This window comes from Deltaproteobacteria bacterium (assembly GCA_016208165.1).
Classification (GTDB): Bacteria; Desulfobacterota; Desulfarculia; order JACQYL01; family JACQYL01; genus JACQYL01.
This window is the reverse complement of the sequence record JACQYL010000137.1, coordinates 1-49,479: the sequence shown is the minus strand read 5'-3', so window position 1 is coordinate 49,479 and position 49,479 is coordinate 1. Positions and strand designations below refer to the sequence as shown.

Here is a 49,479-nt window from a genome sequence, read left to right as displayed (position 1 = left end):
TCCTTGCGGTGTTCGCGGATAACCATTTTGACGGATACCAAAGATGGAGTAGGGGTCATGAAAACACATGCAGGGTCCGTTTTGGCCGTGGTGTTGATGTTGGTGTTGGTTGCTCCGGCGACTGCCGGCGACTACAAGCCCGAGTACAAACTTTCTATCGTAGTGGGCCCCGGTTCGCCTTGGGGAGAGTTGGGACAGAAGTTCGCCGACGAGGTGAAAGCGGCTACCCAGGGGAGAATCAACATCAAATGTTACTTTGCCGGAAAGCTGTTCGCCGGCATACAGACCAACGAATTCATGCTGCTCCGGCAGGGGGTTGCGGATTTTGCCGTTGGATCGACCATCAACTGGTCGCCCCAGATGAAAGAATTGAACCTGTTTTCGCTGCCGTTCCTTTTTCCCAACTACAAATCAGTGGATGCGGTTAAGGAAGGAGAAGTCGGGAAAGCCCTTTTCGCCGAGATCGAACGAGCCGGAGTCGTCTGTCTGGGCTGGGGTGAAAACGGATTTCGTGAAATCACCAACCGGGTTCGACCCATCGTGAAGCCTGAAGATCTGCACGGACTGAAAATTCGGGCCGTGGGTTCACCCATCTTTAAGGATACGTTCAGAGCAATGGGCGCGAACCCGGTTCTAATGAACTGGGGAGACGCGCAGACGGCTTTTCAGCAGGGCACGGTGGACGGACAGGAAAATCCCGTCAACGTGGTGATCGTTCCGTATAAGATTTGGCAATATCATGCCTACATCACGCTCTGGCATTACACGATCGATCCGTTGATCCTGGGCGTCAACAAGCAGGTGTGGGAAGGATTTTCGGCCGAAGATCGGGAAATCCTGAAAACGGCGGCGCTGAACGCGTGCGCCTGGGAAGTGGAGGAGGCTCGGAAGGGGCTCACCGGCGACCTGTCGGCCTTGAAACTGCTCGAGGAAAACGGGATGAAGGTGGTCGAGCCGACAGCGGAGCATCTATCTGCATTTAAAGCCGTAGTGAAACCGGTGTGGGACGACTGGACGCCGAGAATCGGGGAAGAGCTTGTAAAGAAAGCCGTCGAAACGGTGGAAGCCAATCGGTAGGTCGTTGCCGGCTTCCCGGTTCATCCGGGTTGCCCAGGGATCGCGTGGTGGGCTCGGAATATTGGCGGACACGCGTTCGTAGGGCGAATCATTATTCACCCCCTGGGGAGGGCCGGGGCGAGGGAATGTCCTATTTGAACAGGGTTCTTGTTTCGGGTTTTCAGGCCTTCAGAAAGGGACGGTGATGCGATCCCGCTGCCGATGGATGTTGGCCAACCTCGAGGAATGGGTCTGTGTATTGCTGATGAGCGGAATGGCGCTCCTGGGATTCGCCAACGTGGTCACCCGCTATCTGGGCTATTCTCTGGCGTACACGGAAGAACTGCTGCTCTCGATGATGGTTTGGATTACACTTATGGGGGCGGCGGTGGGCTTCAAACGGAATGCCCATCTGGGACTGTCCCTGCTTCGTGAACGGGCCCCGGAGGCGACTCGGAAAGCGCTCGCCGTCCTGTCCCTCGCTCTGACTGTTGGGACCATGGGTGCGGTGATCGTTTTGTGTACGCTGTACCAAATCACCGACGAAATCGCCATGGACACCCGTTCCCAGGCGTTGGACATTCCCCAGTTCTACTACACTCTCGCCATCCCGATCGGAGGGATTTCCGTCATCGTTCGGGCTGTTCAGGCCTCGATCCGAAACTGGCCCCAGTTGTCCAGGGATTAACCATGGATCCCGGCCTGATTCTGTTCGGCGGGTTTATCGTTCTGCTCTTCCTGGGCGTTCCCATAGCCATCGCTTTGGGTTCGACGGCCTGCCTCGTCATATGGGCCTTCGATCAGGGCATACTCGGCATATCCCCTACCTTCTATGCCAACATCGCCCGTTTTCCACTTCTGGCCATCCCTTTTTTCATTTTGGCCGGACTCATTCTGGAACGGTGCGGAATTTCCAGACGTCTGGTGCATCTCGCCGGCCTTCTGGTCGGACCCATTCCCGGGGGATTGGCCATCGTTGCGGTGCTGGTATGCGTGTTTTTCGGCGGTGTGTCCGGTTCGGGGCCGGCGGACGCGGCGGCCATGGGAGCCGTTCTGATTCCGGCGATGACGGCCCTCGGATATGACCGGGCGTTCACGGCCGGGCTGATCGCCGCCGCCGGTTCGACGGCGATTATCATCCCGCCTTCCATTGCCTTAATCGTTTATGGCGTGATTACGGAAACCTCCGTGCCCGCACTTTTTGCCGGAGGAATCTTTCCCGGACTGATCGCGGGACTTTGTCTGATCGTGCCCGCATTCCTGGTCTCAGCACGCAGAGGGTACGGCGGCGAGCGTTGGGGAAACCTGCGGGAGATCGGAGCGGCGTTCAAGGACGCCTTTTGGGGTTTGTTGGCCCCCGGGGTCATCCTCGGCGGACTTTACGGAGGGTTGTTTACACCCACGGAAGCCGCCCTGGTGGCCGTTTTTTATGGACTTTTCGTGGGTGTGCTGGTGTATCGGACCATCGCATGGAGAGACCTTTACCAACTCATGCTCGATTCAGCGGTATCTTCCGCCGTAGTTATGCTCATCGTGGCCTTTGCCGGCCTGTTCGCCTGGACGGCGGACGCCGTGGGTTCCATCGACCGATTGGCTTCGGCATTGCTCACCATTACAAACAACTCCCTTTTGATGATCCTGCTGGTGAACGTCCTCTTGCTCGTGGCCGGCATGTTGTTGGACGCCATATCGATCTTCTATGTGTTTTTACCGATCCTCATGCCGCTCATGGCCCATTTCAATTGGGATCCACTCTGGTTCGGCGTGGTCATGTGTTTCAATCTGGCCATGGGACAGTTCACGCCGCCGGTGGCGGTGAACCTGTATATAACGACCTTTCTCGCGGATACCACACTGGAAAAAGTGTCCGTAGCCATCATACCCTTCTTCCTCTCCATGCTCGCAGGGCTGATCCTCGTGATTCTCTGGCCACGGTTGAGCATTGCGCCGGCCGTCTGGTTCGGTCTGTATTCGCCTTGAAAAGCGTATGGCGGGGGAGAGGAGGAGGTTATTTGGACGAAGACGGGTCGGACGCCTGAAGGGCCTTCAGGGCGGCATGCCGCATGACGGTAAACGGAGCGCGCAGGCCCGTCCAGGCCTCGAATTGAGCCGCACCCTGATGAACGAGCATGTCTATGCCGGTGAGAGTGGTGCAGCCGCATTCAGCGGCTTCTTTGAGGAATCGGGTGATCAGCGGGTTGTACACGATATCGAAAACGATGGGTTGTTCCCTGAGGAGATGGATCGGTACGGGAGTTTCGTCTTCGTTGGGAAACATTCCCACGGGCGTGCAGTTGACCACCAGGTCGGCGTCCTCGAACGCCCGCTCGAGATCCGATAGCTGAAAACTGCTCGCGAACAGCGGGGTCGCGGTGTACGGAGAAAGCTCTCTAACAAGGATCTGGGCCTGATCCGAACGACGCGATACAAAGGTCAAGGCGTTCAGACGACGCGCCGCGGCCAAAGTAAATCCCACGGCGCGGGCGGACCCGCCGGCGCCGAGGACCAGCACTTTGGAACCCGTCAGTTGAATGCCGGCAGCCTGGATGGTACGCAATGCTCCAATGCCGTCCGTATTGGTCCCCATCAGTTTGCCGTTACGCACATACACGGTGTTCACCGCGCCCATGCGCCTGGCCAGGTCGTCGACCTCGTCCAGAACGTCCAATATGCGGACCTTGAAAGGAATGGTGACGCTGCAACCCTGCATGTCGATTTCCTTGAAAAAGGCGAGGATGGAGGTCAGATCCGTGACCTGCATGGGAACGTACACCGCGTTGATGTTCGCGTGACGGAATGCGGCGTTTTGCATGTGAGGTGAAAACGAATGCGCCACCGGATTTCCGAGTAAAGCGTAGACCTTGGTGTCCGGTTTGATCCGATGAACGTGATACACATCCAGCAAGGTATCCAGACTGATCTGACCGGGAGCGGCTTTTGAGCGGCCGTCTTTGAAGCAGTAGGTCCAGAGCGATCCGAATTTGGGGGCCAGGATCCGGCTGATGTAGCCCAGATCGCCCATGACGTGGGCCACAACGTTATGCTTCATATGCTGGAGCAGGCGGAAAATCCGGAAATTATCTTCGAGATTGCGTGCAAAAGTGGCGATTTTGATCACATCCGCACGCTGGGACGCCATGTCCCGAAAAAGAGCGAACAGATCCACGGGCGTTGCATCAAAATCGTGGAACGAGAGAATTACTTTGGCGTCGCCCGGGCTTGACAGTACGCGGGAGCGCTGCTCCTGGGGCGTAAGCCATTCCACGTCAACGTACGCTGCACCGGAACGTTTGGCGCGAACCAGCAGTTCGATGCGCTCTTCTTCGCTACCGGTGAAGGCGCCGCCTTCCTCGGGCCGTCTGACGGTAAATATGACGGGCTTCGTTCCGGCATGGAGCAGGGCTTCCATATCCAAATCCTGAAGCAGATCCGCCCGTACCTCGACAAGGTCGACTTCCGGCAGCAGCTCTTCCATGATCCGGACGGCGTCCCGGGTGGTCTTTTCGGTTAAGGTCAGGCAGATCAAGTCAGCAACTCCGAGAAGCGTGGGGCGTTTCGAGGGTCTGAGGGAAACATCCCGGTAGGATAGGTCATCCTGAGACCTCCAAATTTGCCGCCATCTAGACATCGCTGTCGAGGTCTGTCAAGGTAATTTCAGATTAAAAACTTATGCTTGGTTCGACTTGCATCCGGGGGGCAACGAGCATACAGTGGCGTCATGCGTATAGGCGGTATCCAACTCGAAGTTCCCTTCCTATTGGCGCCCATGGCCGGTTTTACGGATTCGGCCTTTCGCCTGCTGACCCGGAAGTTCGGTTGCGGGTTGGCGTTTACCGAAATGGTCAGCTCCAACGGAGTGGTTCAAGGTCACGGCCGGACACTCAGATACCTTCACTCGAATTCGGAAGAACGCCCGCTTGCGGTCCAGTTGTTCGGATCCAATCCGGAGATCCTGGCCGGAGCCGCATCCATTGCGCAGAAGCTGGGGGCCGACATCATAGACCTGAACGTGGGTTGCCCCGTTCGGAAGGTCACGAAAGGCGGATCCGGTGCGGCTTTGCTGAAAGATTTGAATCTGCTCGGGCGCATCCTCCGACGAGTCCGCCGGGAGGTCGACTGTCCTTTCACCGTCAAGACCCGCGCCGGGTGGGATCCGGATCATCTGACGTATCTGGAAGTGGGTCGCATGGCTGATCAAGAAGGAGTGGACGCCGTCACTCTGCATCCTCGAACCGCCGGCCAGTTTTTTTCGGGCGCCGCGGATTGGTCCATGATCGAACGCCTCAAGCGGGAAATCGGGATACCGGTTATCGGCAATGGAGACATTCAGACGCCGCATCAGGCCCTGGAGATGATGCATGAAACCGGATGCGACGCCGTTATGATCGGACGATCCGCCGTGGGCAACCCCTGGTTTTTTCGGGAGGCCCGGGCTCTGATGGAGGGGCGGATTCCCGCACCCGTTTCTTTGGACGAGCGTGAGGAAACCATCCGGTTTCATTATGAGTTGTTGAAGGATGTGTTCGGCGCAAAAAGAGCCGCACGAAAGTTACGAGGGCATATCATGTATTATACCAGGGGCCTGCCCAGCAGTTCGGATTTTCGCGGAAGCATCGGCCGAGTCACGGATGAAGAACCCCTCTTCGCCGCCCTGGCGGGATACTTTGGACGCGTTGCAGAGGGAGCCGCTCATGAAGGTTAAACTCGCCAAGACCGCCGGTTTCTGCATGGGAGTCCGAAGAGCGCTCGACCTCGTGCTCAAGGAGGCCGGTCACACGGAAAAGCCCTTGTACACCTTCGGCCCGCTCATTCACAATCCCCAGGTGCTGGAGCTGCTCAAGAACAGAGGCGTTGAACCGGTCGAGACATTGGATGAGATTAAAGGAGGAACGGTGTTTATCCGAGCCCATGGCGTTCCCCCTGAAATCAAGAAGGGTATCGAGGAACGGGGAGCTCGGGTTATTGACGCCACGTGCCCGCACGTGCTCCGAGCCCAGATGATTCTGGATAAATACGCCAAACGGGGTTACAAGGGCGTCATTTCCGGAGACCCAAATCACCCCGAGGTAGTCGGATTGCTCGGATTCACTCACGCCAAGGGTCTGGTGGTGCAATCAAAAGAGGAACTAAGATCTCTTGCTCCTACTGAAAAAGTCGTTATCGTGGCCCAGACCACCCAGCATCACGAACAGTTTGACGATCTGGTTCAGTTCGCCGAATCCTATTTTCATGAGGTCAAGGTGGAACGCACTATTTGCGGGGCTACCCGTGAGCGCCAGGCCGAAGTCAGCTCGATGGCCCCTCATGTGGACGGAATGGTAGTGGTAGGGGGCTATAATAGTGGAAACACGCGACGCCTGGCTCGAATCGCCCGCGAGTCCGGAGTGGAAACCTTCCACGTGGAGACGGATGAAGAACTTGAACCGGAGAAACTTTCCCATCTCAACGTGGTAGGCGTGACGGCCGGGGCCTCCACGCCCAACTGGATGATCAAGAAAGTCATTCAGAAGCTGCAGAATATGCGGGGGAGTACGGAGTCCGCCTGGCGCTCGCAGGGATTTCGCTTCCTGAAGTTTGTGCTGCAGAGCAATCTTTATGTGGCCCTCTGCGGCGCCGGATTGACGTACGCGAGTATGACCGCGCAGGGGCTGACGAGTTCCCCCGCCAAACTCCGACTGATGCTCATTTCGTTTCTTTTCCTCTACAGCCTTCATATCATCAACCACCTTCTGGATCGGGACGCGGGCCAGTTCAACGATCCGGAACGCATCCGCTTTTTCAATCGATATAAATTCTGGTTCGTTATCAGTGGAGGCGTCGCTCAACTGGCGGTCGTATGGATGGCATACCGGCTGGGCATGGCGGTGCTGGCCGCCGCGCTGCTGGTGATGATAGGGGGTCTGCTGTATAGCGTTCTGCCGGTTCCGAGAGCGCTTCGACGAAGCATTCCGTACCGGAGATTCAAGGACATACCCGGTAGTAAGAGTGTTTCCATCGCTCTGGGTTGGGGTGTGGTCACTACGTTTCTTCCGGCCCTGACAACGGGATTCCCCGACCCGGCGGCTTTCGTGTCGGCGTTTACAGTGGTGGTCGGGCTGGTTCTGGTGAGATCGGCCTTTTTCGAGTTGCTCGATGTCCAGGGGGATATGATCGTCGGCAAGGAGACATTGCCGGTGCTTCTGGGTGAACAGAAGACCCTGCACATCCTCAACATGATTCTGGTGCTGCTGGCGGCCCTGCTGATCGGATTCGCACTTCTGGGCTGGGGAAGGGGATTGCCGGTGATCTTCGGGTTTTGTTGCCCGTACACCCTGACTTACCTCTGGCTTTTCGGCAAACGCAAGTTCACCCCCGGTCCCGCCTTTGAACTGACGGTAGAGAGCAACTTCGTATTGGCGGGCATAGTCGCGTATCTGTTTAACTCGGGTCTTTTCGGATAGAGGCTCCGACCGGGAAACCTACAATCACACCTGACTGAATGAAGACGGCCCTGCGATCCGATCCCTAACCCCGGGTCCCCGTTTCCTTGTTCAGGCGTTGGCCGTTGTGCAAAGATGCCCCTTGTATCGGTAATCATTCCCACCTACAACCGCGCGAGCCGGCTGGAAGAGGCCGTCCGTTCCGTACTGGACCAGACGTTCCGTGACTTCGAGCTCATTGTGGTGGATGATGGCTCGACGGACGGCACCCGAGAAATGCTCGAAGGTTTCGGGGCCGGCGTGAAGGTGCTCGTTCAGGCACGTTCCGGTGTAAGCGCGGCGCGCAATCTCGGTATCGAAGCGGCCCGGGGGCCGTTGATCGCGTTTCTGGATTCGGACGATCTGTGGCTCGATCGAAAGCTCGAGGTTCAGGCGGCTCATTTTCGGATGCGCCCGAAGTCCCTTATCTGCCAGACGGAAGAGGTCTGGATTCGCAAAGGCAGACGCGTCAATCCCAAAGCCTATCACAAGAAACGGTCCGGGAATATTTTTCGAATCTCCCTGGAACGGTGCATGGTGAGCCCGTCCGCGGTGATGCTGCGCAGAAGTCTATTAGAGGAAGTGGGCGTATTCGACACCTCCATGGAAGCGTGCGAAGACTACGACTTATGGCTCCGGGTGGCATGCCGCCATCCGGTGGCGTTGATAGACGAACCGCTCACGATCAAGCGGGGCGGACATTCGGATCAGCTTTCCCGGACCGTGCCGTCTCTGGACCGCCTTCGCATTCATTCGCTGAGTAAGCTCCTGTCCGCGAATGTTCTGTCCATAGAGCAAACCGGCTGGGTATTGGAGACGCTGCGGAGGAAAACCCGGATTTACGCGGAAGGATGTCTGAAGCGGGGAAAGCTGGAAGAAGCCCTCCAGGCTCAAAAGCTTCTACCGGATCACCAGGAACGACCTTCCAATGGCCCGGGAATGCAGGCACTCCCCGATGGACAGGTCGATACGGATGGGGGAGGTACGAACCTGGACGGCCTCGAAATGAGCCGAGCGAAAGGCGACACCGGTTAGCCGTCTTCCGCTTCGAAGAACCGCATAAGATGTTCGAGGAGTTCTTTGGGGTCATCCGGGTGGAACCACCGGGCTTCGTCCACCGATTGGAACCACGTGAGCTGCCGTTTGGCGTAGCGTCTCGTGTCCCGCTTCAATAACCGGGTTGCCTCTTCAAAAGACCATTCGTTCTCCAGGTAGCGCGCCACGTGCCGATATCCGATGGACTGCATGGACTTGAGATCGGCGCCGTATCCCATGGACTTCAGCTTTTTCACTTCTTCCACCAATCCTTCGGCCAGCATTTGGTCCGTTCGGTTCTCGATACGGGCGTATAGTTCCGGTTTGGGCCGGGAAAGGACGCAGTAGGCGACCCGATACGAGGATTCCTGAAAACGATGCCCGGCTTGAAGGCGGCTTATGGGCGTTTTCGTGGTTTCGTACACTTCCAGGGCCCGAACAATGCGAACCCTGTCCCTGGGATGGATTCGTTGGGCTGCAAGGGGGTCCACGTTCAGCAACCGACGGTGCAATTCATCCAGCCCCTTCCGGTTGGCCTCGTCTTTCAGCCGGGCGCGGACCGTGGCGGATTTGGGCGGCACCGGAAACAGGCCGTGCAAGAGCGCTTTGATATAGAGTCCCGTTCCGCCCACCAGAAGGGCGCGCTTGCCTTTTTCGAGAATCCGCCGTATGGCCTCGTCGGCCATTCGACGGTATGTGGATGCGTCGCAGGTTTCGTCCGGATCTCTCACATCGATGAGATGGTGGGGTACCCGCTTGCGTTCGTCGACGGTCGGCTTGGCCGTACCCACGTCCATGTAACGGTAGATCTGCATGGAGTCGGCATTGACGATTTCGGCATTCAGAAATTCGGACGCGCTCAAGGCCAGTTCGGTCTTTCCCACTCCGGTTGGGCCGGTTATGATGCCGATACTCGGGATGGCCACGGTTTACCTTCTTTTGAGTTCCTTTTCCAATTCCGTATAGGTGATTTTTTTCCAGATGGGCCTGCCGTGGGGGCAGTGAAGAGGACTGTCCAATGAGAGGACTTCGCGGACCAGAGTTTCCATTTCTTCACGGGCAAGGGCCTGTCCGGATCGAATCGACCCGTGGCAGGCCATCACGATCAGGACGGGATCGAGAGGCCCTGCGTCGCCGGAAGCAGGCGGCGTCTCGGCGGTATCGTCCAGGAGTTCGTTTATCAATGCGGTCACATCGACCTGTTTCAACAGGGCGGGCACTTGCCGTACGATGATACTGCGCTCGCCGAACGGGCGCACTTCCAGTCCCACGGCGTTCAGGTTTTCCCGGAGATCCTGGATCCGTGCAAATTCCTTGGGGCTCAGTTCCACCACCTCGGGAGTGAGGAGCATCTGTGTGGACACCGAGGTCTTTGCGGCGTCCAGTTTCAGTTTTTCGTATGTGACCCGTTCGTGGGCGGCGTGTTGATCGAAGATCAGGAGGCCTTCCCTCGTTTCGCAGAGAATGTAGCTTTTGCCCAACTGACCCAGGACCTTGACCAAAGGGAGGGAGGAGCTTTCCTGCAAACGATATTGGGGAGAAGACGTTTCGGGAACTCGAGGGGCCGGGACGACCGCCGGTCGGGCCGGTTCGCTGATATGCAGGTTACTCCGAGAACCTCGAAGGTTCCGATCCCCTCCCGATGCCTCCTGAAAGCGGATCGGGTGATAGTCCCGCTTTTGTCCAACTTGCCACGGCTCAATTTCCGGAACGTCCCGAGGCAGGAGCTCGGACCGCGCGTGAGCATCCAACGCGGTTTTTAAGTTCGACACAACGAGGTGATAGATCCGCTGAGGATCGGTAAATCGAACCTCCGCTTTGGTGGGGTGGACATTGACATCCACTCTTGCAGGATTCACCTCAAGGAACAGCAGGGCCATGGGATAGCGTCCTTTGGTCAGGAACGGACGGTAAGCGTCCAGGATCGCCTTGTGAAGCAACCGGTCACGCACCCACCTCCCGTTCACATACGCGTACACATGCCGTGGGGCTGTGCGGGAATCTTCAGGGGGAACGAGATATCCCGACACACGGGGATCGCCCGTGTCCGACGAGAAAGCGACCGCCCGCTGGGCCAACTGCCGCCCCCAAAGAATATACAGCCGGTCTTTGGGCGACGCGCCCGAGGGGAATTCCAGGTTCGGTTTTCCATCGACGTCCAGTCGGAAGTGGATTTCCGTCAACGGCAACGCCGTGCGGATAAACATGTCCGTGATGTGACCCATTTCCGTCTGGGAGCTCTTCAGAAATTTCAGTCGGACGGGAGTGTTGTGAAAGAGCCTGGAAGCGGTGATGCGGGCGCCCGGCTGCATGGTGATTTCTTCGACGGTGCGTATCACGCCTCCCTGCACTGTGATGCGCCGGCCCACGTCCAGTTCCCGGACGCGGCTTTCCATGGTCAGGTTCGTCACGGAGGCGATGCTCGGGAGGGCCTCGCCCCTGAAACCAAGCGACCGAATGTCAAAGAGGTCCGCTTCGGTAGCCAGTTTGCTGGTAGCGTGGCGTTCGAGGGCCAGAAACATGTCGTCCGGCTCCATACCCATTCCGTCATCCGTCACGACGATGCGTTTTCGCCCGCCTCCCTCGATGTTCACCACCACGTGACCGGCTCGGGCGTCGACGGCATTTTCCAGCAGTTCCTTTACAATGGAGGCCGGCCGTTCCACGACTTCGCCGGCCGCGATCTTATTGGCCAGGATTTCGGGTAAGATATGAATCTTCGGCATAGGCGCGTTCCTTGGATGGGCAGGATGTTGTCAAGCCCTCGGGCATGTGATATCTAAACACCAAGGAGGGCTCCCAAAGGGTTCTTCTTAACTCTCGGGTCCCCGCTTCAATCGGTTGCCTTCTTCCACACCCAAGCGGGGACCCTTTAAATCGGATAGGAGCGGGCTATGGATCCCCGGGAAGAAGCTGTTCTGAAAGCAACGAAAGAGATTATTGTCAAGTTTATCGAGACCGGGCGACTCAGTACCAGTACGTTTGAAGAAGCCTACCTGCTGGTCAATCGAGTGGTGAGGGAGAATATCCGGTCGAAGCCGCACAAGGAAACGGACCGAGGGGAGAAGACGCAGGCGCAATCAACGTCATCTTGACGGATGAAAAGCGCCATCCGGTGCAAGCGGACCGGCAGACCACCGACCGTTTATTCGGCCGCGTCGGCGGGCGCGCAGCGAGTTCAGGGCCAAAGCCGGGAAGCCGGAAACACTACAGTTTGTTGGCGCCCGTCTTGGACACCAGGTTACCGGCCCTCAACAGGGAATCGAAGGTTCCTGCGTCCGTCCACCAGCCCTCCAGCACACTCCAACTCATTTGACCTCGTTCGATGTAGGCATTGTTCACGTCGGTGATTTCCAGTTCTCCCCGAGCGGAAGGTTTAAGCGCCCCGGTGATTTCGAACACGTCGGGACCGTACATGTAGATACCGATCACCGCATAGGATGACGGTGGCGTTTGTGGCTTCTCGATGATTCGCACGACCCGGTCCCTCTCGAGCACGGGTACGCCGAACCGTTCGGGATCGGGGACTTTTTTCAGCAGGATTTTAGCTCCACGCTCCTGCTTTTCGAAATCTCGCACTGCCTGCGCGATGTTGTTCTCAATGATGTTGTCCCCCAGCACCACGCAGATCCTGTCATTGTCGGCGAAATACTCGGCCAATTTCAAGGCGTCGGCGATGCCGCCTTCCCCTTCCTGGTAGGTATAGTTGAGATGCTTGAGGCCGAATGCTTTTCCATTGGCCAGGAGTTTCAAGAAATCCCCGGCGTTGTTGCCTCCAGTGACAATCAGAATGTCTTTTATCCCGGCGTTTACCAGCGCTTGTATGGGGTAGTAGATCATGGGCTTGTCGAAAACAGGCAGCAGATGTTTGTTGGTTATGCGTGTCAAAGGATACAGCCGGGTGCCCAATCCCCCTGCTAAAATAACGCCTTTCATTCCGTAACTCCTTACTTAGTCGCTGTGTTGTCCGTATTCCACTTCAACGAGATAGAGACCCTGGGGGGGTGCTTTCGGACCGGCGCGGGATCGGTCCTTTCCGGTCAGCACGCGAGTGAAATCCGATGGTGTAATGGCGTGTCCGCCCACCTGAACCAGCGTTCCGACAGTGTTTCTTACCATGTGCCGCAGAAATCCATCCGCTTTGAGCGCGACGCAGACCATGCCGTTGGCATCCTCTGACAGGGATTGCTGGAAAATCGTCCGCACGGGACTTTTTGCGCAACTGCCCGCTGACTGGAAAGCCGAAAAGTCGTGCGTTCCCTCGATGGACTCGAGGGCGCCGGCCATAGCTTCCAGATCCAAGGGAACGCGCACGTGCCAGGCTCGATCCCGCATCAACGCGGGGCGAACGAAGCGGTTGCAGATCAGGTAATGATATCGTTTTGATTGGACCGAATAGCGGGCATGGAACCCTGAAGGCGCCTCGGAGGCTTCCTTTACCGCGATGTCCGGCGGCAGCAGCGCGTTCAATGCGTTCTGAAAGACGCCGGCTTCGTAGGTTGCGGCGGTCACAAAATGGGCCACCTGACCCGTCGCATGGACGCCGGCATCCGTACGGCCCGAGCCGTGCAGGGTGACCGGCTCATGGAGCATGGTCCTCAAAGCGGTTTCGATGACTTCCTGAATGGTGACGATCCCCTTCTGGCGTTGCCATCCGGCGTAAGCGCCGCCGTCATACTCGAGAACCAGCTTGATGATTCTTTCGGCGCCGATCACGGACCAACGTTCCTGCTCAGGGGTACAACGGCGCTATGCGGAGGCCCGCGGTTTCTTCCAGCCCCAGCATCAGATTCATATTCTGGACCGCCTGCCCGGAGGCGCCTTTGACCAGATTGTCAATGGCGGAAACGCCGACGATCCGATGAGTTCTGCGATCGATTTTGTATCCGATGTCGCAATAATTCGAGCCGTTGACAAAGGACGTACTGGGAAAATGGCCCGGCGGAAGCACTCGAACGAAAGGAGCGTTATCATAGAACGCCCGCGCTCGTTCGAAGAGAAGCTGCTCCTCGATGTCCGCCGTCAGGCTCGCATAGGTCGTCGTCAGAATGCCTCTATTCATGGGCGCCAGGTGAGGGGTGAAACTGATGGTCACGGGCCGGCCGGCCAGGAGGGAAAGCTCCTGCTCGATCTCCGGCGTGTGGCGGTGTTCCCCGATCTTGTATGCCTTGAAGCCTTCGTTCACTTCGCAATAGAGGGTCGCCATGCTGGGGCCGCGCCCGGCCCCGCTTGCTCCGCTCTTCGAGTCGACGATGATCGTGGCCGGATCGATCCAACCGTTTCGGAGGAGGGGCGCCAGGGCCAGGATCGTGCTGGTGGGGTAACATCCGGGGTTTGCCACCAGCCTGGCGTTTTGCACGGCGTCCCGATGGATTTCCGGTAATCCGTAAGCCGCTTCTTCCAGGAGCAGGGGAGCGGAATGGGGCTGATACCACCTTCCATACACTTCCGCGTCTTTCAGCCGGAAATCGGCGCTCAGATCCACGACCTTGAGGCCCTGGTCAAGCAGTTTCGGAACGAATTCCATGGCCGTCTCATGGGGAAGGGCGGTGAAGGCCACCGACGCCGACCGGGCCACCTGGGATGGGTCGGGAGCGGAGAAGACGAGGTCCGTGATTCGTCTCAAAGAAGGGAACACATCCTCGATGGGTTTTCCCTCGTATCGACGACTCGTCGCACACGTGAGCTTCAAGTCGGGATGGGCGCTCAGGAGCCGAATCAGCTCGACGCCCGTATATCCGGAACCTCCGATAACGGCGGTCTTGACCATTACATCCTCTCCCTGTCAGCCATCTTACACCAAAAGGCGCCCGAAAAGAAGCGCTGTCCGAGGGACGTGCTTGAGGGCGGGTTTCCCGACGCGTTACAGACCTCTTGCAGAATCGTACGGAAGACAGACGAAAAAAGGAGGGATATGCGTCCCTCCTTCTTCGGCCGAGAATCCGGACGTGTCGAGCCTATCGCTTCGAATACTGGTATCGCGCGCGCGCGCCCCTTTGCCCGTACTTTTTCCGTTCTTTGACGCGGGCGTCCCTTGTAATAAAACCCGACCTTTTCAGAATGGGTCTGAGACTCGGATCAATGGTCAGTAATGCCTTGCTGATGCCGTGCTTCACAGCCCCGGCCTGTCCGGAGATGCCGCCACCCTTCACGGTGACGATCACGTCGAACTTTCCGAGGGTATTGGTGATCTCGAACGGTTGACGCACGACCATGGAGGCCGTCTCTCGACGAAAATATTCGTTCATGGGACGTTTGTTGATAACAATGGTTCCCGTACCCGGCTTGAGCCATGTCCTGGCAATGGCCGATTTTCGTTTTCCCGTTGCGTAGTACGTTTCCGTAGGCAAGACCCCCTCCTTAATCGAACTTCAACGGTTTGGGTTGCTGGGCTTTGTGCGGATGGTCCGGCCCTGTGTATACTTTCAGTTTCTTTAACATCCTTCGGCCCAGGGGATTCTTGGGCAGCATGCCGCGCACGGCGAACGTCATTATGCGTTCCGGATGCGTCTCGGCCATCTTCTTGGCGCTGGTGGTCTTGAGGCCTCCCACCTGCCCCGAGTGGTGGTAGTACATTTTCTGGTCCCATTTTCGTCCCGTCAGCTGTACTTTCTCCGCGTTGACGACAACGATAAAGTCCCCGGTGTCCATGTGGGGAGTGTAAATGGGTTTGTGCTTGCCTCTGAGGTGAAGGGCGATGCGGCTCGCCAGTCGCCCCAGGGTCTTACCCTCTGCGTCCACCACGAACCATTCCCGTTTTATGTCTTCCGGCTTGGCCGAATATGTCTTCATGCGTCGGAACTCCCTCCCAAAAAGTCAAAATAATTAAATATGCGACTCAACCGAATTTGTCAAGAAAAAATTCCTCCGGACTCTCCCAATTTCTTGGAGCCGACCTACGCGACTGGGTGATGCGAATTGCTTTCCCTTTTATGCACCCTGTGACAGTTCGTGACACTCCTATCAGGCTGCTGAAAAACGCGATCCGCGGCGTTGCGCTTCATCCCTCGTCACTGCGACGTACTCTATGTACGCCTCGTTCCTCGGGATTTGCGCGCCTTGCATCTCATCGTTTTTCAACGGCCTGTAACAACCCGGCTTTTTCAACGGGCTGCTAGACAGGGCCGTTGGGGCTTCCTAATGACGGTGGTGGGCGTTCTCCTCCTCCGGCATCTCGAATTCGAACCTTGCAATGTATCGATTTCCTTCAACAGGCACTTCAAGTTCCATTGTAAATTGGTGTAAAGACTTTAGGAAATCTGCTTGGTAGCGATACGTGCTGGATTCGGCAACCCATTTGCTGCGAATCCTAGGGTTAGAGTATGGCTTTCGTCTTACTGTCTCCTTTCGTAAGTACAGCCTGCGACGTTCATAGTCGGTCGGCAACAGACGGATTTCTTTGTGCATCCCGTTTCGATCCGTAATGACTGCTTCAAGGAAGCTCTCTTCCAACAAATAAGGCTTTTCAACGGCATCGGATATCCATGCTTCTATGACACCTTCCGCGTGGTCAACAAAAAATGTAACGTGGTGGTTTCCAATCACTTCAGTGTATGGATATTTGTGTGTGGGATGATCCGGCACATTTTCGTCAATTATAGCATTTTCTCTAGTTGAAGAACAGCTAAGTTGGCTTATTATCACAAAGAAAATAAACCAAGTCGCGATTACCCGCGGTGCTTTAAATGTAAATGAGTGCATTACTTACCTCCTTAGATAAAAAACCTGGACGTTTCGGGAGACGCTGTTTTGGGTTTCCTTCAAAGAGCGCTTCATACGGCGCCGGCGCCTTTCTCGCCGGTGCTGATACGAATCGCCATGCCGATATCGCCCACGTATATCTTGCCGTCGCCCTTGAGGCCCGTATGCGCGGCCTTTTGGATGGCGGTGACCACAGCTTCCGCGAGATCATCCCGGCACATGATCTCGACTTTGACGCCATGCTGGTAATCCAGGAGATCGTCATGGGCCTGGGCTTGGGCGCCACTCCAGCCGACGCCGAAACCACGGCATTCCATCACGCTCATTCCGGTGAGCCCCTCGATCGTCCGGAGGGCCCGGGTCACTTCCGATAGCTTATGCTTCTTGATGTAGGCCTTGATTTCCTTCATGACGGACTCTCCACTTCGATCTTGATGGAAAACCACCTGTAAAGGGCTGGAATAACTAGTAAAGTTAGGATAGTAGAGGTGACAAGTCCTCCTATCACTACCGTGGCCAGAGGACGCTGCACCTCACTACCTGTCCCGCTGCTGAACAGCAACGGGAAAAGACCCAGGGCCGTGGTTAGCGCCGTCATCAGAACCGGCCGCAGGCGCAGGCAGGCTCCACGGACGGACGCCTCGTCCAGAGGCACTCCGTCGCGCAGCAACTGGTTGAGGTAAGTGACCAGCACCATGCCGTTTTCCAGGGCCACGCCGAACAGGGCGATGAAGCCGACCGAGGATGGAACCGAAAGGTTCTCCCCGGTCAGCCACAGAGCCACCACCCCGCCGACCAGGGCCAGAGGGATGTTGAGCAAGATCAGGAAGGTATTCTTGAGGGAGCTGAAATTCATGAATAGTAGAACCAGGATGACCAGCAAAGTAGCAGGCACTACCAGGGCCAGGCGCTTGTTGGCCTCTTGCTGCAGCTCGAACTGTCCGCCCCAATCGATCAGATAACCGGCCGGCATCTGAAGCTTTTCGGCGATGGCCCGCCGGCCGGAGGCGACGAAAGAACCGATATCGCGTCCGCGTACGTTGCACTGGACCGTGATGAAGCGTTGATTGTTCTCGCGAGTGATCTGGCGCGGACCGACAATCTCCTCAACAGAAGCGATCTGGTCGAGGGGCACCTTTGCGCCGCCGGGGGCCGCGATCAGGATATGCCGGATGGCCTCGGCATCGTCGCGGGCTTCCTTGGCGAAACGGATGAAAATGTCAAAACGGCGGATCCCCTCGAAGATCTGCCCGCTAACCTCTCCACCCACGGCAGTGCGGATGACGCTCTGCACGTCTTCCACGTTGATGCCATAGCGTGCGATGGCCCGGCGGTCGATGCGTATTCGAAGCTGAGGCGTACCGGTCACCTGATCCTTTTGCACGTCGGCGGCCCCGGGAATATCCCGGATCAGCGCCTCGATCTCGTCCGCCTTTTTTTTGAGGACGTCCATATCGGGACCGAAGATCTTGATGGCGAGCTCGGCCTTGGCGCCGGTAAGTAGCTCGTCCACCGCTGCGGCGATGGGCTGCGTGACGTTGAATTGAGCCCCGGGGAAGCCCTCAAAAGCCTCGCTGATCATGGCGTAGAGTTCATCGGGGTTTTCGGCGCTGGTCCATTGATCCTGCGGCTTCAAAGCGACAAAGGCTTCCGCGTTGTTGACCGGGTCGGCGTGAGCTCCGACCTCTCCACGGCCTACGCGAGTGACCACCCTGGTCACTTCCGGGAATTGGGCCATAAGCCGCCTTTCAAATCGCAGCATGGTGTTCCGTGATTCCTCTAAAGAGATCGAAGGCGCCATGGTTGCGCGAATCATCAAATCCCCTTCGTCAAGGCGCGGCACAAATTCCGAACCGAGGCGCGGCAGCAACAGGGCCCCCACCGCGAGCATCAGCACGGCCAACCCCACCGCGAGGGAAGGACGACGAACGAAAAGGCGCACGGTGGGCCGGTAGGGAAGCAGCAGGCGATCTACAATCCAGGCCTGTTCGGGGCCTGCGCCGCCGGCCACCGATTTGGGCCGACGCATCAGAAGGTCCGAGGCGACCGGCGCCAACAGCAGGGCGTACAGGAGCGAACCGAGCATAGCCAGAGAGACCGTGAAGGCAAGGGGCTTGAATGTCTTACCCTCGACCCCCTGAAGCGTGAAGAGGGGAAGAAAAACGACGATGATGATGGAAATGGCGAAAATGATGGGGCGACCTACTTCGGCGCAGGCTCGGGCAACGATCGCCATGCGCGAATCCGCGGGATCGGCCTCGCGCAACATGCGGTCCACGTTCTCCACCATAACGATGGTTGCGTCGACCATCATGCCGATGGCGATGGCCAGGCCTCCAAGGGACATGAGGTTGGCGCTGACGCCGAAAACCTTCATCAGGATGAACGAGAAGAAGATCGAGAACGGGATGGACAGGGCCACAACGATGCTCGCCCGCAATCCGCCCATGAAGATCAGGAGCACGCCGACCACCAGCAGTACCCCGAAGACGAGGGCATCCGTAACTGTCCTTACGCACTTGGAGACAAGCGTGGCTTGATCGTAATAGGGGGCCACCTTCACTCCCTCGGGGAGCACCTGATTGATTTCGGCCAGCCTATCCTTGACGTCGGAGATGACGGTGGAGGTGTTGGCGCCGATCAGCTTAAGCACCATCCCGACCACCACTTCGCCGGTCCCGTTCATGGTGGCCAGGCCCCGTCGGATTTCGCCGCCGATAGCCACCTCGGCCACCTGGTCGAGGTAGACCGGGGTTCCGTCCTGCACTTTGAGCACGATGTGCTCCAAGTCATCAAGCTTCTCGGCCAAGCCGACCGACCGCACGATGTACTCTTCGTCGTTCTTGACCAGAAACTGGGCGCCGACATTGCCGTTATTAACCTTGACTTTTTCTGCGATCTCCCCGACGGTCAAGCCGAAGCGCAGCAGGTCGGCAGGCCGCACGCGCACTTGAAACTGCTTCACCTCCCCACCCAGAGAGAGCACCTCGGTCACGCCGGGCACCGTTTGCAGGTTGAACTTGATCATCCAGTCCTGGATTTCGCGCAATTCTTCGGGAGTACGGCCGCCCTTCTCATCTTCGAGCACGTAGAACAGAATCTGCCCCAGACCCGTGGCGATGGGCCCCATTTCCGGCTCGCCAAATCCCTCCGGGATCTGTTCGCGAGCCATCTGCAACCGTTCCCCCACGAGCTGGCGGGCGAAGTAGACATCGGTGCCGTCCTCGAAATAGATATTGATGACGGATAGACCGAAGTTGGAAATGGAGCGGATTTCCTTGAGGCGGGGCAGGCCGTTCATGGCCGTCTCCACCGGATAGGTCACGTATTTTTCGACCTCTTCGGGGGCAAGTCCCTCGGTTTCGGTAAAGACCTGGACCAGGGCCGGGGTGACGTCGGGAAAGGCGTCTACCGGCAATCGCCTATAGCTGAACCAGCCTGCGGCCAGCACCAGCACTCCGAGTAGGATCATGAGCAGCCGGCTGTGCAGAACAAAACGGATGATTCTTTCCACGACGATCCCGTCTCCTTAATGGTTGTGGCCGTCGCCGAAGGCGCCCTTGGACAGCTGTGCCTTGAGGGTGAAGGCCCCTTGGGTGACATAGGTCCGTCCGGCCTCGAGTCCGGAGAGGATTTCCACGTGGGTGGCGTTCTGTTGTCCGATTTCGATCGGCTGCGGCTCGAATCCTTCTTCGGTTTGGACAAAAAGCACGGTACGATTTTCGAAAGTCTGAAGGGCGCTATTAGGAACGAGGATATCGACCGGCGTGCTTCCCACGGCCACCCGGGCGACCACAAAAAGACCCGGACGCAGGCGGCCCTCCGAGTTGGGAAGCACCACGCGGGCCTTGGCGGTGCGAGTCGCCTCGCTGACCAGGGGACCGACCCAGGCGATGCTTCCGGAAACCGTTGGAATACCATGGCCGATCTCGATCGTCACGATCTGCCCTTTGCTGATCCGGGCCAGATCTTTCTGGTAGACGTTGATGTCCACCCACACCGAGGAAAGATCGGCAATGGTGAATACGTCTGCTTCGGCGTTGGCACTTTCGCCCAGGGTCAGATGCCTTTCGATAATAGTGCCGGCAAATGGCGCTCGGATCACAAACCGGGTGTAGGTGGCGTCCGAATGCTTGGGCAGCTCTTTAAGCTCCGAATCGGTGAAGCCCAGAGCATGAAGTTGCTGTTCCGCCGAGGTCATAGTGATGCGCGCCTCGGCCAAGGCCTGGCGGGTGTCAAGGTACTCCTGTTCGCTGGTCACCTTCTTCCGCCACAGCCGCTCCTCGCGCTCGAAATTGGCTAAAGCAAGCTTCTCGCGTTCGATGGCGGCCAAAAAACCCGCCTTGGCTTCGGCCAACTCGCGGCTTTCGAGCACCGCCAAGATTTCGCCGGCATTGACGGAATCACCCACGCTCTTTCGAACTTCGCGCACGATGCCTGAAACTCGGGGCGCCACGTGGGCCAGGCGGTCGGCATTGAGGACGACCTCACCGGGCAGATCCACATATAGACTCAATTCGCCCGGCCCTGCCTTGGCCGTTTCGATACCGAACTCCGTCAGTTCCTCGGGCTGGACGCGCACCAGTTGGTCATCGGCTTGTTCCTCATGCTCCTCGGTCAGTCCGTGCTCCTGATGGTCGCCGCTATCGACCGTATGCATCTCTTCATCGAAAGGGCCATTCCGAGAATCACCATGCAGATACCCGAGCCAAAAACCTCCTACTGCAAGAATGGCTCCCGACAAAACAACGCCTATTGAAAGAAGAATCTTCTTGTTCCGCGTCTTCATCTTACTGCTTGCCCCCTATAGGCCCCGGCGCCGGGCTTCCGTCTGAGCCGTCCAAGCCTTGTCCGGTCAATCGTTCCAGCTTAGCCTTCGATTTGTGGTATCGCGCCAGTGTCTCGAGGTACTCACCCTTGGCCTCGAACAAGGTCCGTTGAGCGTCCAGGACTTGCAGAAAGCCGAATTTCCCCTCTCGATATCCCTCATTGGCCGCGTCAAAGGCGGTTTGGGTCGCGGGCAAAACCTCGTTCTTCATCGCGAGAGCCTGAGCATAAGAAGATGAAAGGGCTTCATAAGTCTCCGCCAGTTCGGTACGAACGGCGACCTCCGCCAGTTGACGTTCCTCTTCGGCCTTGGCCAGCATGGATTCCGCTTCGAGGATCCCGCCCTGGTTACGATCGAAAAACGGCACCGGGATCGAAACCCCGAATACGGCGGCGTGATCGTCCGTTTCTTCGAATCGGCGGACCCCTCCGGATACGGTCAGGTCCGGAATCCGGCGCGCCTTTTCCAGGGACAGGGCGGCGCGACGGCGCTGAATTTCGTCATCCCATCGGGCGATTTCAGGATTCCGGGCCGTTTGCCCGGTTACGGACTCCTCCGATGGGATCGGACCCAGAGTGTCAAAATTCCCTTCCGCCCTCGTAAAACGCGGTGACGTGGAGCTCCACCTCGATGCAAGCCTCTTCCGAGCCGCCTTCAGGTTCCGTTCCGATGTGTCCATTTTGATTCGGCCGATGGATAAGGTTACCGAGGCCCTGGTCTCCTCCAGAGGAGACACCTTTCCGGCCCTGACTCGTTCAGCCACCGTGTTGAAGACCTGCTCGGAGAGCCGAAGAGTTTCTTCGGCAATGCGCAACTGCTCTTGCGCCGCCAGCACATCTAAAAAAGCGATGGTTGTTGAGGCGGAAATGTCCAGCCGCTTCGCCTCATAGTCCCAGCCGGCCAGATTCCTATCGAAGGCAGCCACCTGAGAGCGCTTGGAACGCTTATCGCCCAGTTCGATCCGTTGACTTAACTCCAGAGTAGTCTCAACGGCTCCAACCCCCCCATTCCCGTCGCCTCCTCCGACGTTTTCCATCTGCAGATCGATTTCGGGATTGGGAAGCAGGGAAGATTGGAGGGTTCTTGCTTCTCGGGCTCGGACTTCCCCAAATGAGGCCGCTATTTCGTGATTCCAGGCCAAGGACAAGGCCAGGGCTTGATGCAAGTTCAGGACGCCGTTCGGTTCCTCGTAGTCCGGTTTCCGGGATGAAACTTTCGGCGGCGGCTCTACCGGCATGACGTAGGCAGGCAAATCGGTTCCCGAGGGGCGCGGTTCCGGCCGTGCCGCCATATCCCGATTGACTCCGCAGGCGCTCGCTGGAATAAGAACGAACCATATAAGCAAAAAGTGCTTGGTACCCACCAAAGACCCCCTATCTGACGTTTTTCCTTATTTGCCCGCAAGCGACGCATCGCACGCAACGGGGCATCACGCACCTTCGCCGGTGACGGGGTGCAAAAGACAAACGGGATTTCGCCGGGTTTAAATCAGGAGGATAACGGTACGAAAGGCGAGGGGAACGGAACGAAGCCCGTTCGTATGTGTTGGAAACGGCTTGGTGAGGTCGACCGCGGCGAGATGGACGGTAGCCCTCGATTGTGACACGACATCGGCCTTGGAAGGCAGTTTGACTTGACCGGAAAGGGGGATATCGACACACGTTCCGCACTGAACATGGGTCTGTTGGAGTTCGGCGCCCGGACTTAAGCCGGCGGGGAGAGGCGCGCCTAAGGGATGTCCACAAAAATTCTCCTGGAGCGATTCTATGCCTGCATGACCCTCGCTCCCATAGCACGAGACGAACGCGCCCCACCCACCCAATACCAGGGTGGCCACATAGGCAAGGATCCCCGCCAGGGCAATCCCCCCTTTTTTCCTCGATGGTCTCAAAGCGCGGTTCATGAAAAAAATGGATTCCTTTGACGTTGTTAAGAAGCATTATAATATGGGTGCTCCACTCCGGTCAACCTGTTTTGCTTTTCACCCCGGCTGAAAACGTGCCGGGCCTGCAGGGTTCGGCTCCAAATAGGTTGCGAGAGCGTGGAGCGGGTCGGAGGCCGAGTAAGCAGCAAGGCACGGCGCCCCGGACCAAGAGCTCAGGGTCTGATCGTTTCAGGGCAACCCTTTGTGACCCTATATCGGCTCGGCTTCCGACCGGTCGTACTCCTGAACTTGAAACCGGCCTCTTCGTTTAATCTTGGTTGAATCTTTGTCGAAATCACATGCCTGATGGTCACGCAAAAGTCCGCAAAGACGTCATCTTGACGAAAGTCGGGGTCCGGAACCTGTTGAAAATACAGGATTCCGGCTTTCGCCGGCATGACGTAAACGGGAAGTTTTTGATTTTTTAAGAGTTGATCATTCTTTTCTTTTGACAGGCGACCGGCCCCAATCTATAGTATACAATGTATAGTATGTGATAATGTACCGTTATGAACCGCAAGTATGGGAGGCGTTCTTTGAATTCCAGGGAACGAATGATGACGGCTCTCGCCGGCGGAAAGCCCGACATGGTTCCGGTTTTCCTGCGCGACCTGACTCTCGGCATGGATCTGCTGAATCTCACCACTCCCGAAGTGTGCGCCGGGAGTGACAACGGAGGGTACGACGCAGAGAAGTCCGCGAATGCGATCATCGCCTGCCGGCGCCGATTCGGTCACGACTGTGTCGTCGGCAGCATACACGATCTGGGCCTGGACGTGGAGCCGTTGGGCGGGCGAACGGATTATCCCTTGCGCGGGGTGCCGCGGGTGGTGGAAGAGCCGTTTGCCGACAAGCGCCTTTTTTCCAAGGCCCGTATTCCCCTCATGGATCGGGACGGTCGGTTGCCGGGAATTCTGAAAGCGCATGAACTCGTCAAACAGCGCATCGGCAGCGAAGTGGCCGTTGCCGCCAACATCGACGGGCCCGTCACCAAGGCGACCATCTACCGGGGTACGGAGCGGCTGATGCGCGATTTCTTCAAAGATCCCGCCTTTGCCGCGGATCTGGTCGAATTCGCCACCCTGGTGGCCATCAGCCATATTCGGTACCTGGCCCGGGCCGGAGCGGACTTCGTCTTCCTGGCGTCGTCCATGGACGGACCGGTGATCATCAGTCCGGAACTGTATCTGAAATATACGATTCCCAGCCTTCGGATGATTGTGGCGGCTTCCAGGGCGGAGGGATTGGATGTGGTCTTCCATCCGCACGGCAGGTTCACGGATGAACGGTTTCGATACCTGGTGGACGCGGCCATTGATACGGGCATTGCCGGGTTTCAGTTTCCCGAGGAGTGCGACCTGCGAACCGCCAAGCAACTGTGGGGAGATCGGGTGGCGATCCTTGGCGGAGTGGACATACCGACGGTTCTGACTCCGGGCCCCACGGAACGCATCCGGGAGGAAACACGAAGGTGCATCGAGGAGGCGGCTTCCGGGGGAGGGTATGTCATGATGCCTTCCTGCTCCATTCACCGCGGCGATCCCATCGAGCATATCGACGCCATGGTAAAGGCGACCCGGACCTTCGGGCGATATGAGTGAGTTGCGACAGTTCAGTGGGGGGAACCCCCTTTCAAAACATTTCAAGTCGGCGCCACCCTTCGACAAGCTCAGGGCAGGCTCCTGCGGGGGGCGAAAACGATAGCGGTATGAAGAGCAAACGTTGTGATCGACATCGGAAAAGGCCGAGACCTTAAAGCACAGAAGGGGGTTCGAATGAGACGACGGGTGTTCCTGGCAATCGTGATTCTGGGGGCTGCGTGGCTCACGGGAGGCACCGGGGCCGTTGCGGCGGAAACCGAGCCGATCCCGCTGAAACTGGCCACGCACTGGCCCGTGCTCCATGACATGAACAATGTGATGGTCGAATTTGCGCGGGACATCGGTCGGGAGTCCAAAGGGCGCATAAAAGTCACCTATTTCCCCGCGGGTACGCTGGCCGGGTCCGGAGAGAAATATCAGAAGCTCCGAGCCGGGGTCTGCGACATAGCCAATATCCACCTTTCGCAGCATCCGGGCGCCTTTCCGTTGGCTCAATTGACCACGCTTCCCTTCCTGTTTTCGGACGGGACCGAGGCGTCATGGGTGTTGAACCGGATGCTCGATGCTTTCTCATCGAACCTGGAAGCCCAGAACATCAAGCTGCTGTTCATGGTGGGCGATCCCAATTTTCAAATCCTTCTATCGAAGAAAAAGGTGGAGACGCCGGAGGACTTCAAGGGATTGAGGCTTAAATGCGGCGGATTTGCCGACGAAGCGCTTAAGTTATGGGGGGCTGTTCCCGTTCAATTGAAACACGGGGATATGTATCTGGCCCTGCGGCGGAGCGTTGTAGACGGTATTGTATTCCCCGTCGGGGCGGCGAGATCGTTCAAACTGGAGGAAGTCAGCCGGTATGTGTTCAAACTGGACTTATTCTCCTATCATCTCTTCATGGGCATGAATCTGGACACCTGGAAACGCCTTCCCGAGGACCTCCAGAAAGGGGTCGAGAGAGCGAGCCTCAAAGCCGCCTACCTGTCGGGTTTCCATTATCAAGATACGGACGCGGCGACCTTTTCCTATCTGGCTTCGAAAGGGCTGGAAGTGTACGAGCCCACTTCAGAGCAGCTCGATGCCCTGAAATCGTCCGTGAGACCTCTCAGGGAAAAGCTGCTACAGGATTTGGAAGAAGAAGGACTGCCTGCCAAGGAGACCCTGGCGCGCATGGAGACGCTGATGGCTGAGTATCGGCTTTGGAGCGATACCGATGCGCTGAAGCCGACGTACCGCTAGTCGTTGTTCCTTATGGATGCAGAGGATCCCCGTGAGCATCGGACACGCCCTTCAGAAAAGCGCGGATTTCGTCACAAAGGCGAGCCGATGGCTCTTTCTCGCGGGAAATACGCTCATGCTGTTTCTCATGCTGCTGGTGTTCCTGGACGTGGTTTTCAGGAGAATGCGTCTGGCCGTACAGGGTGGTATGGATCTCATGGAAACCTCGTTCTGCATTCTCTGCTTTTTCAGTTTCTCGTTTGCGTGGGTGAAGGGAGACCACATACGGGTCGAGATCCTATTGGAAAGGGCTTCTCCGAGGTTTCAAAAAGGGATGCGACTGGTCTCGATCTTCCTGGGCCTCATGATCTTCGGATCCCTTGCCTTCGCTAGTTTTCGACTTGCTTCGGCTTCCTTCCGCCATGGTGACACCACCATGGACCTGGGACTCCCGCATGGCTTACCCCAGACGGCCATGGTGATCGGTTCCGCCTGGTTTTGCCTACAGTTCGTTGTTTCTCTGCTGTACGAGTTGGGTATCATCCGAAAACCCCGTTTGTATGATTAAAGGGGGAGAATGGAACCGTGGTTCGGAGTGTGGGGCTTCGTCGCCCTACTCGTTCTTTTGGCCCTGGGCGTGCCCGTCGCTTTTGCCATGGCCGGCGTGGGACTCGCCGGGTTTGCTCTCTTGTCGAATTGGCAAGCGGGAATCGCCGCTTTTTCCATTGTGGCGTACAGTAACACGGCCCACTTCGTGCTGGCTTGTATACCGCTCTTTATTTTGATGGGACAATTCGCGTTCCGATCGGGTATCACCGAGGAGCTGTATGATGTGATGCACAAATGGTTCGGAAGCGTTCCCGGCGGGTTGGGTATTGCCACGGTGTTCGCATCCGCGGGTCTCGGAGCCGTAACCGGATCGAGCGTAGCCGCTGTGGCTACCCTGGGGGAAATCGCCCTGCCGGAACTGGAGCGCCATCGGTACGATCCCACCTTTGCCGTGGGAACCATCGCGGCCGCCGGAACCCTGGGCATCCTGATTCCCCCGAGCATTCCCATGGTGCTGTACGGGCTTCTGGCCGAAGAATCCATAGGCCGCCTTTTCGTGGGAGGAATCATTCCGGGACTGCTGACTGCGATGATTTTCAGCGGCCTGATTTATTTCCGGGCCGTCCGCCATCCGAACATGGCTCCGAGCGGAGCAACATCTTCCTGGCGGGAACGATTTCGTGCGCCCTGGAGGGTCTGGGGAGTCACCCTTCTATTTTTGCTCGTCATCGGCGGCATGTTTTTGGGCTGGTTTACGCCTACGGAAGGGGCGGGCATCGGAGCGGCGGGAGCCTTGGGCATATTGGCGGCCGTAAGAAAGCTGGACCGATACGTGCTCGGAGAAGCGCTGGGCCAGGCCATTCGCCTCACGGCGATGATCGTGGCCATCCTCCTGGGAGCCTCGATGTTCACGCAATTCATATCCATCACGGGGCTCACCGTGTCGTTTGCCGACTGGGTGATCTCGCTGCCCGCCAATCGTTACGTGATACTGACGGCGATTTTGGTGGTATACCTGATACTGGGGTGTATGATGGATGTGATCGGAATGCTGGTGCTGACCGTTCCGGTTTTTTTTCCGGTGATCACAAAACTCGGGTTTGACGGCGTCTGGTTCGGGATCGTGGTAACGGTGATGATCGAAGTGAGTCTGATCACTCCACCGGTGGGCACCAATGTCATTATCATCAAACGGGTTTCCGGATTGCCGTCGAGGCAGGTATTCGCCGGGGTGGCCTGGTTCGTGGTTATGGAGATGGTCGTGGTGTCCCTGCTGGTGCTTTTCCCGGCGCTGGCCACGTGGCTGCCGGACCGGATGTTGAATTAACTTTGACGAAGATCCGGCTCGATCCTTGGAGTTCGTCCTAGGAGGTTGCGACCGGGAGTGGGTAGTGTCCTAATTTGAATTTCCAGAAAGGATTATTTTTCGCCATATTCACTGACGATTGCCGCCCGCACGCAGGCCTCGGGGGAGTCTACAGGACCTTGATGGAGAATGGCATAGAATTTACTCTTGTCTGATCCTTCCATAGGGTGAGACCAAACATAGCACTTTTTAACCTTCGGATGGCTTGATAGTTCGAAAACCTGAACCTTACCTTCCCAAACTGTGTGACCCTGAAAGGTTTCGTTAATTGGAATAGATTCAGACCACTCTGCTTTGCAGTTATGTAATTGCTCCACGGCTTCTTTCAATTCGGTCTTCATTAGCTTAGAATCATTTCTAGTTTATCTAATAACTCAAGATGTTTGTCGGTTGGTATTGGGGCTATTGAGTAGTATCTGTTTTCCGAAAATGGTGCTTCAACCGCTCTTTCGAAAGCAAATGGTCTTGGATTGAACTTGTTTTTTGGATCTGGCCAAAATGAAATACCACCAGCTTGAAAGTTTATTTCTTTTCCAAAATATTTAATCAAATAGTTAGAAATTTGTTTCAGTTTTGAGTTGAGTCTTTCCAAGACTTGATCAGTTGAAACGTAGACCTCACTAACGTATAATTTTTGCTTAATTATTGAAGCATAGACAGGTCCACCAAAAAGTTGCTCTGATTTTGTAAGTACGTTATCTAAAATGACATCAGAATAATTGGTAGAGGAGTGAGTATCAACTGTTATTCCATCAAGGTATAGAGTTAAAGAATTGATGTGAATTGGATAGTCATGTCCATCGATTTCAAACTCACCGTTCTCGAATTTAAGTCCCGCTTGTGGATCTTCAGTTTTTGTAGAAGACGGGTATTCCATAAATTTATACGTATCTATTAGAAAAGGAAATAGGCTTCGAGCGATACTAATGCCTTTTGGGTTTAGGTCTGAAATCGGTCCTAACCAAATACTCCTTGCCAGTTTAACAGATAATAGGTTCATCGCGCTACTCGTTTTCTTTCTATGGGCATTTCCGGAATGGCTTGGTTTCCTTCACTCGACAAAGTCAATATGTTCGACGCCGATTTGGGGAGTTCATTATACTTTAGCGATTGATCTACCTGTGGTCCTGAATATTCCTCTCTTAATGAAAGCGAACCTGTTGTTTCTGTTTCAGTAATCCTATAAAAATAATGTTCTTCATTTTCAAAATTTCTCACATTGAAACTATCAGGTGATAGGTTTGCTTTCCATTCAACAAGCTCACTAAATGGAGCAAACCTAACTATCAAGGCCACATCGAAAGCGGCAGCTATTCGTTTTAAAGTTTGTAGGGAAAATTTACCATAGTTTGGATTCTCACAGGCCGCAATTCTAGGTTGCATCATACCTGACCTTTTGGCCAACTCCTCTTGCGTCCAATGTCGATCCTTAGATAACCTCATAGTTCTAATCTGAAATGGTATCGTTTGATCGACGGTCACAGAAACAAAAATATCCCTGTATTCTTTGTCCTTTAATTCTTCCTTAAGGATTTCTCTTTCGTCAGTATTCACCTAAATAGCCCCTATCCTCATCAATTAGTTTGCGCCTTTTTTGGGCAGTCTTTATCGCGTCTTTTGGAGTATAAGTCTTTCCCTTTTTGCCTGTTCCTATTAATAGTGTAAATGTTTGAGGCCCGAAGCCAAAACAGCCAAAAATTCTATATTGCTTTTTTCCGCTCTGAACCCTGATTTCATAGATGCTTTTACCTATCGGAGCAAAGTACGGCCTACCCCACTGGTGTCTTTCTATGTTTGCCAAGTACGCGATAGTATTCCTAATTCTTACACGAGCCTCTTTGTCCTGATCAGTCAACCACTCCTCGAAGGTGTCGAGTTCTCGGTTGCTAAGAAATACTTTGAACTTCCATATGCTCATATTATAACAAAAATCTTATATTGGCAAGCATTTCCCGCTTGGCCGAATATAATAAAATTATTATACTCCATTCTATGAACACGGCAACTGCGCAAAATAAAAGGGGAATTAAGTTGAGAACACAACCTATTCCCCTTGAGACGTGGGGCCAGAGTTGGGCGCTCGTAGTTGTGGGTTTACACCCGACTGCTCGGGTTCGATCCCGAGTGGCCCCACTAAACAAGTTTTTCAAGATAACACGCTTAATGGGGCATCGCAATGAACAATTTGAAGTTCCCATTGAAGTTCCGAAAGCAAGAGGGAGTTATCTCGTCCACAGGGTGGAAGGTTGCCCCATTAGATCCACTGAGCAAATGACAGGGGTCCGCAGGGATACGATTACACGCCTTTTGGTGCCTACATGGGAAGGCTGTCAAAAACTTCCGAATAAAACCATGAAGGGCCTTCAGTGCGAGAGCATCCAGTTGGACGAAATTTGGACTTTTTTCGGCAACAAGAAACCACACCTTAACAGGGCGGATAACCCTTTTGAAATGGGCGACTTTTGGACGTGGGTTGCGCTTGACTCTGACACTGTGCTCGTTCCAACCATTCAGATCGCAAGACGTAATATTGAGACAGCCAGAGACGTCATTTCCGACCTTCGCTCTTCCCTGACTACCCGTATCCAGTTAAGCTCAGATATGCTTTGCCAACGCGTCGATGCCGTTGAGGAAAGCTTTGGCGCAGAAGTGGATTATGCGTAGATTGTAAGGTCCTACGGGGAGCGACCAATTGGACCGGGTAGGTACGGTCTCCCCCCAGAGGCGATCGCCATGGAAAAAAAGGAAAATCGCGGGAAACTCCGATCCTAACAAAATCTTCACCTTCTTTTTTGGAAAGACAAAATCTTACAATCAGAATGTCCATGCGCCTTTTTACTCGGCTAACGAATGCGTTCAGTAAGAAACTTGAAAACCTGAAGGCCGTTGTTGCTCTTCACTCTGCCTATTACAATTTTGTGAGGATTCACAAGACATTGAAAGTGACTCCTGCCACGGAAGAGCAAGTCACCGACCGATTGTGGATTATAGAAGATTTTTTGAGGGCGGCAAATTAGGACACTAACCGGGAGTGGGTTTCCTTGAATTCAAACCCGAGACCATGCTATAATTTTTGACAATAGAATAGAAAAGAGCGCGCGCGGGAGAGGTACGACGCGCTTGGGCGGGTCCCGGCAACGAGGGGTTTTTCCGAAAAGGGGCGGGCGATGCGCGCGTGACGCGGCATCGGAGAAACCTGTTGAAAGCGCCCGGCCTCGCACGGCTTGCCGGCTTTCGCGTGAGAGAAGCGGAGCCGGACTCTCTGATGGAACCTGAGAAGAATTTCCGACGTACCTCAGGAAGGAGACAAGGATGCTCAGACCTCCGGCAGTAGCCGATCAATTCTATCCCGGAAACCCAGCCGTTTTGGCTCGGGAGGTTCAGGGGTATCTGGAAAAAAATGTGTCCAAACAAACGGCCCGTGGTGTGGTGGCGCCCCATGCAGGGTACATGTATTCAGGTAAAGTGGCGGGCAGCGTGTACTCGAGGATCCGGATTCCCGAGCGCGTGGTGCTGCTGGGCGTGAACCACCGGGGAATCGGATCGCGTGTGGCCGTTATGAGAGACGGTTCCTGGGACATGCCCAATGGGAGAGTGGAACTCGATTCGGTTATGGCGGATCGGTTGGTGGCCCACTGTCCGTTGATGAAAGTCGACGCCGAGGCCCACCGTTACGAGCATTCCCTGGAAGTTCAGTTGCCTTTCATCCAGGGAATCCGATCGGATTTCAAGCTGACCCCGGTTGCACTGTCGTTTCTTAAGTACTCGGATTGTGTATCCATAGGACACGCTTTGGCGCAGAGTATCGAGGAAATCGGCGACCCGACGTTAATCGTCGCAAGTTCGGACATGACGCACTACGAATCCCAGGAAGCCGCGGGCCGGAAAGACCGTATGGCCATGGATCGTATCAAAGCCATGGACCCGGAAGGATTGTACCGGACCGTGGTGGACCATGGTATTTCCATGTGCGGAGTGATTCCCGTCACGATCACCCTGTTGGCCTGTTTGGAGCTGGGCGCCGAGAACAGCGATCTGACGGCCTACGCCACCAGCGGCGACGCGACCGGGGACTACGGCCAAGTGGTCGGATACGCGGGGTTCATCATTCATTAACGCCGAAAGGCGCCACCGGGCCGATCCACGGCCGTCGGCCATCCACGCGGTCCCCCGGCCTTTTCGGGCGGGGGATTTCTGTTGGGAGAAAGGCCTTCGGGAAACGGGGACGTTGGACGGACGAAAAGATCCTCGAGTCGTTTTTTCGCGGAGGGGCTTGAGATTTGATCGAAAATGTGGTTTGGAACCGGTGCCGGTCCGGATCGGTTTGTATGGAAAGCGAGGACAATCAAGTGGAAAAGGTAATTACCCGGTTCCCTCCGAGCCCAACGGGATATCTTCATATCGGGGGCGCACGAACGGCTTTGTTCAATTGGCTGTTCGCCCGACAGAACGGGGGAACGTTTATTTTGCGGCTGGAAGACACGGACGTGGCCCGATCGTCGGACGAGTATGTGGACGCCATACTGGAAGGCATGCGCTGGATGGGTCTGGATTGGGACGAAGGTCCCTACTATCAATCGAAACGGACGGAACTGTACGTGGACCACATCCGGCGGCTACTGGACAGGGGAGAGGCGTACTACTGTCATTGCCAGCCGGATGAGTTGGAATTCAAGAGAAAAGAAGCTCTGGCCCAGGGGCGTAAGCCCATGTACGACCGGAAATGCCGGGATTTGGGCCTGGGGCCGGCAAAAGGGGCCGTGGTCAGACTCCGGTCGCCGGTCATGGGGGAAACCCGATACAACGATCTGATCAAAGGCCCCATTTCCTTTGACAACGGCGAACTCGACGACTTGATCCTGCAACGAAGCGACGGGAGTCCCACGTACCACCTGGCCGTGGTGGTGGACGATATTACGATGAACGTGACCCATGTCATCCGGGGCGACGATCACGTGAACAATACACCGCGACAAATCCTTATCTACAATGCGTTGGGCGTTCCGTTGCCTAAGTACGCCCACGTTCCCATGATTTTAGGGTCGGACAAGACCAGGCTCAGCAAAAGGCACGGAGCCACGAGCGTGCTGGCCTATCGGGATATGGGATACCTGCCGGGTGCATTGCTGAACTACCTGGTCCGCTTGGGGTGGTCTAGCGGGGACCAGGAGGTTTTCTCACGGAGTGAGCTCCTGGAGAAATTCAGCCTGGAAAACGTTGGGAAGTCCGCGGGCGTATTCAATCCCGAGAAGCTGCTCTGGCTGAACAGCCATTACATCAAGGAGTCCGATCCTGCCGACCTGGTCGAGCCTCTGATTCCGTTCCTGAAGCGAGCGGGAATCGAAGAACCGGATCGCGGGGTCGTGGCCGCGGCCGCTGCAACGCTTCAAACCCGTTCCAAAACGTTGGAAGAGATGGCCGATGGAGCGGCGTTCTATTTCAGAGACGCGGTGGAGTATGACGAGCAGGCGATGAAGAAGTTCCTGACGCAGGACCTGGCGCCTCTATTTGAAGCCCTGGCGACGGCGATAGAGGGCGTAGATCCGTGGGACGAGGCGCACCTGCAACCGGTTTTCGAGCAACTGATGGAGCAATATGAGGTGAAATTCGGCCGCATCGCTCAGCCGCTGCGGGTGTCGCTTACCGGCAAGACGGTCAGCCCGGGCATCTTCGAGGTGCTCGAGGTGTTGGGCAGGGAAAAGACGCTGAGGCGTATGCGGGAAGCCTTGGGCCGGATGAAGGGCGAATGAATGTTCCGAGAGAGGATGGCAAGAAAAAAGGTTATTGACATGGGCCTTAAATCATTATAATATAATTTTTTTATTTCTTTAGGAGGTTCCCCAGATGTACGCAGTGATCCAAACCGGTGGAAAACAATATAAAGTCTCTCCTGGGGACGTACTGCGCGTGGAAAAACTCGAGGGAGACGTCGGCGCCGAGATTTCGTTGGGTGCGCCTCTCCTGGTGGCTCAGGACGAAGACATCAAAGTGGGTCGGCCGCTGTTGGACAACGTCTCCGTAGTCGGACAAATCGTTGCCCAGGAACGCGGCAAGAAGATTATTGTATTCAAATCCAAACGCAGGAAGGGCTATCGCAAGAAACGGGGCCATCGCCAGTATTACACCGCCCTTCGAATCAAAGAGATCAAGGAGAACTAGCCATGGCGCATAAGAAGGCCGGAGGAAGCTCGAGAAACGGACGAGACAGCCAGGGTCAGCGCCGAGGCGTCAAACGATACGGCGGCCAATTGGTGCGGGCCGGCAACATTCTGGTCCGGCAATGCGGCACCAAATTTCATCCCGGCAATAACGTGGGGCTCGGGAGGGACTATACGTTGTTTTCGTTGATCGACGGAGTGGTCAAGTTCGAACGATACAACGACAAGCGCCAGCAAGTGAGCGTGTATCCCGCCTGATAGCACTACGTGGACTTCTGCCGCGAGTTCGGGATGCGTCCCGATTCGGACGGAAATCAGTCGCGGCGGAAATGCCCCCGTCTTGAAAAGGATCTCAGTTCCCTCATTGTCCAGCAGCCGTTTTCCGATTCCGTTTCTTGCCGGAACTGCCGATGGTCGGGTTTCCCCATCGGAAGGAACGGGTAAGAGATGAGAATGGAAAACGGAACGCGAATTCCCGCCAGGTCCGACCTACAAGAAGCGAATTGATTCAAAAACAGAAGGGGTGCGAAGGAGACCTCAAGGAGCGGCGATCTTGGGAGAACTGAATCGCGAAACCCCTATGCGGCATCTACGGATTTCCCGTTCTAAAACGGGAGAAGCCGGGGAAGCGATCGTTCCATGAAGTTTATCGACGAAGCCAAGGTTTGGATCAAATCCGGGGACGGCGGCGGTGGATGCCTCAGTTTCCGCAGGGAACGTTTTCTGCCCAAAGGGGGACCGGACGGTGGGGACGGCGGTAAGGGAGGGAACATCGTCGTCGTGGCGGATCCAGGGATGAACACCCTCCTGGATTTCAAGTACCAGCAGCATTTCAAGGCGGAACGCGGGCGGAACGGAAGCGGAAAGAACATGACCGGCAGGTCGGGCAAGGACCGGGAGATTCGGGTGCCTGTGGGCACCGTGATATACAATACGGATACCGGAGAATTGTTGCAGGACTTGAGCGAGCCCGGTCAGAGGGTCGTGTTGCTTGCAGGCGGACGAGGCGGCAAGGGAAATGCTCATTTTGCCACGGCCACGCACCGGACGCCGCGCTTTTCACAGCCCGGAGAGCCGGGTCAGGAGATGTGGGTTCGCCTGGAACTCAAGGTGCTTGCGGACGTGGGCGTTGCCGGCAAGCCGAACGCAGGGAAATCGAGCCTGGTCTCGAGAATGTCCGCCGCTCATCCGAAAATAGCCGACTATCCCTTTACCACGTTACATCCCCAATTGGGCGTAGTGACTGTGGAGGAGGGCGAACCGTTCGTCCTGGCGGAGGTACCCGGCCTCATCGAGAACGCACACATGGGTGCGGGCCTTGGGTTGCGATTTCTAAAGCACCTCGAAAGGACGCGCTTTCTGTTGCACTTAATCGACCTCTCGGATCCCGAGGCTGAAGACCCGCTGAAGCCATACCGGACCGTTCGTAACGAAATCAGCCAATATGGCCGCGGGCTCGATGCAAAGCGTGAAATCGTGGTTTTCAACAAGCTGGACCTTCCGGAGGTTAGAAAACGGTTGCCCGCCGCTGAAAAGCGATATAAAGAAATAGGCGTTGAAACGATCGCCGTTTCAGCCGCCACGGGAGAGGGTATCGTCACTCTGAAACTCCTGTTGGCCCGGATGCTGAACGAGCATGAGGAGGTCTGAAGCAGAGAGGTGAAAGCACTGGAGGTCACTGAAAGAGAAGATCGGCGCGCCAACTTGATGAAGGATGCACGCCGCGTGGTCATCAAGATCGGAAGCGCGGTCGTGGCAACGGACAGCGGACTGGACCTGGAAATGATCGGGCGGCTCGCTGGAGAAGTATCCGCGCTTCGAAAACGGGGGATCGAGTGCATACTCGTATCTTCGGGAGCCATTGCCGCCGGCACCGGCAAAATGGGTTTGAACCAGGAGATCCGATCCATTCCGGAGAAACAGGCCGCTGCCGCAGTGGGTCAGCCCGGTTTGCTTCAAGCCTGGGAGATTGCCTTCGGTGGAAACGGGGATAAGGTGGCGCAAATCCTGCTGACTCGTGACGACCTTTCCAACAGAGGGAGGTATCTCAACGCTCGAAACACGTTGTTCACGCTGCTTCGCTGGAAAGTCATCCCCATCATTAACGAAAACGATACGGTGATGGTGGAGGAAATCAAGTTTGGAGACAACGACAATCTTTCCTCGATGATCGTCAGCCTGATTGAATCCAATGCGTACATCAACCTGACCCAGATCGACGGCTTGTACGATCGAGACCCCAGGAAGTATGCGGATGCCCAACTTGTGCAAGTGGTGCCCAAGATCACCCGGAAGGTCATGGACATGGCCAGCAAGGAACCGGGGGCGTTTGGTCGCGGCGGGATGCATTCGAAGCTGTCGGCCGCTCGAAAGGTGGCCATGGTGGGCGTGCCCACCGTGATCGCCAACGGCAGACAGAAAGGCGTGCTCGAGGACATTTTTGACGGGAGGGCCCCTGGCACCCTGTTCTTACCGGACGACCGGAGCATCGGTCGCCGGAAGTATTGGATCGCGTTCACTACGAAATCCGAGGGAGAACTGATCGTAGACGATGGAGCTTGCTGGGCCCTGACACAACGGGGCAAAAGTTTGTTGCCGTCGGGAATTCGCGACGTGAGAGGAAACTTCCGTATCGGAGCCAAAGTGCTTCTTGTGGGACCCGATGACGCGACCATTGGAGTGGGTCTTGTCAACTATCCGGCGGACGAAATCAGGAAAATCAAGGGTTGCAAAACGGACCAAATTCAGGAAAAATTGGGTTATAAGTTCTACGATGAAGTAGTCCACCGCGATAATCTGGTGATATCCGAAGACAGCTCCCTTTGCCGAATGGACTGAACAGGAAGGACAACTAGCGTGGACGTGAAGCAACTGATCTCCGATATGGTCGACCAGGCCCGGGAGGCGGCCCGTAAACTAGCCCGAGCCGGCAGCGAACAGAAAAACGCGGCGTTGCGGTATGTTGCCGACGCCCTGGAGAATCGCGCGTCGGAGATTCGTCGGGAAAATAAGAAAGACGTGGCTCTGGCGAGGGAGAAAGGGGCCAAGGATGCGTTTGTGGACCGGCTGACCCTGACCGACCGCATCATTGGCGAGATGGCCGCCGGACTTCGAGAAGTGTCCGCGCTGCCGGACCCTGTGGGCGAGGTGACCCGCATGTGGACGCGTCCTAACGGACTTCAGGTGGGACGAATGCGCATTCCCCTGGGAGTGATCGGCTTCGTGTACGAGTCCAGACCCAATGTAACGGTGGATGCGGCCGGCCTGTGCCTCAAGTCCGGAAACGCCGTTGTAATGAAAGGCGGATCCGAGGCTCACAACTCGAATATGATTCTGGCCAAGGTGCTGCAGCAGGGTGTCAGGGCCGCCGAGCTGCCGGAAGCAGCGGTTCAGGTGATTCCCACCAAGGATCGCCAGGCTGTCATCGAGTTGTTGAAACGGGACGACGCCGTCGATTTGCTGATTCCACGGGGCGGCGAGGAACTCATCCGATATATGGTGGACCATTCGCGAATCCCCGTCCTCCGCCACGAAAAGGGCGTGTGTCATGTATACGTGGATGCCTCGGCCGAATTGAACATGGCATTGGAAGTCAGCTACAATTCAAAGGTTCAAAGGCCGGGGGTTTGCAACGCCATGGAAACATTGCTCGTGCACGGCGATATGGCGGAGTCGTTTCTGCCGCCCATGTTCGAGCGGTTCAGAGAGGCGGGGGTCCTGTTAAAAGGGTGTCCGATAACGCATCGCATGTTCCCGGACGTTGAACCGGCCACGGAAGACGACTGGTATACCGAATACGAGGACTTGATCCTGTCCGTTCGAGTGGTTTCTGGAATGGAAGAAGCGATGGACCACATCGTGAAATATGGATCGCGGCATACCGAAGCCATTGTGACGGAGAACTATGAACGCGCGATGCGCTTTGTGAGACTGGTGGATTCTTCGCTGGTTCTCGTGAACGCGTCCACCCGATTCAACGATGGGCGCCAGTTGGGGCTGGGGGCGGAGATCGGCATCAGCACCGTCAAACTACACGCGTTCGGCCCGATGGGGCTTGAGGAACTGACGACCACCAAGTTCATTGCCTTCGGCAATGGACAGATTCGCACATGATTTGCAGAACAGCCGGATGTGGTCGCTGATCACCGGGATCTTCCGGTCGGCGACCGTTCCGAACGAAGGAATTTCGTTACGCGAGTCGGAATCTTTGGGGGCACCTTCGATCCTCCACACTATGGACACCTCCGATCTGCGGAGGAGGTGAGGGAACTGCTGCGACTTGACAGGATTCTGTTTGTCGTGGCGTCCGTTCCACCGCATAAGGACAGAGTCGTCTCGGAATTCGATACTCGCCATGAACTGACCAGCTTGGCAATTGAAGATCACCCGTATTTTGTCGCCACGGATGTGGAAAGGCTAAGGCCGGGCAAATCCTACACCGTCGAGACCCTCCTGTTGCTTCGAGACCAATATTCAACCACTCATTCAAAAATCTTTTTCCTTTTGGGCTCGGACTCTTTCTATGAAATAACGACGTGGAAGTCGTACCAGCGTATCCCGGAACTGGCGTCGTTGGTCATTTTGAACCGACCCGGCTTCGAGGGAGAGGCGTACGAGTCGTTTTTGAAGGCCACCTTTCCCGGGTACGAGGGTGCCTCCGGTGGTGAGGTGTTTCTGCATCCGGAAAAGGAGCCGGTGTTTTTCTTGGATACTACTTTGTTGGAGATATCATCGACGGACATACGAAAACGGGTGCTGGAGGGCCGGTCCATACGATACCTGGTACCCGAGGCGGTCCGAAAAACCATTCAGCAGAAAGGGCTGTATCGCTCGTGACTATAGATTCGCTTAACAAAGCCCGAAGCGCGGCTCGGATCATGTCGGACAAAAACGTTCAGGACCTGTGTATCATGGATGTGAGGGGACTGACGACCTTTGCGGACTTCTTTGTCATCGGATCGGGACGCTCCGTTCGGCAGGTTCAATCCATTGCCGAACATACGTTACTGACTCTCAAACAGGAAGACATCCGGCCCATTGGTGTCGAGGGCAATCGAGACAGCGAGTGGATGCTTCTGGACTACGGGGATGTAGTGATTCACATTTTTTCCGAGCCGGTCCGAGAATTCTATGATCTGGAAGGCTTGTGGTCGGAGGCGATACGTATCCGGACGGAAGAGGGCGACGAACGGGTTCGACGAAGCCCTCACGAGGGGTATGCGAATGATTCTTATTCGTAAACGTTTTGATTCGGCCGCCAAGGTATTTTGGATCGCCGTCCTGGTTTCTTTCCTGACGGCGTATGTATCGCCCGTGGGAGCGCTGATGACTCCCTCGGAAGAGGCCAAAATGGGGACCGAGGTACTCGCGCAGATCAAGAAGAGCTTGCCGTTGGTAAACGACCCGCGAGTCGTGGAATACGTCAACAAGGTGGGACGGGATATTCTCCTGCAAGTGGGTTACCGTGACTTTCCCTTCGAATTCTTCGTCGTGGATGACGGTTCGCTGAACGCTTTTGCCATTCCGGGAGGTTACGTATTCATCAACCGCGGTCTCATCCAGATCATGGATGGCGAGAGCGAACTGGCGGCCGTGCTCAGCCACGAAGTCGGACATGTGCAAGCCCGGCACATTGCTCGAAGGATCGAAGAGACCACGCCGCTCAACATTGCCACCATGGCAGCCACCCTGTTGGCTATTCTGGCGGGCGGAGGGAAGGCGGGAGGGGCCATTGCCGTAGGCGCCGCGGCGGCCAGTATGAGCTACCAGCTTCAATACAGCCGTCAGAACGAAGAAGAGGCCGATCGGCTGGGTATGAAGTACCTGGCGGATTCAGGCTATGATATCAACGGCAGTGTCAGTGTATTCAAGAAGATGGTTCAAAGCCGATTTATGAACATGGAGGGTATTCCCACCTACCTCTCGACACACCCGGGGCTGAACGACCGCATCGTGTACATGGAGAACACCCTCAGCACGGATAAGTATGCCATTGACACGCAGAAGGAGCGGGCCACGCAAGCGGCATTTCTTTCTTGTAAAGTGCGGCTGATCGCCCTGTACGAGGACCCCAAACTGGGCGTCAACCTGCTTGATGAGTTGGCGCGCAAGGAGGGCGGGGCGTTACCACATTATGGCATGGGATTATTGCTGGAGCGCTCCCGGAAGGTTCAGGAGGCCATGGTCGAGTACGAAAAGGCCATCCGGCTGGATCCCTCAGACTCTGAATACGTGACCCAGATGGGAATGGTTTGCTACGCCACCGGGAATTGCGCCAGGGCCTCGGAGTACCTCGATCGTGCAGTGAGCCTGGATCCGCGCCAATCAGAAGCCTTGCTGTATTTAGGACGCATCGCCCTTGATGAGAGCCGGTTCCGGGATGCCCAGGCCTTACTCGAGAAAGTGCTCAACTTGAACCCCGATCAGAACGAAGCGTATCAGTATCTGGGACTGGCTTACGGCAGGGACGGGAAGCTGGCTTTGGCCCACGAAAACTATGCCATCTATTTTGAACGTACGGGGGACACTCGAAACGCCCTCTACCATTATGACAAAGCCCTGGAATACAGCGGAGAAACTCCCGGTCGTGCTCAAGAGATCCGGCAACGCATCGAAAAGCTGAAAAATAAAGGCAAAGAGGACTCGAAAAAGCCCGAGCAAGAAGGCTGGTGGCACGGACGATAGCCGGCGGGGCCGGGCCGAACGAGGATCGATCTTGCATACCATGGATTTCCTGGATTCCGGAATCTCATCCTACCGGGCGGTCTTCTATGTACGAGCGAATCCGATGTCTTCCACTGAAATTCCCCAGCGTTAAATAAGCAATCAGCAACTCCGGCGCGCTCAACGAACCGAGCCTCTTCCTCGAGGGAGGTCATCCGCTTTCCCATCGAGGGCCAAAGCGGATGAGTTACGCCCCTTTAAGATACGAACGGGCCTGGCCGTGTATCGCCGGAGATACCGTATCGGGAACCCGGCCGACGATGAGTTCCAATGCCCTGAGGACCGGTTCTTTCAGAAGCGGCTTCAGGTCTCGAACCAGCTGAAAACTGTTCAGCATCCGACCCGCCGTAGTGGCGTTGACGGACGCCAACTCGATCACTTTGTCCGCCAGCCAACGGATACCGTAGTCCGTCCAGAGCATCTTCGAGTTTGCCGCCATTGGAAGAAACAAAGCGCGGCACCAGGTAGGCTGAGTTATGTCGAAGGATTCACGCGTCTTCTCGCGTTCGATCATATCGAACACATCGGGTTGAGTGCCGCTGGAAACGATCCGCAGGTAGTTGCCGTACCCGGTCAGGTGCGGATGCCAGAGTTCGTAGGCCGCTTCAATAATGGGCCGCCGCTCTTCCGCCGATGTTCGGTTCAGTGTGCCGAGTGCCGTAACGCGATCGTTGGCCGTGGTGGCTGCGCGATAGTGATCCAGAATCAGACGGTGGCTGTCCCGGGTATCGTCCACGGCGATCAGTTCGAGCAGCACGGCCTTTAACATCCGTTCCTCGATGCCGTCCTTGGGGGACTCGCGGGGTCCATACGTATTCAGGCCGTGGAAGCACTCCAGGAGGCGGGTTCGGAAACGCTCGTTCACGGCGCGCATGAGCCGTTCCCTCGCCGCTACAAGCTCCTGGGGCCATGCGACATAGCGGCGATCCATGGGTTGTTCGTCGATTTTGAGGAAGTAGGCTTTGAGGGCCGGAGGAAGATTCCTGTCCGCGAGGATTTCTCCATATACGTCCAACCACTCTGTGTCGATGGCCGCGTTCGCATCCAATAGAAGGCGTTTGCGCCGGCTGTCCGTGGAACGGCGAAAGGCTTCGATGCGGTTAAAAGGATTGGGATCCAAGCGAGCTTGCAGCGTCAACATGGGGAAGGTGGCGTTCTCGTGGTGGAAGGTTCCGTAGAATGAGTAATCCCGGTTCAGAGATGCGAACGCCGGGGGCGTGGACAGATCTTCGAACACCAGTTCGGATTCCTCTTGATTCAATTCGAAGACCTGCCGGGTTCCCTCGATGTCGTTTCCTTCCGCGTCCACCAGGGCCAGTTCGATGGGGAGGTGGAAAGGATGGACACCGTCCGGCCTTTCCTGCCGGAATCGAATGCGGGCGCTCTTGGATACCGGGTCGAACGAGGTATGAGCCGTGACTTTAGGGTATCCGATCGTGTAGAGCCAGGTTCGTTTGAAGGACTCCAATGAGGCTCCCGAAACCTCTTCGAAACTTCGGAAGAATTGGTCCGTGGTGGCGTTGGCGTGGCGATATCTCGAAAAGTAAAGACGTTTGCCGGCCTTGAACAGATCCGTACCCAGCAGGAGTCTGAGCATACGAATCACTTCGGCGGCTTTCACGTAGGTGACTCCATCGATAAGTTCTTCCGGATCGTTGAACCCTTCCCGAACCACCTTGCCCAGGTGTCCTCCATCCTCGATGGCCAGGGGGCCCAGGAGCGGGTCTCGTATGCTGTCCACCTGCCTCAAACGCACAAATGAAGCGTCGAACACGTCCGCCGAGTACTGTCGTTCCACGTCCACGGTGTAGGCTTCGTTGAGCCAGACGTCGAAAGGCGTGTCCATGGTCGTCTCGCTTCCGCACTGATTGTGTTCGAACTCGTGCACGATAACCGCGTGGGCATAGAGCACAAAAGCATCCATGGTGTGTTCATCGATGAGGGCGGCGTCGGTTACGATGGTGGTGTTTCCTACGTTTTCCATTCCTCCGAAATTGGATTTGTTCATGCATATGGTCCGGTAGGCATCGCCGGTGTATTCGTATTCCTGGGTCCGACCGGTCCACAGAATCGCGTCTTTGAGGATGTCCATTGGAATCCGGGCGTCCTTGGTTCGGCCCGGGGGCGCCAGATATTCCAGGCGCACGCGCCGGCCGGACGGATAGACGACTTCATCCGACAACTCGTCCCACGTGCCGACGGCGGCAATGAACAGGTATGGAGCCATTGGCGTCTTGTTCTCGTAGGTAATGACCTGACGTCCTGGGTCGTTTTCCTTGGGAACGGGACGGCGGTCGGGGTTGGTACGGAGACACACGTCTCCATTGCTGATGAGGTGCGTATAGGCGCTGTCCGCTTGCATCGTGGTGGTCATCGTGCATTTGGCTCGGCAATCATCGAGAATCGGCATGATGCGCTGGAATCCCCATTGTTGGCACTGGGACATGTACTGCTGCGGCGCTCCCGGCGGGGTGGCGTCTCGATAAATCCCTTCCAGCAGGGACTCGGACGGATAGGATCGGCACACGGTTCGGATGAGGAAGCGTTCGCCGGAGACGTATGGCTTCGGCAACCGCACTGACAGTTTGCGGTCTTCCTTATGGTATTGGTAACGAAGAGGCGTTCCTTGCGGATCGTGAGGCTCGTGCACCAGATCCACCCGCAGCAGATCCAGCCCGTCGGCGTCGAGAACGATCTCGTCCATCTCGGTCTTGGCCGTCAGTTCCAGACAGTTTTCAGCTTCCACCCGGTCTTCGAAAAAGCTCAGACGGATGGTAAGGTGGTCCAGCGTAACCGGCAGATCGCCGAAATCCTCCCTGCGGTATTTGAAGGTTCGGTCGCTCATTTGGAAACTCCTTTCAGGCCTCGCAGGTACATATCAAAAGACCGCTTGAAGTGCGTCGGATCAAGATCGATAGAGGGTGGTAACGAACCGGACATCTCAACTGGATTTCTATATCAGATAAGTCTCGGGTAACATACTTCTTTCTCCGCGAGAACGGGTGGACGGCGCGCACTTGCCTTCAACCATGGACGGTTGAAAGCGGCCGTCCGGACATGCGGCGCGGACGTCCGAAGGGGCGGCATCTTTCATGGAATGCGCTCGCTTCAGGCTCGCGCCTCTTTACATGGGCAAGGATGCGGATTATAGATATGGGTATATGAAATCCGGCGAAGGGTGAGCATCGACGGCGCGCAGGGCCGGTTTATGTGAGAACGAACCGCCGGGTTACCACCACGGGAAAGGAATCCGTCCATCGGAAATAGAAATGGTGATGATCGCTGAATCTGACGAATTGTTCTTAGGAGAGCGTAAAAGAGACACATCCGTTGTGTTTACGGCAGAAAAGACTCTCAAGGTGAAATCCGTTTTCTCTGATCCTTATCATGAGATTGAACTGACCGGTGTTTTCACTCATCCGGATCTGAAGATCCTGGATCTCGATCCGGTGATTATCCGGCATCCCCACAACGCTTGCCGAGAGAGCGTCCATACGCTGAAAAGCATGATCGGAGAAAAGGTCAGGCCCGGTTTGATGAAAGAAGTGCTCCGCAAGGCGGGAAACCAGGGATGTTCGCATTTGAACACCGTATTCAAAGACACGATCGAAGGAGCCCTCCTCGGCCGGGGGCGGCGAGTACGGCATCTACTGGCCGAGCTTTTTCCGGGTATCAGCGATGCGCAGACGTATAAGCTCGCATTGACGTTCCGGCCGGAGCTTCTGAATTCCTGCAATGCGTACAATCCTGACGGGGAACTGGTCCGGGAAGTTCTAAGCGCTTCTCTGCCGGAAAATATGACGTTCGAGACCATGCAGGAGTTGGAGGAATACTACGAGGCGTTGAATTCGTCCGATGCCGGAGAACGAGCGACTATGGGGAGATTTTGAACGATCGTTTCTGGTTCGCATAGTCCAGCAGGGCGTTGACAACGGACGAAGTGTGCGTGAAGTCTTTGCCCCTTCGGTCCGGATGGAGCACCAATCGAAAAGCCCGCTGAAAGTGTTTCCAGTCTTTCTCCGGCATGGACTCCCAGTTGTTCGGCAGGAGTCCCAGCAATTCGATGCGTATATCTTCTTCGGGATTTTTCCTTGTTGCCTCCCTCCTTTTGATGAGTATCAAGCGCTCGTTGAGTTCTTTGTTCAGGGCTTCCGCTTTAAACTTCAGATCGAGCAGACCGGATTCGCGATCGATCTGCGTTTTTTGGACTTCCAGTTCCGTCTGCCTTTGCCGCCATTTTCTTTCCAGGGGTGTCAACAGGGATTCGGAGAGGTTTTCCCAGTCCTTTGTGATGGAAGGCTCGGGAGCTGAAGGCCGGGGATGCTTTTTTGAGAGCTGTTCGATGTTGGAGGTCAGGTTTCGAAGACGCTTTTCGAACTCCGCCTTTCTGCGATCGATGGATTCCCGATGAGCCAGGATTTCCTTCTCCAGACGCTGAGAGATCAGGAAATCCATTTCCGGATCGGATAAGGTTAGGGCTCGATTCCTGGTGATCCCCCACGAGTCGGTGAATTGCCGAAGTCTGTTTTCCGCCCACGATTGATATCCATCCGGGATTCCTTCCGGTATTCTTCCATATTTCGTTTCGAACAGTTCTCGGGCCGACGCGTGGCTTCTTTCCGCTTCTTCCTGCTCGTGCTTCTGTTTTTGTTCAATCATTCCCCAGCTTACGGTGCTCATCTGGTGAACGGTCCACTTCCCTTCAATGGCCCGTTGCTTTGTCTCGTCGTCGACGTCCGGATTTTTGAAAAACTGGCGAATGGTGGACAGATGCAGCCAGGGTGCTTCCGTAGTGTTCAATAGTTGTTTAATGTGTTCAATGCCTCTATTCCCAACCTTCGATTCCATGGACTTCATTTCAAACACCATTTTGTGCAGAAAGCTTTCCTTTATTTTGTTCCGTTTCAGAAGATCGATCAGGCGGTCCGGAATATACCGATCGATATCGACTCGCTTTCTGTCCGATCGGACGATTGATAGTGATTCCCGTAACTTGACTTCCAGGCGTACTCTGTCGATCGGGTGCAGGCATTGACAGGAGAGCTTGTTTCTTATGGCAAATTCCAATGCCTCGTTATCGTTGGTGAAGGTTTTGATTATGCATACGGCATGGTCCACGCCTAATTCGTCCAGTACGGCAAGACGTCTGTGCCCGTCCAGAAGTCGGTACTTCTGGTCTATAACCAGAGGAAGTTGTTGCCCCCGCTTCTTGAGATCGGATCTGAGGAAAGCCAAGTCGTCGTCCGTATAGGGTATCAGACCGTGTAATGCTTCCCATATCTGAATGCTGCGGATGGGCACCGCCTCGATTTCCATATACTTCTCCGTTACAGGCAGATGAGTATGAAAGAATCGTTGGTTGTGATAATGGGATCCGTCCGGAAATCGTTTCCCGTAGGCTGATGAAAACGTCGCCGCCCCATGGTTCCGGTTTGGTGCGCGGCTTCGCATTAAAAGGCAACTGCCCGTCCGCTGTCACAAAAGACCTGAGTCCCGCTACACCAAGCCTAAAGCGCTTTTGACCATGCGCTCCGTTATGGCCCGCATAAGGTCCGGAGGCACCAGACGGAACAGCTCCAACTGATGGAATTTATCCGATATCTCCTCCACAAGCAGGTCGAAATCCTGTAACTCCTCGAATCGCTTCTGAATACGAGCCCGTTGCAATCGTGTGGCTTCCAGGCCCCTGGGTATGATCTCCGCCGCGTCCTCGCCCGTCAGGACCCCGCCATGCTCATAACAAACCAGACGGATGGGGAGCTTTTCCAGCTTTTCCAGACTTTGCAGGTACGCGTCGTAGTCGTGGTTTGCCGTTACCGTGAGTTCTCGTTTTCCCGTTTCCGGCGCAGGTATCGAATCCGCTGGAAACAAGGCTTGCAGCTCGGGAACATAGACGGACATGGAGCATCTGGAATGGCCCGGGGTCAAAAGAAATCGAAGCGATAGTCCCCCTCCCAGATCCAGTTGATCCCCGTCTCCCACCTTGACGGCAACGGGGATGGGAAAGAAGTCAAGAGAAATGCCTTCAAAAGTGTGCGATCGCTTGAGGGCGTTTATGGTAGTCTTGTTTACCTTGGTGATGAGTTCCACCGGCTGGTCCTTATTCAGAAGATACGCGCAGTACTCTGAAGACACCGGCTGAATGTGCGGGTATTTGCGCAGCAGGTAGGGGACCGCGCCACAGTGATCGTGGTGGGCATGTGAGATCACCAGATAGCGGATGCGGTTCACGTCAACTTGGTATTCCTGAAATTGGGACTCCAAACGCTGGACCTCCCAGGCAACTCCTCCTCCAAGCAGCGCGAACTGCTCCCCCATCACCAGGTACATACAAACGTGCCGGTTTCCCAGAAATAGAACTCGATCGTCAATCATGCCGGGTTTCAGAATTCTCATGTACGTCAAACCTCACTCGGTCAGTATTTTTCGCGCCGTCATGTCCTTTGGCACGGGCGCACGGGGCGTATCTTGTCAATGGGAACGGTTTCTCCGACGGCCCGCCGGGGCCTGTCGATCGATCAGCCCGGGACGGCTCCCTCGAACATGCCGGCCTGCCGATCGCTCCTGATCAGTCGATTCCGCATAACGCTCGGAAGCGTTCGTCCAGTCGACAGGTATCGTGCCGTTCTTTGCCTGCTTCGAATCTCTTCCGTTCTTCTTCGGACGAAATCAAGAGGGAAGGGACCATCTTGGGTTTTCCCGTCTTGTTGAGGGCCACAATAATAAAATAAGCGGTGCAGGCCTCCCAGGATTTTTCATTGATCAGATCCTCGGTCGAGACCTTCACCTGGACTTCCATGGAAGACTGACTGGTATACGTCAATCTGGCGCGAGCGGTCACATAATTGCCCACTCGGATAGGATTGAAGAAATTGATCGCCTCCACCCGCAACGTGGCCACCGGGGAGTGGGAATGCCGGACCGCGGCGACTCCCGCGGCCGTGTCCATCAGTTTTATGATTTCCCCGCCGTGAGCATAGATCCCACCCGGACCCGCATGCTCGGGCGCGAAGACTTTTGACATGACGACTTCGGAATGTTGAACCGTTCTTCCTTCCGACGTCGAATCGTCGCCGTGATCAGGCTGATCGACCATGGATTCCTCCTTCCCTGAGTGGACGAATTCCGTACGGGATGCACGGAGCGGAACCTTTTCGGGGAAATGCGGAAGCGCGAAAACACGGCATCCGTAATTCAGGAAAAAACCTGATGTTCCGTCCGAACTTCTCTTCTGCGCGTTATTCCCGAATCGCGAACGCACTGACGGCCGCTCGAACGACGGACAGCGCCATCCGGTGCCGGGATTCAGAGAACGTATTCCCTCGCAAGCCAACTACCCTACCTTGTTGACCGAACGAGTGCAACTAGTATCCGCGTCTTCATTTCCTTCAATTGTGTCTTCAAATCAAGGTCCTTTTATCGCCGGGTGGGGGAGCGCCACGGCTCGAAAGATCCGAACGAAAAGGTGAAAGAGCAAAACCGGGATTGATCATGATCCGATTATGGTTTATAAAAACCGTTGATCCGCTCTGTTAAACTAACATCTGAGGAGGTAGATATGGAGATTAAAGGTAGTGTAGCTATTATTACGGGTGGAGCGTCCGGACTCGGAGCAGCCACAGCCAAGGCTCTGGTGTCTCAGGGGGGCCGCGTGGTGCTCGTGGACATGGTGGAAGAAACCGGCAAAAAGACGGCTGCTGAATTGGGTGGTGCCGCCATTTACTGTAAGACGGACGTAACCAGTGAAGCCGATGGACAAAATGCGATCGCCCAAGCCCAAAAGGCGTTTGGGGGACTGAACATCCTGGTGAATTGCGCCGGCATCGGTGTACCCGGAAAGATCGTGGGGAAAGACGGTCCCATGCCTTTGAGCCAGTTCGCCAAGGTGGTTGAGGTAAATCTCATCGGCTCTTTCAACATGGCTCGTCTTGCGGCAGCCGTGATGGTCAACAATACGCCCAACGCCGGGGGCGAAAGAGGAGTGATTATTCATACCTCTTCCATCGCCGCGTGGGAAGGTCAAATCGGTCAGGTGGCTTATGCGGCCTCCAAAGGCGGGGTGGTCGGCATGACCCTTCCCATGGCCCGCGACCTGGCCAAGAACGGCGTTCGAGTGGTCACCATCGCGCCGGGTATCATGCAGACACCGATGCTGGCCGGCCTGCCGGAAAAGGTGCAGGAATCTCTCGGCGCCCAGGTGCCGTTTCCTTCACGTCTCGGACAACCGACTGAATACGCCGACGTAGCGATGACGATCATCCGGAACGCGTATCTGAATGGTTCCGTAATCCGAGTGGATGGAGCGCTGCGAATGTCCCCCAAGTGATGCCGGGTTTGCCCGAGATCTCCGCGTTAAGGATTTCAGGGCAACCGTTTTATCCGGGGAAGCCTTTTCAAAAGGTTTCCCCGGCCCCCCATCCGGGTTGTCTCTCCCGGCCTCCGAACCGGCAACAAGGTTCTATCCGCGGTTCACCCAAATCGATACCCATGGATGCACGTGCGCCGGCGGCGTTCCCGGAAAGATTTTCCGTGCCTGTTCACAGGGTCATAAGAAGCTTTTGGTTGTTGTGGCGAACAATGTTGGTCGTCATAAACGGAAAGGCGCCTCCAGGCCGTGTCACTCGTCGCTACACTAGGGATCGGTCATGACGGATGGGTGGCCCGGACAACTTGTTGTCCGGGTCCCAAGGACAGGAGGTGACTGTACGTATTAAATCGCGGGGGGTCGTAGATACCGTCTTGAGAGTCAAGGCGGAATTCCGAAATTTTGATGTCTTTTGCTCTTTGAAAACATAAAGAATGCCTCCGACCTCTCAAGGATAGCATGGGCGCGATCTCAGTAAAGGCTGCCCTCCGGCTCGCTGTCGC

Annotated in this window: 46 protein-coding genes; 24 read left to right on the top strand and 22 right to left on the bottom strand. The window is 55.9% G+C overall.

Annotated elements, in window-relative coordinates; translation table 11 throughout:
* The first annotated feature begins 57 nt into the window (after window positions 1-57).
* The 3 genes from dctP (HY788_24060) to HY788_24050 all read left to right on the top strand — a co-directional run bounded on the left by dctP (HY788_24060) (window position 58) and on the right by HY788_24050 (window position 3,036).
* Entirely contained in the window at window positions 58-1,077 is a 1,020-nt protein-coding gene (dctP, locus tag HY788_24060) for a TRAP transporter substrate-binding protein DctP (protein ID MBI4777219.1), read from the top strand.
* A gap of 184 nt (window positions 1,078-1,261) precedes the next feature.
* Window positions 1,262-1,744, top strand: coding sequence for a TRAP transporter small permease (locus HY788_24055; protein ID MBI4777218.1), 483 nt, complete (start codon window positions 1,262-1,264; stop codon window positions 1,742-1,744).
* Window positions 1,745-1,746: 2 nt separating this feature from the next.
* Window positions 1,747-3,036: a TRAP transporter large permease gene (locus HY788_24050; protein ID MBI4777217.1), complete on the top strand. Its 1,290-nt coding sequence runs from the start codon at window positions 1,747-1,749 to the stop codon at window positions 3,034-3,036.
* Window positions 3,037-3,064: 28 nt separating this feature from the next.
* On the opposite strand, the gene HY788_24045 is transcribed toward HY788_24050, so the two are convergent.
* Window positions 3,065-4,582, bottom strand: a complete 1,518-nt coding sequence (locus tag HY788_24045; protein ID MBI4777216.1) for a shikimate dehydrogenase — start codon at window positions 4,580-4,582, stop codon at window positions 3,065-3,067.
* Window positions 4,583-4,774: 192 nt separating this feature from the next.
* Here HY788_24045 and dusB point away from each other — a divergent pair, with 192 nt between their 5' ends.
* The 3 genes from dusB to HY788_24030 all read left to right on the top strand — a co-directional run bounded on the left by dusB (window position 4,775) and on the right by HY788_24030 (window position 8,549).
* Window positions 4,775-5,758, top strand: a complete 984-nt coding sequence (gene dusB / locus HY788_24040; protein MBI4777215.1) for a tRNA dihydrouridine synthase DusB — start codon at window positions 4,775-4,777, stop codon at window positions 5,756-5,758.
* The gene (gene ispH, locus HY788_24035; GenBank protein ID MBI4777214.1) at window positions 5,748-7,496 is read left to right on the top strand and encodes a 4-hydroxy-3-methylbut-2-enyl diphosphate reductase; all 1,749 of its coding nucleotides are present in this window, start codon (window positions 5,748-5,750) and stop codon (window positions 7,494-7,496) included. The genes dusB and ispH overlap by 11 nt, the downstream gene beginning before the upstream one ends.
* A 114-nt stretch (window positions 7,497-7,610) precedes the next feature.
* A complete protein-coding gene (locus HY788_24030) occupies window positions 7,611-8,549 on the top strand; it encodes a glycosyltransferase (protein MBI4777213.1) in 939 nt (312 codons plus the stop codon).
* Here HY788_24030 and miaA read toward each other — a convergent pair.
* Together miaA and mutL are read right to left on the bottom strand one after the other, a co-directional pair.
* Complete coding sequence (gene miaA, locus HY788_24025; protein MBI4777212.1) at window positions 8,546-9,475, bottom strand: tRNA (adenosine(37)-N6)-dimethylallyltransferase MiaA; 930 nt, start codon at window positions 9,473-9,475, stop codon at window positions 8,546-8,548. The two genes, HY788_24030 and miaA, sit on opposite strands and share 4 nt — an antisense overlap.
* Window positions 9,476-9,478: 3 nt before the next feature.
* Window positions 9,479-11,275 carry a DNA mismatch repair endonuclease MutL gene (mutL, locus tag HY788_24020; GenBank protein ID MBI4777211.1) on the bottom strand — a complete coding sequence of 599 codons (1,797 nt, stop codon included), beginning with the start codon at window positions 11,273-11,275 and terminating at the stop codon, window positions 9,479-9,481.
* A 168-nt stretch (window positions 11,276-11,443) separates the two neighbouring features.
* Here mutL and HY788_24015 point away from each other — a divergent pair, with 168 nt between their 5' ends.
* Complete coding sequence (locus HY788_24015; protein ID MBI4777210.1) at window positions 11,444-11,644, top strand: hypothetical protein; 201 nt, start codon at window positions 11,444-11,446, stop codon at window positions 11,642-11,644.
* A 112-nt stretch (window positions 11,645-11,756) separates the two neighbouring features.
* Here the strand turns inward: HY788_24015 and HY788_24010 are convergent, their stop codons facing one another.
* From HY788_24010 to HY788_23960, 11 genes are all read right to left on the bottom strand, one after another.
* A complete protein-coding gene (locus HY788_24010; GenBank protein MBI4777209.1) occupies window positions 11,757-12,485 on the bottom strand; it encodes an NTP transferase domain-containing protein in 729 nt (242 codons plus the stop codon).
* 15 nt (window positions 12,486-12,500) lie between these two features.
* On the bottom strand, window positions 12,501-13,265 hold the full coding sequence (gene truA / locus HY788_24005; GenBank protein ID MBI4777208.1) for a tRNA pseudouridine(38-40) synthase TruA: 765 nt from the start codon (window positions 13,263-13,265) through the stop codon (window positions 12,501-12,503).
* 16 nt (window positions 13,266-13,281) lie between these two features.
* Entirely contained in the window at window positions 13,282-14,319 is a 1,038-nt protein-coding gene (locus HY788_24000; protein MBI4777207.1) for an N-acetyl-gamma-glutamyl-phosphate reductase, read from the bottom strand.
* A gap of 187 nt (window positions 14,320-14,506) precedes the next feature.
* Window positions 14,507-14,899 carry a 30S ribosomal protein S9 gene (rpsI, locus tag HY788_23995; protein MBI4777206.1) on the bottom strand — a complete coding sequence of 131 codons (393 nt, stop codon included), beginning with the start codon at window positions 14,897-14,899 and terminating at the stop codon, window positions 14,507-14,509.
* A gap of 10 nt (window positions 14,900-14,909) precedes the next feature.
* A complete protein-coding gene (gene rplM / locus HY788_23990) occupies window positions 14,910-15,341 on the bottom strand; it encodes a 50S ribosomal protein L13 (protein MBI4777205.1) in 432 nt (143 codons plus the stop codon).
* Between the two features lie 345 nt (window positions 15,342-15,686).
* The gene (locus HY788_23985) at window positions 15,687-16,250 is read right to left on the bottom strand and encodes a hypothetical protein (GenBank protein ID MBI4777204.1); all 564 of its coding nucleotides are present in this window, start codon (window positions 16,248-16,250) and stop codon (window positions 15,687-15,689) included.
* 71 nt (window positions 16,251-16,321) lie between these two features.
* A complete protein-coding gene (locus HY788_23980; protein ID MBI4777203.1) occupies window positions 16,322-16,660 on the bottom strand; it encodes a P-II family nitrogen regulator in 339 nt (112 codons plus the stop codon).
* The gene (locus HY788_23975; protein MBI4777202.1) at window positions 16,657-19,764 is read right to left on the bottom strand and encodes an efflux RND transporter permease subunit; all 3,108 of its coding nucleotides are present in this window, start codon (window positions 19,762-19,764) and stop codon (window positions 16,657-16,659) included. Before HY788_23975 ends, HY788_23980 begins: the two co-directional genes overlap by 4 nt.
* A 15-nt stretch (window positions 19,765-19,779) precedes the next feature.
* Complete coding sequence (locus HY788_23970; GenBank protein ID MBI4777201.1) at window positions 19,780-21,039, bottom strand: efflux RND transporter periplasmic adaptor subunit; 1,260 nt, start codon at window positions 21,037-21,039, stop codon at window positions 19,780-19,782.
* A gap of 1 nt (window position 21,040) precedes the next feature.
* Window positions 21,041-22,369: a TolC family protein gene (locus HY788_23965; GenBank protein ID MBI4777200.1), complete on the bottom strand. Its 1,329-nt coding sequence runs from the start codon at window positions 22,367-22,369 to the stop codon at window positions 21,041-21,043.
* A 192-nt stretch (window positions 22,370-22,561) separates the two neighbouring features.
* Entirely contained in the window at window positions 22,562-22,981 is a 420-nt protein-coding gene (locus tag HY788_23960) for a hypothetical protein (protein ID MBI4777199.1), read from the bottom strand.
* Between the two features lie 557 nt (window positions 22,982-23,538).
* Between HY788_23960 and HY788_23955 the strand changes: the two genes are divergently transcribed.
* The 4 genes from HY788_23955 to HY788_23940 all read left to right on the top strand — a co-directional run bounded on the left by HY788_23955 (window position 23,539) and on the right by HY788_23940 (window position 27,691).
* Window positions 23,539-24,603: a uroporphyrinogen decarboxylase family protein gene (locus HY788_23955; GenBank protein MBI4777198.1), complete on the top strand. Its 1,065-nt coding sequence runs from the start codon at window positions 23,539-23,541 to the stop codon at window positions 24,601-24,603.
* 174 nt (window positions 24,604-24,777) lie between these two features.
* Window positions 24,778-25,836, top strand: coding sequence for a TRAP transporter substrate-binding protein DctP (dctP, locus tag HY788_23950; GenBank protein ID MBI4777197.1), 1,059 nt, complete (start codon window positions 24,778-24,780; stop codon window positions 25,834-25,836).
* A 31-nt stretch (window positions 25,837-25,867) separates the two neighbouring features.
* Window positions 25,868-26,383: a TRAP transporter small permease gene (locus HY788_23945; protein ID MBI4777196.1), complete on the top strand. Its 516-nt coding sequence runs from the start codon at window positions 25,868-25,870 to the stop codon at window positions 26,381-26,383.
* A 9-nt stretch (window positions 26,384-26,392) separates the two neighbouring features.
* Window positions 26,393-27,691, top strand: coding sequence for a TRAP transporter large permease (locus tag HY788_23940; protein ID MBI4777195.1), 1,299 nt, complete (start codon window positions 26,393-26,395; stop codon window positions 27,689-27,691).
* Window positions 27,692-27,783: 92 nt separating this feature from the next.
* Here HY788_23940 and HY788_23935 read toward each other — a convergent pair whose 3' ends face one another.
* Genes HY788_23935 through HY788_23920 form a run of 4 tightly spaced genes read right to left on the bottom strand, consistent with a single transcriptional unit; the run spans window position 27,784 to window position 29,648 of the window.
* On the bottom strand, window positions 27,784-28,071 hold the full coding sequence (locus tag HY788_23935) for a hypothetical protein (GenBank protein ID MBI4777194.1): 288 nt from the start codon (window positions 28,069-28,071) through the stop codon (window positions 27,784-27,786).
* Window positions 28,071-28,730, bottom strand: coding sequence for a hypothetical protein (locus tag HY788_23930; GenBank protein ID MBI4777193.1), 660 nt, complete (start codon window positions 28,728-28,730; stop codon window positions 28,071-28,073). The genes HY788_23935 and HY788_23930 overlap by 1 nt, the downstream gene beginning before the upstream one ends.
* On the bottom strand, window positions 28,727-29,284 hold the full coding sequence (locus HY788_23925) for an XRE family transcriptional regulator (protein MBI4777192.1): 558 nt from the start codon (window positions 29,282-29,284) through the stop codon (window positions 28,727-28,729). The genes HY788_23930 and HY788_23925 overlap by 4 nt, the downstream gene beginning before the upstream one ends.
* Entirely contained in the window at window positions 29,274-29,648 is a 375-nt protein-coding gene (locus HY788_23920; protein MBI4777191.1) for a type II toxin-antitoxin system RelE/ParE family toxin, read from the bottom strand. The genes HY788_23925 and HY788_23920 overlap by 11 nt, the downstream gene beginning before the upstream one ends.
* A gap of 245 nt (window positions 29,649-29,893) precedes the next feature.
* Between HY788_23920 and HY788_23915 the strand changes: the two genes are divergently transcribed.
* The 11 genes from HY788_23915 to HY788_23865 all read left to right on the top strand — a co-directional run bounded on the left by HY788_23915 (window position 29,894) and on the right by HY788_23865 (window position 40,572).
* The gene (locus tag HY788_23915) at window positions 29,894-30,394 is read left to right on the top strand and encodes a hypothetical protein (protein ID MBI4777190.1); all 501 of its coding nucleotides are present in this window, start codon (window positions 29,894-29,896) and stop codon (window positions 30,392-30,394) included.
* Between the two features lie 648 nt (window positions 30,395-31,042).
* Window positions 31,043-31,846, top strand: a complete 804-nt coding sequence (amrB, locus tag HY788_23910) for an AmmeMemoRadiSam system protein B (protein ID MBI4777189.1) — start codon at window positions 31,043-31,045, stop codon at window positions 31,844-31,846.
* A 212-nt stretch (window positions 31,847-32,058) separates the two neighbouring features.
* Window positions 32,059-33,480: a glutamate--tRNA ligase gene (gene gltX, locus HY788_23905; GenBank protein ID MBI4777188.1), complete on the top strand. Its 1,422-nt coding sequence runs from the start codon at window positions 32,059-32,061 to the stop codon at window positions 33,478-33,480.
* A gap of 94 nt (window positions 33,481-33,574) precedes the next feature.
* Window positions 33,575-33,889, top strand: coding sequence for a 50S ribosomal protein L21 (gene rplU, locus HY788_23900; protein ID MBI4777187.1), 315 nt, complete (start codon window positions 33,575-33,577; stop codon window positions 33,887-33,889).
* Window positions 33,890-33,891: 2 nt separating this feature from the next.
* On the top strand, window positions 33,892-34,146 hold the full coding sequence (rpmA, locus tag HY788_23895) for a 50S ribosomal protein L27 (GenBank protein ID MBI4777186.1): 255 nt from the start codon (window positions 33,892-33,894) through the stop codon (window positions 34,144-34,146).
* Between the two features lie 381 nt (window positions 34,147-34,527).
* Window positions 34,528-35,538, top strand: a complete 1,011-nt coding sequence (gene obgE / locus HY788_23890; protein MBI4777185.1) for a GTPase ObgE — start codon at window positions 34,528-34,530, stop codon at window positions 35,536-35,538.
* A 57-nt stretch (window positions 35,539-35,595) separates the two neighbouring features.
* On the top strand, window positions 35,596-36,726 hold the full coding sequence (gene proB / locus HY788_23885; protein ID MBI4777184.1) for a glutamate 5-kinase: 1,131 nt from the start codon (window positions 35,596-35,598) through the stop codon (window positions 36,724-36,726).
* An 18-nt stretch (window positions 36,727-36,744) separates the two neighbouring features.
* Complete coding sequence (locus HY788_23880) at window positions 36,745-38,001, top strand: glutamate-5-semialdehyde dehydrogenase (GenBank protein MBI4777183.1); 1,257 nt, start codon at window positions 36,745-36,747, stop codon at window positions 37,999-38,001.
* Between the two features lie 18 nt (window positions 38,002-38,019).
* On the top strand, window positions 38,020-38,724 hold the full coding sequence (gene nadD, locus HY788_23875; GenBank protein ID MBI4777182.1) for a nicotinate (nicotinamide) nucleotide adenylyltransferase: 705 nt from the start codon (window positions 38,020-38,022) through the stop codon (window positions 38,722-38,724).
* A 41-nt stretch (window positions 38,725-38,765) separates the two neighbouring features.
* The gene (gene rsfS / locus HY788_23870) at window positions 38,766-39,128 is read left to right on the top strand and encodes a ribosome silencing factor (protein MBI4777181.1); all 363 of its coding nucleotides are present in this window, start codon (window positions 38,766-38,768) and stop codon (window positions 39,126-39,128) included.
* The gene (locus HY788_23865; protein ID MBI4777180.1) at window positions 39,112-40,572 is read left to right on the top strand and encodes a M48 family metalloprotease; all 1,461 of its coding nucleotides are present in this window, start codon (window positions 39,112-39,114) and stop codon (window positions 40,570-40,572) included. The genes rsfS and HY788_23865 overlap by 17 nt, the downstream gene beginning before the upstream one ends.
* A gap of 226 nt (window positions 40,573-40,798) precedes the next feature.
* Here HY788_23865 and HY788_23860 read toward each other — a convergent pair whose 3' ends face one another.
* Window positions 40,799-43,456: a DUF3458 domain-containing protein gene (locus tag HY788_23860; protein MBI4777179.1), complete on the bottom strand. Its 2,658-nt coding sequence runs from the start codon at window positions 43,454-43,456 to the stop codon at window positions 40,799-40,801.
* A gap of 430 nt (window positions 43,457-43,886) precedes the next feature.
* On the opposite strand from HY788_23860, the gene HY788_23855 reads away from it, so the two are divergent.
* Window positions 43,887-44,501 (top strand): DUF2889 domain-containing protein, encoded by a 615-nt coding sequence (locus HY788_23855; protein ID MBI4777178.1) that lies wholly within the window; start codon window positions 43,887-43,889, stop codon window positions 44,499-44,501.
* On the opposite strand, the gene HY788_23850 is transcribed toward HY788_23855, so the two are convergent.
* The 3 genes from HY788_23850 to HY788_23840 all read right to left on the bottom strand — a co-directional run bounded on the left by HY788_23850 (window position 44,485) and on the right by HY788_23840 (window position 47,707).
* Window positions 44,485-45,927, bottom strand: coding sequence for a ParB N-terminal domain-containing protein (locus tag HY788_23850; protein MBI4777177.1), 1,443 nt, complete (start codon window positions 45,925-45,927; stop codon window positions 44,485-44,487). The two genes, HY788_23855 and HY788_23850, sit on opposite strands and share 17 nt — an antisense overlap.
* 180 nt (window positions 45,928-46,107) lie before the next feature.
* A complete protein-coding gene (locus HY788_23845; protein ID MBI4777176.1) occupies window positions 46,108-47,007 on the bottom strand; it encodes an MBL fold metallo-hydrolase in 900 nt (299 codons plus the stop codon).
* 172 nt (window positions 47,008-47,179) lie between these two features.
* Window positions 47,180-47,707, bottom strand: a complete 528-nt coding sequence (locus HY788_23840) for an acyl-CoA thioesterase (protein MBI4777175.1) — start codon at window positions 47,705-47,707, stop codon at window positions 47,180-47,182.
* A gap of 462 nt (window positions 47,708-48,169) precedes the next feature.
* Between HY788_23840 and HY788_23835 the strand changes: the two genes are divergently transcribed.
* Entirely contained in the window at window positions 48,170-48,937 is a 768-nt protein-coding gene (locus HY788_23835; protein MBI4777174.1) for a 3-hydroxyacyl-CoA dehydrogenase, read from the top strand.
* Window positions 48,938-49,479 lie beyond the last annotated feature (542 nt).

Coding starts and splice junctions, on each gene's coding strand:
- HY788_23960 (MBI4777199.1), bottom strand. CDS start 22,981: ATGAACCGCGCTTTGAGACCATCGAGGAAAAAAGGGGGGATTGCCCTG.
- HY788_23930 (MBI4777193.1), bottom strand. CDS start 28,730: ATGAACCTATTATCTGTTAAACTGGCAAGGAGTATTTGGTTAGGACCG.
- HY788_23940 (MBI4777195.1), top strand. CDS start 26,393: ATGGAACCGTGGTTCGGAGTGTGGGGCTTCGTCGCCCTACTCGTTCTT.
- HY788_23970 (MBI4777201.1), bottom strand. CDS start 21,039: ATGAAGACGCGGAACAAGAAGATTCTTCTTTCAATAGGCGTTGTTTTG.
- mutL (MBI4777211.1), bottom strand. CDS start 11,275: ATGCCGAAGATTCATATCTTACCCGAAATCCTGGCCAATAAGATCGCG.
- rsfS (MBI4777181.1), top strand. CDS start 38,766: ATGTCGGACAAAAACGTTCAGGACCTGTGTATCATGGATGTGAGGGGA.
- HY788_23855 (MBI4777178.1), top strand. CDS start 43,887: ATGATCGCTGAATCTGACGAATTGTTCTTAGGAGAGCGTAAAAGAGAC.
- HY788_23865 (MBI4777180.1), top strand. CDS start 39,112: ATGATTCTTATTCGTAAACGTTTTGATTCGGCCGCCAAGGTATTTTGG.
- HY788_23850 (MBI4777177.1), bottom strand. CDS start 45,927: ATGGAAATCGAGGCGGTGCCCATCCGCAGCATTCAGATATGGGAAGCA.
- rplM (MBI4777205.1), bottom strand. CDS start 15,341: ATGAAGACATATTCGGCCAAGCCGGAAGACATAAAACGGGAATGGTTC.
- HY788_23920 (MBI4777191.1), bottom strand. CDS start 29,648: ATGAGCATATGGAAGTTCAAAGTATTTCTTAGCAACCGAGAACTCGAC.
- HY788_23845 (MBI4777176.1), bottom strand. CDS start 47,007: ATGAGAATTCTGAAACCCGGCATGATTGACGATCGAGTTCTATTTCTG.
- HY788_23935 (MBI4777194.1), bottom strand. CDS start 28,071: ATGAAGACCGAATTGAAAGAAGCCGTGGAGCAATTACATAACTGCAAA.
- HY788_24000 (MBI4777207.1), bottom strand. CDS start 14,319: ATGGTCAAGACCGCCGTTATCGGAGGTTCCGGATATACGGGCGTCGAG.
- HY788_23980 (MBI4777203.1), bottom strand. CDS start 16,660: ATGAAGGAAATCAAGGCCTACATCAAGAAGCATAAGCTATCGGAAGTG.
- ispH (MBI4777214.1), top strand. CDS start 5,748: ATGAAGGTTAAACTCGCCAAGACCGCCGGTTTCTGCATGGGAGTCCGA.
- HY788_24055 (MBI4777218.1), top strand. CDS start 1,262: ATGCGATCCCGCTGCCGATGGATGTTGGCCAACCTCGAGGAATGGGTC.
- obgE (MBI4777185.1), top strand. CDS start 34,528: ATGAAGTTTATCGACGAAGCCAAGGTTTGGATCAAATCCGGGGACGGC.
- dctP (MBI4777219.1), top strand. CDS start 58: ATGAAAACACATGCAGGGTCCGTTTTGGCCGTGGTGTTGATGTTGGTG.
- HY788_23985 (MBI4777204.1), bottom strand. CDS start 16,250: ATGCACTCATTTACATTTAAAGCACCGCGGGTAATCGCGACTTGGTTT.
- gltX (MBI4777188.1), top strand. CDS start 32,059: ATGGAAAGCGAGGACAATCAAGTGGAAAAGGTAATTACCCGGTTCCCT.
- dctP (MBI4777197.1), top strand. CDS start 24,778: ATGAGACGACGGGTGTTCCTGGCAATCGTGATTCTGGGGGCTGCGTGG.
- HY788_24030 (MBI4777213.1), top strand. CDS start 7,611: ATGCCCCTTGTATCGGTAATCATTCCCACCTACAACCGCGCGAGCCGG.
- HY788_23860 (MBI4777179.1), bottom strand. CDS start 43,456: ATGAGCGACCGAACCTTCAAATACCGCAGGGAGGATTTCGGCGATCTG.
- HY788_24010 (MBI4777209.1), bottom strand. CDS start 12,485: ATGAAAGGCGTTATTTTAGCAGGGGGATTGGGCACCCGGCTGTATCCT.
- amrB (MBI4777189.1), top strand. CDS start 31,043: ATGCTCAGACCTCCGGCAGTAGCCGATCAATTCTATCCCGGAAACCCA.
- HY788_23915 (MBI4777190.1), top strand. CDS start 29,894: ATGGGGCATCGCAATGAACAATTTGAAGTTCCCATTGAAGTTCCGAAA.
- proB (MBI4777184.1), top strand. CDS start 35,596: ATGAAGGATGCACGCCGCGTGGTCATCAAGATCGGAAGCGCGGTCGTG.
- HY788_24050 (MBI4777217.1), top strand. CDS start 1,747: ATGGATCCCGGCCTGATTCTGTTCGGCGGGTTTATCGTTCTGCTCTTC.
- rplU (MBI4777187.1), top strand. CDS start 33,575: ATGTACGCAGTGATCCAAACCGGTGGAAAACAATATAAAGTCTCTCCT.
- HY788_23965 (MBI4777200.1), bottom strand. CDS start 22,369: ATGGCGGCACGGCCGGAACCGCGCCCCTCGGGAACCGATTTGCCTGCC.
- HY788_23835 (MBI4777174.1), top strand. CDS start 48,170: ATGGAGATTAAAGGTAGTGTAGCTATTATTACGGGTGGAGCGTCCGGA.
- rpmA (MBI4777186.1), top strand. CDS start 33,892: ATGGCGCATAAGAAGGCCGGAGGAAGCTCGAGAAACGGACGAGACAGC.
- dusB (MBI4777215.1), top strand. CDS start 4,775: ATGCGTATAGGCGGTATCCAACTCGAAGTTCCCTTCCTATTGGCGCCC.
- HY788_24015 (MBI4777210.1), top strand. CDS start 11,444: ATGGATCCCCGGGAAGAAGCTGTTCTGAAAGCAACGAAAGAGATTATT.
- HY788_23840 (MBI4777175.1), bottom strand. CDS start 47,707: ATGGTCGATCAGCCTGATCACGGCGACGATTCGACGTCGGAAGGAAGA.